Raw genomic sequence first — 57,005 nt, 5'->3', positions numbered from 1 at the left:
AATCGATGCGGGCGCTACCGCCGTGACGGTCGAAATCCAGGCGGGCGGGGTGCGGTATATCCGTGTCACCGACAATGGATCCGGCATTTTGCGGGAGGACGTAGCAAACGCCTTTCTGCGGCACGCGACCAGCAAGGTGCGCGTGCAGGAGGATCTTTCGAATATCCTGACGATGGGATTTCGCGGTGAGGCGCTTGCTTCGATCGCAGCGATGTGCCGGGTCGATCTCTTGACCCGCACGCCGGATGACGTGGCCGGGACCCATTACGCGATCGCGGGCGGAGAGGAGCTTGTCTGCGAGGATGCGGGCTGTCCTGCCGGCACCACAATCACGGTGCGGGATGTCTTTTATAACACCCCGGCACGTATGAAGTTTCTCAAAAAGGACGTGTCGGAGGGGAACTCTGTGGCGGCTGCCGTTGAAAAAGCCGCGCTCGGCAATCCTGGCGTGGCTTTTAAGTTTATCCGCGACGGCGCGGTGAAGCTGCAGACGCCGGGGGATGGCCAGACCCTTTCCTCGATCCGCTGCGTCCTTGGTCGGGAATTCGCAGAGAACGCGATCCCGGTGGACTATCAGCATGGGAATATCCGGCTCGCCGGCTACATCTGCAAGCCTCTGGCGGCCCGCGGAAGCCGTTCGATGCAGAATTTTTTCATCAACCACCGTTTTATCCGTTCAAAAACATGTATGGCGGCGCTGGAAGAGTCCTACAAAAATGCGCTGATGGTTGGGAAATTCCCGTCCTGTGTCCTGGACCTCACCGTCCCGCCGCAGGTGGTCGACGTGAATGTCCATCCGGCCAAGATCGAGGTGCGCTTCGCGGATGAGAAGAGCATTTTCGACCTGGTCTATTACGGCTGCAAAACGGCGCTCGGACAAAGTCGCCTGCAGCCCGAAATCAAGGCGAAATCGGAACCGTTCAATCCATTTGCGCTCCACACTGAACCAGCCGCGCCGCAGCAGCAGCGGCTGAGCGTGAATGAATACAAGATGCTGCTCGAAAAGCAGATGTACAGGGAGGAGCCAAAGCGACCGTCGCTTGACCATGTTTTTTCCGCGGTCCCGGCACAGCCGGTCCGGACGCCTTCCTGGAAGCTTGACGTCGAGACCCCGCCTGAACCGAAACTTCAGCAGCAGGCGCCAGCCAGTTTTTTGACCGTGGAGTCGCCGGAGCCGCCGAATACCCCATACACCAGCAGAAACGCGGACGATCCGCCGATTCGGCTCACCTATGAGCCGGTGCCAAAAGCGGCGCAGGAACCGTCCGTCTCCCAGGGGATATCTGCGAAAACCGCGGATATATTCGCGGACGCATTGCTCGTTGGGGAATTGTTCGATACCTATCTTGTTCTGCAGTCCGGGGACGAAATGATCCTCGTCGACAAACACGCGGCACATGAACGGCTGATCTTCAATAAGCTTCTGCGTGAAGGAGTCGGGGCGGACAAGCAGATTTTACTCACACCGGTCTCGGTGCGGCTTTCCCCGGAGGAATACGCGGCGGTGCTCGACCATCTGGAGCTTTTCGCAAAAGCAGGGCTTTCGGTCGAGGATTTTGGAGATTCATTCGTTGTGGTGCGGGAAGTGGCTCCGATTCTGGCTGATGCGGACCTTGCCGGAATTGTGGAGGAGTTTGCACAAAAGCTGCTGCATTACAGCAGCCGGCTTCTGCCCCAGTATTTGGAGGAATTCTATCACACGGTTGCCTGCCGCGCGGCCATCAAGGCACATGACAAAACCCCTGTGCCTTCGCTCGAGCAGCTTATCACGCTGCTCATTGAGGATGGAGACGCACAGCATTGCCCACATGGACGGCCGGTGGCAATCCGTATGCGGAGGCAGGAGATTGAAAAAAAATTTGGCAGGCTGGGATAGATGATGCAGGAAAAGAAAAGAATCCCACTCATCGCGGTGGTTGGGCCAACTGCTTCTGGAAAAACCGCGCTTGCGGTCGCGCTGGCAAAAGCATTTGACGGCGAAGTGATATCGGCCGATTCAATGCAGATTTACCGGCGTATGGAAATTGCAACCGCAAAGCCGACGCGGGAGGAGATGCAGGGTATCCCGCACCATCTGATTGATTTTGCCGAACCGGACAATACCGCTTTTTCCGTCGCGGATTACACAAAGCTTGCACATGATGCGATCGCAGAGGTATCCGCGCGAGGTAAGCTCCCGGTTCTCGCGGGCGGCACCGGGCTTTATGTGAATGCGGTGATCGACAACCTCGATCTCACCGAGATCGAAAACGACCCAGCGCTCCGGCGGACGCTTCATGCGCAGGCGGCCGAACGCGGAAACGAAGCGATGCTTGAAGAGCTGCGCCGGGTGGACCCCGCGCTCGCGGAAAAGCTGCACCCCAACAATCTGGGCAGAATCCTGCGCGCATTGGAGGTTTACCGGCTCACGGGCATCCCGATGAGCGAACACCAACGGCGTTCAAGGCTTGCGCCGGCCCGCTATCTGCCGTGCGTGATCGGCATCACATTTGAGGATCGCAGCCGGCTCTATGAGCGTATTAACCGCCGGGTAGACGGAATGCTTGCGGCAGGGCTCGTGGAAGAAGCGCGCGAAATCAGCCGCATCTATGGAGGGACTGCCATGCAGGCGATCGGTTACAAAGAGCTGCAGCCGTATCTCGACGGGGAGGAAACGCTCGAGAATTGTGTCGGGAATCTCAAACAGGCAACAAGAAGATATGCCAAACGCCAGCTTTCATGGTTCCGGCGGGATGAAAGGGTTCACTGGCTTTTGGCCGACCATTTTGATTCTGCCGGAGAGCTTGCAAGGGAAGCAGAAAACGTAGTTCACAAGAGCGGGATAATATGCTATAATTAACTAGTTATACAGCTCTTATCAGTGAGGCTGGTTTTCCAGCCAGGAGGCAAAACATGAAACAGCTCAATTTACAGGATGTCTTTCTGAATCAGGCGAGGCGTGAGAAGATCACTGTCACCATCTATCTGACCAACGGGTTCCAGTTCAAGGGCGTGGTGAAAGGGTTTGATTCCTTTACAGTCATTTTGGACTGCGAAGGCAGACAGAATCTCGTATATAAACATGCAATTTCGACCATCATCCCTTCAAAGCCGATCAGCATCCTGGAATCCGCTGAGAACGATAAGGAAAATACGGACTGACCGATCGGAGTATTTCTTATTATGAAAAATACCTTTACGCAGCGGATTGTGCTCGGTACGCTTGCGCTATTTCTGCTGGGCTATGTCGGGCTGCAAATTTACCGGTACACAAATTCGCAATATAAGACGGAGACTGCGAACCCATATACCGTGGCGGAAAGCACCAAGCTGACCGGTATCGCGCTGCGCCGCGAGATCCTTCTCGACGACTTTATTACCGGCGGGGTAGCCACCTATGTAACCAGCGACGGGAGCAAGGTTTCTCCTGGCACCACGCTCGCGGAGATCTATGACAGCGAGGAGGACATCGCAAATATCCGCACCCTGCGGGAACTTGAGAACCAGCGTCAGCTGCTCGAAAAGGCGCAGGACCCGGGCACCACCTCATTTGCACATACTGACGTGCTCAACAAGCAGATCTTCAGCGAGCTTGGTGGGATCATCGACGCGGTCAACCGGGAATCGCTCCTGGAGCTCAAGACAATGTCGGACAAGCTGCTGGTGCTGATGAACACCAAGCAGATCGCCACCGGAAAACAGACTGATTTTAACGGTGCGATTGAGCAGCTCAAAGCCGAGGAGGAATACTACCGCGGAAAAATCGAAGCGGAGCCGGATGTGATCAAAGCGCCGCAGCCGGGTTACTTCATCCGTACGATCGACGGGTTGGAGGACAAGGTGGATATGGACGCCCTTGATGAACTGACCCCGGAGGAGCTCGTCAAGCTTATCAATTCCAATAAGATTTCCGCTTCCAAACGCGTCGGAAAACTGATGACCAGCCATCTCTGGTATTTCGCGGCGGTTGTCACATCGGACGAGGCCAGCCGCTACCGCGAAGGTGCGACGGTAACCCTTGACTTCAACATCAGTGGTCAGAAGCCGGTTCCCGCGACCGTAAAATATGTCAACACGAAACGCGACGAACCGGACGCGGTTGTGATATTTGAAACCGACTACATCAGTGAAGCGCTGGTGAACCTGCGGGTGACGCAGGTGGAGGTACGGTTCAAATCGATCACCGGGCTTCGGGTGAGCGATTCGGCCATCCGTTTTAACGGTACCCAGAAAGGGGTCTATATCGTCTTGGGCGAAAAACTGGTTTTTCGCCCGATCACGGTCATTTACGAGGATGTGGGATTCGTCCTATGCCGGGAAAACGACCCGGAATATATGAGCGGTACAGTTTATACCGGCCTGCAGCAGTTCGATGAAGTTGTGATAGGAGGCACCCAGTTATACAATGACAAACGGCTTAAATGACGGATCGGTGAAGGCTTCGGTCCAGTGTATTACGGAGAGTATAGAACGTGCCTGTGCCCAGTGCGGCAGGAATCCCGCGGATGTGCGGCTCATGGCCGTCACCAAGACGGTCCCGGCCGAACGGGTCAATGAAGCGATCGCCGCGGGCGTAAGGCTGCTGGGGGAAAACCGTGCGCAGGAACTGCTCGCGAAGTATGACAGCTACCGCAAGGACGGCGTGGAAATCCACTTTATTGGGCATCTGCAAACCAATAAAGTCCGCCAGATCATCGATAAAGTCACAATGATTCAATCGCTCGACAGCTTTGCGCTTGCACAGGAAATCGAACGCCAGTGTGAAAAACACGATAAAACGATGGATTGCCTGGTGGAAGTAAATATTGGAAGCGAATTGACAAAATCCGGGGTGGAAGCGGATAAGCTGGAGGACTTTTTGGGGTCGATCACCGGCTTTTCACGCCTGCGCGTCCGCGGGATTATGTCGATTCCGCCAGTGGATGACAGCGAGCTGGAAAAGGAACGGCATTTTTCCAGTTTGTATAAACTATTTGTTGACATTGGGGACAAAAAAATAGATAATATCAATATGGATTTTTTGTCGATGGGCATGTCGGACGATTACACGCTTGCGGTCAAGCACGGCTCCAACCTCGTGCGGATCGGCAGCGCGATGTTCGGCCGCAGGATCTATCCGCAACCGTAAATTTTATTGCTGCACTGCGTTCGCAATAAAAATAGTGAGAGGGATGTTTTTATGGGAATCATGGACAAATTCAAGAATTTCATCGGAATTCCTGAGGATGAATATTACGAGGATGATGTGGATTTCATCTCGAATGAAACGCCTCGTGCGGAAGCTCCGGCCGAAGATTCTCCGGTGCATACCGAAAGTGGGAAACGCGGCAATAAGGTGGTCAACATCCATGCCACGACCCAGCTTCAGGTGGTGCTTGTGAAGCCGGAACGCTTCGATGATGCCTCCACCGTGGCCGACCATCTCAATGATAAGCGCACGGTCGTTCTGAATCTTGAATCGACCAATAAAGACGTCTCCCGCAGGCTGATCGACTTTCTGTCCGGCGTGGCCTATGCCAACAATGGCCAGATTAAACGCGTTGCAAACAGCACCTATATCATTACGCCGTACAATGTCGATATTATGGGCGATCTGCTTGACGAACTGGAAAGCAACGGCGTGTTCTTCTGATGATCCCGGGAATGGAGGAGAAACAGGATCGGGCGTTTGCGGCCCATGTCCGTGATCTCTTTACAATCGCGCAGGAAAAACACATCACGCGTTTTTCAGCTTTCCTTGATCTGCATCAGGCTTTGCTGGCCCGGCGGCTTGCCGCGTCAGCGGGTTATGATAATTATGTTTTCTTTGCGGGGCATCCCGACGGAGAGCGGGTGATGCTCGGCGTTTTCGCGCCTTTTGAAGAACCCGCCGATTGGGCGTTCCCGATTGAACCGCTGACTGTGTCCTTCCGCGAGGAGGACGCGCTTGGGCACCGGGATTTTCTCGGTTCACTGACCGGCCTGCAGATCGGGCGGGAGGCGGTGGGGGACATCCTGGTGGAGCAGGGCCGCGCCGTCCTGTTCGTAAGCGACAAGATCGCCCCGCTCATTCAATCTGAGCTTACAAAGGTCGGCAGGTGCGGCGTGCGGGTCACGCGGGGCTATACGGAGCCGTTGCCTGTGCTGCACCGCTACGAGGACCGGGTGGCCAACGTGCCGTCTTTGCGGCTCGACTGCCTGGTTGCCTCCGTCACAAAGCTTTCCCGCGAAAAATCCGCGCAGATGATCCGCGCGCAGCTTGTGAGCGTCAACGGCGCCGTGAAAACCGAGACATCCTGGAACCTTGACGAAGGGGATGTGCTGAGCATCCGCGGGTATGGGAAATTCCTTTTTGCGCAGGTCGCGCATACGACAAAAAAGGGCAGACTTCAGATTTTATGCAAAAAATATGTGTAAAAATCCGATAAGGGGGATGTTTCATTGTGCTGAATCCGAGCGATATTGCCGGCAAAAAATTTGACAAAGGAATGGGCCGCGGCTACAAGGCGGAAGAGGTCGACGCCTACCTCAATCAGGTGGCGGATGAGATGAATGATCTGATCGCGCAGAACCGCGATCTGGAACATAAAATGATGGTGCTTGCGGACAAGTTGGAGGAATATAAGCAGGATGAAGAAAGCCTGCGCTCCGCGCTCATCGGCGCGCAGAAGCTGGGGGACAGCGTCGTGCGCGAGGCAAAAGCAAAGGCGGCGTCGATTGTCGAGGATGCTAAGGTTCAGGCCGGCATGCTCGTCGAAAATGCGAAGCACGCCATCGAAAAGGAGCAGAACGCCTATATCCGCCTGCAGCGCGAGGTGGCAACCTTTAAAAGCAAGTTGCAGCTGCTTTATAAACAGCATCTCGAGCTGATCAGTTCGATTCCGGTGGATCAGGATTTCCTGGAAGCCGCGAGCGCGTCTTCACCGGCTCCGGAGCCGCAGCCCGTTTATGAGTCTTCCGAGGCTTCGGAAGACTACGATGACCAACAGCTTCCAGCGGAAGACTACGCCGATGACCTGCCACCGGTGGAGGAGCAGCTGGAATATACCGAGCAGAAGCTTGAATATACCACGGAAGACCGTTATGAGCCCGAACCGCAGCCTGAGCGCCCAGCCAAGCGGGAATCCCGTTTCGGACCGCTCAAGTTCGGCAAGGAGTTTGATATCCGTCGTGACGACGATAAACGCAAAAAATAAGCTTTGACAAAAAGTTTCAACAAGGAGAGATATGTCCAATGTCCGAACAGGATTACAGCAAGACCTTGAACCTGCCCAAAACGGATTTCTCCATGCGCGCCGCACTTCCCCAGAAGGAGCCCGGCATGGTGAAAAAATGGGATGAGGAGCGCCTCTACTACAAGATGATCGAAAAAAACGAAGGCAAGCCGCTCTACATGTTTCATGACGGCCCGCCGTACGCGAATGCGAACATCCATCTGGGTACCGCGCTCAATAAGGTGCTGAAGGATATCATCATCCGCCAGAAGAACCTGTCCGGATATAAGGCCCCGTATATCCCCGGGTGGGATACCCACGGTCTGCCGATCGAGCTTAAAGCGCTTAAGGAAATCGGCGTGAGCAAGGACATCACCCCCATTGAACTGCGGAAGGTCTGCCACGATTTTGCGCTGCGTTTTGTGGGCAATCAGAAGGAACAGTTCAAACGTCTCGGCACCGTCGCTGACTACGACAATCCCTATCTGACTTTGAAACCGGAATTTGAAGCGCGCCAGATCGAAATCTTCGGCGCGATGGCCAACAAAGGCTATATCTATAAAGGTCTCAAGCCGGTCTACTGGTGTGCGCACTGCGAGACCGCTCTGGCGGAAGCGGAGATCGAATACCAGGAGGACAAATGCTATTCGATTTACGTCAAGTTCAATGTGATTGACGACAAGAACGGCGTGCTCACTCGGATGGGCGCCGCCGATCTTTCCAAGACTTCAATCGTAATCTGGACCACGACCACCTGGACGCTTCCGGGCAATATGGCCATCTGTGTCGGTCCGGCGTTTGAATACTGCGTTGTCAAGGCGAACGGCGAATACCTTGTCATGGCAAAAGAGCTGGTTGCCTCCACAATGAAGGCCGCCAAGATCGAAGATTATGAGATCCTGGGCACCTGCATGGGCGAGGAGCTCGAATATATCACCTATCAGCATCCATTCCTCGACCGTCAGTCGCCGGTTATCCTGGGAGACCATGTCACCCTTGAGAGCGGTACCGGATGCGTCCATACCGCGCCTGGTCACGGTGTCGAGGACTTTGATGTCTGTGCACAGCACTATCCGGAAATCGAAGTGGTTGTGCCCGTCGACAAATACGGCAAGCTGACTGAACTGGCGGGCGAATTTTCCGGCCTTTCCACCGACGACGCCAATAAGGCGATTGCGCAGAAACTTGAGGAAACCAAAAATCTCTTTGCGATCGAGAAGATTATCCACCAGTATCCGCATTGCTGGCGCTGCAAGGAGCCGATCATCTATCGGGCCACCGAACAGTGGTTCTGCTCGGTGGACGACATCAAGGAGCAGACAATCGCAGAGATTGAAAAGGTCAACTTTATCCCTGAGTGGGGCCGCGGCCGCATGATCAACATGGTGCGTGATCGCAGCGACTGGTGCATTTCGCGCCAGCGCACCTGGGGTGTGCCGATTCCGATCTTCTACTGCAAAAACTGCGGGAAATACCATGTGGATGAGGAGAGTATTGCGGCTGTCGCCGCGCTCTTCCGCAAGGAGGGCTCCGACGCCTGGTACACCACCGACGCCAAGGATATCCTGCCGAAGGGCACCCAGTGCAAATACTGCGGCAGCACCGAATTCACCAAGGAGACCGACATCATGGATGTCTGGTTCGATTCCGGCACGTCCTATGCCTCCACCATCCATGACAATTCGGAATTGACCTGGCCTGTGGACCTCTATCTCGAGGGTACCGATCAGTACCGCGGCTGGTTCCAGTCGTCGCTGCTCACTTCGGTTGCGTGGAAAGGCGTCGCGCCTTATAAGACCGTCTGCACCCACGGCTGGGTGGTCGATGGGGAAGGCCGCAAGATGAGCAAGTCCCTTGGCAACGGTATGGAACCGCATGAGATCACCGACAAATACGGCGCGGACATCCTGCGCCTGTGGGTCGCTTCGGCCGATTACCACGCGGATATCCGCATCTCGAACGACATCCTCAAGCAGCTTTCCGAGGTTTACCGCAAGATCCGCAACACGGCGCGTTATATCCTCGGCAACCTCTATGACTTTGATCCCAACAGGGATATGGTTCCCTTTGCGGAGCTGACCGATCTCGATAAATGGGCTCTGGCGCGGTTTGATGGTCTCGTAAAGACCACTTCCGAGGCCTACGACAATTTTGAATTCCACATCATCTATCACGCGCTGCATAATTTCTGCACAATCGATATGTCGAACTTCTACCTCGATGTGCTCAAGGACCGGCTCTATGTCGAAGCGGCGGATTCCAAAAACCGCCGTGCGGCACAAACCGCGATCTATACCATCCTGCGCGGGCTTACGCTGGTGTTTGCGCCCATTATCCCGTTCACAGCGGAAGAGGTATGGAGCTATCTGCCCGCCGACAAGAATTATGACAGTGCTTCGGTTATGTTTAACGAGATTCCGAAATACTGCGGCAACCTGGTTGACAGTGCGTTTATTGCCAAATGGGATCGCATCCATGAGGTGCGCGACGATGTGCTTAAGGCGTTGGAAGATGCCCGCAACGCCAAGATGATCGGTAAATCGCTGGAAGCGAAGGTCATCCTGCACGCTGCGGATGACGAGACCTTCGCATTCCTTTCCAGTGTGGAAAAGGATTTGGCGCCGGTGTTTATCGTTTCCCAGGTGGTTCTGGAAAAGGGCGGGGAGGGCAGGTTCTCCGGTGCGAACGGCCTGTTTACCGTTGACGTGGCCAAGGCGGATGGTGAACTTTGTCCGCGCTGCTGGGCGCACAGCGACTCTGTTGGGGCTGATGCCAAGCATCCGACCCTTTGTGCACGCTGCGCACAGATCATCGGCTGATAAACCAAATGAAAAAATGCGGCGCTTAAAGACCTATTTAAGCGCCGCATGATTTTTGAAATGCCGGTTCCCAAACCGGCGCGATGTCCGGTTTGCGGCACATCGATTGGGAGGAAAACATGACAGTAAGTTTGATATTGCTTTCGGCTGCCGCATTGGTGATCGTAGACCAGCTGCTGAAAATTTGGGTACTGGGGACCCTTGTGGGAGCGCCTTCGGTGACACTGATTCCAGGACTTCTGCAATTGACCTATGTGGAGAACCGCGGCGCGGCTTTTGGAATTTTCCAAGGGAAAACCCAGCTGCTTTCGATCGTGACCGGGATTGTGCTTGCCGGTATTATCGTCGCTTTGGTGATGGGGAAGTTCAAACATAAGCTGGTGCTCTGGAGCATGGGTCTCATCATCGCGGGCGGCGTCGGCAACCTGATCGACCGGGTGTTCCGCACCTTTGTGGTCGATTACCTGGATATTTCTCCGCTTTTCAATTTCCCAGTATTCAATTTTGCGGATTGCTGTGTCGTTATCGGGACAGGGCTGCTGCTTGTTTACCTGCTTTTCTTTGAGGAGAAAAAAACTTTGGGGAAAGATGCGCAGCCGGTCAAGGCGGAAGAAACCCATCCGGAAGAAGAGGAGCCGAGCGGTGAATGAGCAGTTCTATCTGACCGATGAAGTGGATGCGGGCGAGCGGATCGACAAATGGCTTTGTGAAAACGCGGACGGGCTTACCCGCTCCGCGATCCAGCGATTTTGTGAATCCGGCGGCGTGCTGGCAAATGGAAAAACTGTTGCCAAGAATTACCGGCTGCGCGGTGGGGAAGAGATCCTGCTGCGGGTTCCGGACGCAAAGCCGCTGGATGTTTTACCGCAGAATATTCCCGTGGAAATCCTCTATGAGGACGACGATTTGCTGGTGGTCAACAAACCCAAAGGGATGGTTGTTCATCCCGCGCCGGGCAACTGGGATGGGACGCTTGTAAACGCACTGCTTTACCACTGCGCGGGCAGACTTTCCAGCATCAACGGTGTGATCCGGCCAGGGATTGTCCACCGGATCGATAAGGACACCAGTGGCCTGCTTATCGTGGCAAAGAATGATTTTTCCCACAGTATGCTTGCGGAACAGATAAAGGAACATAGCTTTACACGCATTTATAACGCCATTGTTTACGGTGGATTTACAGAGTTGGAGGGGACGGTTGATGCGCCAATCGGCAGGAACCCCAGTGACCGAAAGAAAATGTGTGTCACCGAAAAAAATGCCCGTAAAGCAGTTACCCATTACAGCGTGCGTGAACCGTTTGGCGCATTCACCGATCTTGTCCTTCGCCTTGAAACAGGCCGCACCCATCAGATCCGGGTGCATATGGCCTATAAGGGCCATCCGGTTGCGGGAGACCCTGTGTATGGCCCCAAAAAAGTGATCACCAGCCTGCGCGGCCAGTGCCTGCACGCGCGGACAATCGGCTTTGTCCATCCACGCACCGGCGCATATCTCGAATTTACGAGTGAGCTGCCGGAATACTATCTGCAATTTTTGAACTCTATCAAGGAGGGCAAGGTCCGGTGAAGAAAAAACTTTCTGATTATCTGATTGTCAGCGACGTTGACTGGACGCTGATGCCGACGCCGGGCCCCATCCCGGCGCGTAATCTGGAGGCGCTCGAATACTTTACTGAAAAGGGTGGGCGCTTCTGCATTGCCAGCGGCCGGCCGCTGGTTTCGGTGCGGCGGTATATTGACCTGCTGCCGGTCAACGCGCCCTGCATCGTTTTTAACGGCAGCGCGGTTTATGACTATGCGCAGCACCGCCTTTATTACGCGCGTTACCTGCCCGGAACTTTTGCCGGCTATGTACAAAAACTGATTCAATTATTTCCGCAGATCGGTTTTGCTGTTTACGAAATGTACCAGATCCATGCGCTCCACAATGTTGAACAGACCCGGGCATATATGCAGATTGAAGGGCTTCCCATCTTTCCGCTTGGCGCGGAGGAACTCACCGGGGACTACTTTAAGCTGTTGATGGCCATGCCGGAGGAGCTGGTTGGGCCGGTCTCTGAATTTGTCCGGGCACAGTGCTGGGACGACGTGGAGTTTGTCACTTCCGGTCCCAATTTCCTGGAGATGCTGCCGAAAGGTTCGAACAAAGGGGAGGGAATCCGGCAGCTTTCGCGGCAATGCGGCATTTTGCATGAGAGTATTGTCGCGATCGGTGACTATTATAACGATTTTGAAATGCTTCGAAGCGTTTCATTTCCAGTGACGGTTGCTGGCGCGCCGGACGACATCAAAGCGGTCTGCAAGCTGGTGACCGGTCCCTGTGAGAACGGCGCGCTTGCAGACCTGGTCGAATACCTCGAAGCACACTGCGGATAAGCGCATAAACCTCTTTCGTTTCTGCATAGATTGAAGCGGAGGGATGTGCATGAAACGAAATGGACGCGTGGCGGCGACGCTCGTAATATTGGGCGCCGCTGTTGCTTTTTTGGCGCATTATTCTTTTTCCGCGATCACAGCTGTCGCACCGGTTTATGAACTTGGCGGAGATCTGCCGACCATTGTCATTGACGCGGGGCATGGAAATTTTGATGGCGGTGCCATTGGTGTGGACAATATCGTCGAAAAGGACATCAATCTGGCCATTGCGAGGAACCTGTACGACCTGTTCACGGTGAACGGATTTGACGCGGTGCTGACAAGACAGGGGGACGAATCACTGCACAGCAGCGAGTTTGACAGCGCCAGTACCCGGAAAAAGAAAAATTCCGACATCCATAATCGGATGGAGATTGCAAAGTCTTATCCAAACTCGATTTTGTTGAGCATCCATCAAAACAAATTTCCACGGGAAAAATATTGGGGCGCGCAGGTTTTTTACGGGCCCAAAAATGAAAGCAGCAAAGCGCTTGGGGAGATCATGCAGCGCAGGCTTATCGAGATGGTACAGCCGGAGAATACCCGCGTCTATAAAGCCTGCGACGACAACGTCTATCTGATCTACAATGCGCCGATGCCCTCGCTGCTGATCGAGTGCGGGTTCCTCTCAAATCCTGAGGAAGCGCATAAGCTGATCGATCCGGCTTACCAAAAGCAGATTGCGTTTGCCATCTTTTCCGGCACGGCGGAATACCTGGGGCTCGAAACTTCGCAGCCGGACGAACTGACCGCACCATCGGAAGCGGGAGAAGCTGAAAATATCCCATAAAAAGGGAAAGGACGTATTTTAAAATGGCGGTTACAAAAAATAAAAGCGTCTATGTCTGCCAAAACTGCGGTTATGAGTCGGTCAAATGGTACGGCCGATGCCCGGACTGCGGAGAATGGAATTCACTTGTGGAGGAGGTGCGCCAGCAGGTGAGCGCGGGCTCCGCGAAGGCCAAATCCGCCTCTGCGGCCCCAGCTCGTACCGCTTCGGTCGCACGGCTCAATGAAATTTCATCCGATGAGAGCCTGCGGTATAAGACCGGTGTTCTGGAACTTGACCGGGTGCTTGGCGGCGGTGTGGTACCCGGCTCGGTGATGCTGCTTTCCGGCGACCCGGGCATCGGGAAATCGACTCTGCTTTTGCAGATTTGCCAGTATCTTTGCGAGGGGCTTAAAATTCTATATGTATCAGGTGAGGAAAGCGCACGGCAGCTCAAGCTGAGGGCGAACCGGCTCGGAGTGGACAGCGGCAACCTCTATGTGGCCGCCACTACCGATATCGAAAGCGTGCTGGAAACGGTGCGCCAGCTTTCCCCCGACATGGTGATGATCGATTCGATCCAGACGATGAACCTGTCCGGAATTTCCTCCTCATCGGGGAGCATTACCCAGGTGCGTGAATGCACCCAGGTGCTGATTGGAATTGCGAAAGGTTCGGAGATCCCGGTTTTCATCGTCGGCCACGTCAATAAGGACGGCGCGATCGCAGGGCCGAAGGTTCTTGAGCACATGGTAGACGCGGTGCTTTATTTTGAGGGCGAACGCCACCAGAGTTACCGTATCCTGCGCGCGGTCAAAAACCGCTATGGCTCCACAAACGAAATCGGCGTCTTTGAGATGGGTCAGTATGGACTTCGGGAGGTGCCGAACCCGTCGCTGATGATGCTTTCCGGCCGGCCGGCCAACGTTTCCGGGACTTGTGTGGCCTGCGTGATGGAAGGTTCCCGGCCGATCCTTGCCGAAGTGCAGGCGCTGGTTTCAAAAACAGGATTCGGTACGCCGCGGCGGATGTCCACCGGATTTGATGGAAACCGGGCGGCGCTGCTCACCGCGGTGCTCGAAAAGCGCGGCGGGTTCTTTTTCGGCGCGCTTGACACTTATATCAATGTTGTGGGCGGGCTGCGGCTGGATGAGCCTGCTGCTGACCTGCCGGTCGCGGTCGCGCTGGTGTCAAATCTGCTCGACAAAGCCGTCCCGGACGATCTTGCGGCATTTGGGGAAATTGGGCTTGCGGGGGAAATCCGTTCGATCAGCAATATCCAGCAGCGGGTCAGCGAATCCTACCGGCTTGGTTTCACGACCTGTATCGTCCCAAAGCACAACGTCAAAATGATCGATACAAAGGACATGCCAAACATCAACCTGATTGGTGTGCAGAATATCCAGCAGGCGATTGCGGTGATCCGCTAAATTTTATCCTTTTCCCTCATCTTCCAGATCGGCATATGGATCGGTGCGGGTGTAATAGCCGCAGCCATTTTCGCAGTTTGTGAGATAGGTGATATCGTCGAGGGAACAATAACCCTGCTGCTGATGGTAGCAGTCCTTGTCACAGGGAATCAAATGAATTTTCCGTTCTTTGGGCGTCGCCATAAACTTCACTCCAAAACACATCATTATTTTCTTACGGGTTCCTGCAATACAGTATAACCCGGAGATTCGATTGCCATTCGCATTTGTTTGCACTGGTTTTTGAAGGAATAAAACTCCTGTGAACGCGAAAACTAACTTCGTTAATGGGAAGCGTTTTCGACAATTCAACGATGGGGGTTTTATTTTGGCTTTTAAGCGTGTGATTGCATTACTGCTTGCGACGGGAGCATTTGGGATGGTGGCCGCCGCGCCTATGATAACGCTGCGGGCCATTCCAACCGCAGCCTGCATCACGCCGACGCGGATTCTATACGAAAAACATATCAATGCCAGCGGCACGATAGAAGCGCGGGAGATAAAGGAGGTCTATCTGGAAACACCGGTGATCGCGCAGGCGGTCAATGTATCGGTAGGGGATTATGTACACAAGGACCAGGTGATCGCGGTTATCGATACCAGCCTCACCAAAAGCGTGTTGGAACAAAGCGTTCCAGCCTCAGATCTGCTCGACAGCCTGCCGTCCGCCCAGGAGGCATCCGAGCTTCTGGGGCTTTATTCCGCGTTGGAAGCATCCGGTCTGGCCTCGGGTTTTGGAGGCATTTCCGGATTGGGGGAGCTCGCAGAGGTATTTGGTTCAACCGATACAAAAGCCGGCGAACCAAAGAACGAGTATCTGTACATCCCGCAGGTGGTAACTGCTCCGATGTCCGGGGTGGTCACCGACCTGTCGATCAAGAGCGACGTGCTTTCTCGCACCGCAAAGCCAATCGTCACGATTGCCGATACCGGCAGTTTCATCGCAAAGGTTTCTGTGGGGGAATCGTACGTTTCCGATTTGCGGGTTGGGGACCCGGCGGTGATTGAGGGGTCCGGATTTTCCCAAAAATATGAGGGTCATGTGAGCCGTGTTTACCCGACTGCCAGAAAGACGGCAGGAACAACAGCTCAGGAAACAGTGGTGGATCTGGAAATTGCCATCGACGATCCGGATGACGCACTCAAAACCGGTTTTACGGCGCGCGCTGAGATCACCACGGGAAAACAGAAAGAGATGCTGGTCGTACCTTATGAGGCGGTGCTCCAGGATACAGACAATGTTGAATATGTTTATCTTGTAAAGGGTTCCAGGGCTGTCCGCAGGGATATTGAAACCGGAATGGAGCTTTTGGAGGGCGTGGAAGTACGTGAGGGACTCACTGAAAGCGACGTGATTCTCCAAAACGCCGCGGATGGTCTGGCGGGTGACCGGATCCAGCTGAAACGGGGGTGATGAGATGATCAGGGATTGTCTCGTCAGCAGTTTTCGGAATTTGGGACGTAAGAAGTTTCGCAGTTTTCTGACCATTGCCAGCATTGCAATCGGCGTCTGTTCAGTTGTGCTGATCGGATCAATCGGGGAAATTGGCAAGGAGGCGATCGGGCAGGAGCTCAATTCCCTTGGGTTGGGAAGTGTGACAGTCAGCGCGGACAAACGTTTTACATCCTTAAAAATGACCAAGGAAGATCTGTCCCTTCTTCGCGGCACCCCGGCGGTGGAAAGCGCGACCCCAATTGTGGTGGATTACAGCAACATTCGAATGCGGGGACTGGTCGCAAATTCTGTTCTTTGGGGGGTGGATTCCGGCAGCAGCCAGGTGATTTCACTTACGTCGAAATTTGGAAGGATGATCAATCAGGCGGATATTGCATCTGCGGCAAATGTCTGTGTGGTCGATTCGAACGTCGCGCAGCTTTTTTATAAAAGGGACAATATTGTAGGCAAACAGGTGGAGGCGCTCATTGGCGGAAGCTATGTCACCCTGGAGATTGTCGGTGTTGCCACATCGGGCGGGAATATCCTGCAGACGATGTTGGGGGAGGTGATACCGTCCTTTGCCTATATCCCATATACGACGTTGCAGCGCTATAAAGGGGAAGATTCTTTTGAGCAGATTGCAGTTACGCTCAAAGATCAGGAGAATATCGACGCCGCGGCGGAGCAGATTTCCGCGATGATCAACCGGTCCCATAACATCAGCAGAGGATTCAAAACCGAGAACATCTCAAAACAAAAGGATTCCCTTAATAATATGCTGGGGATTGTGACGCTGATCCTCTCAGCAATTGCAGCAATTTCTCTCGTGGTTGCCGGACTCGGAATCATGACAGTGATGATTGTGTCGGTTAATGAACGGACCCGGGAAATTGGCATCAAAAAATCGATCGGTGCGACGCGCGGTATTATCCTGATGGAATTTTTGATTGAAGCTTTTATCATCTCGCTGATTGGGGGCCTGATTGGGCTTGGAACAGGGCTCGCATTTGTCTGGGCTGGCTGTATGATCACATCCATGCCAATGCACCTCAATTTCACACAGCTTGCCGCAAGTGTGGCGCTTTCGGTTGGGATTGGCGTAGTTTTTGGTGTCTATCCTGCAACGGTCGCCGCAAAACTCAAACCGGTTGATGCGCTTCGTACTGAATAAAGGGGAGATGACCGGGTTCTATGAAAACAATACTCCTGGCGTTCAGATTCCGGCGGAACGCCAGGAGGTCAACCTAGATACAGTGCTCTGGACACATATGGAGGCTTTGGAAAGCCATACCGTCGGCTACACAGAACTGCCGCATGACAAACCTTTGTGAATGTGATTGGTGTGATTCTTTAAGAAAGAGGAATGTGAAATCATTACTTGACAGGCCAAAGAATCTGTAGTAATATAAAGATATATTATTTCACTAAATAAAAATTTAGTGAAATTAAGGGAAGATAAAAGGAGATTGGACCATGGCTGATTATCAGGATTGTCCCGCTTATTTAAAAGATTTTTTATTCTATATGCTGACCATACGTGGACGTTCCAAGCGCACGGTTGACGCATACCATATCGACCTGCGCACCTTTCTGCGATATATCAAATGCGTAAAAATACTTTCACACAATCCGGATGATCTTGACTTTTTCGAGCAGATGTCCATTCAGGACATTCCCTTGGAAACCATCTCTGCCATTTCCCTCTCGGATGTCTATGGATTCCTCAACTATGCTGCCAGCGACCGCGCAAATAATGCCAAGACCCGCTCCCGCAAGGTTTCTTCGATCCGTTCATTTTTTCATTACCTTACCGTAAAATCAAATCTATTAAAGACAAATCCGGTTGAGAATCTGGAGGTTCCGTCAGTAAAAAAATCCGTTCCACGCTATTTGACGCTGGAGGAAAGCTTAGAACTGCTCACACATATCGAGTCCTCCAATTATGAACGGGACTTCTGTATCGTCACCTTGTTTTTAAACTGCGGAATGCGGCTCTCCGAGCTCGTTGGAATCAACTTATACGACATCCGTGACGATACGATCAAACTGCTCGGAAAAGGCAACAAAGAACGTGTCATCTATTTGAATGACGCCTGCAAAAAGGCGTTGGAAGCCTATCTAGCCGTCCGCAAACCGCCGCAGAAGCAAGACGCAAAGGATGCGCTTTTTCTTTCCGCGCGTGGGACACGGATCACGCCGCGCCGTGTAGAACAGATCATTGAGGACTGCCTGCGGCAGGCTGGGCTGGCTGGCCAGGGTTATTCACCGCATAAGCTCCGGCATACCGCTGCAACGTTGATGTATCAGCATGGCGATGTGGATATCCGGGTATTGAAAGAAATTCTGGGTCACGTGAGTCTTTCCACAACCGAAATTTACACGCATGTCTCCGACCGGCAGATGGAAAATGCCGCAAAAAAATCTCCGCTGTCGAACGTGTCGCCAGCGAAGAAAAAACGGGTTCCCGATCCATCAAAGAACGATTGAAGCGCCGAATTTATAATACAGCAGCGCATCAAACAGGGCGATCAACAAGCAAATCACTGTAAAAGCAGAAAACTTTACACAGTATCGTTTGATCCGAACGCCGTCTGCCAGTTCCGAATTGATCAATGTCGACCGGAATAGAGTTACTGACAGCGCGGTTGAAGTCCGGCAGGCGGTGATCAGCAGCAGTGTGCCAAGAAACATCGCTGGAAACAACAGCACACTGACATATAAAAGCGCCTGTGTACCGTATTGAGCATAAAGTGTGCCAATCGAAAAGCCATATCCCAAACCTTTGAAAAGCGGTACGGCAAAGATGATTGGCAGCGAAATTGAACAGAATCCGCAGAAAAACAGCAGCAGCAAGGAAACGAAGATCGAGCTGAAGGTCGAGACAACGATCCCGGCAAAGCTCTGATGCGCGCGTTCTTCCACATAACCGCCCAGGATTGCTTTGAGCACCTCCAGGGTCTCGGGGCTGCTCCGGTTGACGAGAAGCGTACCGATCAGAAGGCCTGTCAGAAAAACCGCAGCAAAAAGATAGGTCATCAGATGTGCTTTTGAATAAGTGCAAAAAGACCGCAGGAATCTGCGCCCATTGCGAACAGGCGTAAATCTTCCTGCGGTTCTTTTATTTTGGTAACGCATCATCTTGTCCAAGTCGGTCGCGTTAAGGTTCATTTTGCAGCCATCCTTTCGTTTTTCACAGTCTTCCATACGAAAAGATATGCCGCAGGTTCAGAAAATATTACTTCCCAAGCTCATAAGCCCGACGGATCGTATCATCGAAGCATTCGGTCAGGGCCTTTTCAAAATTGTTGCGTCCGAGCGCAGCAAGCCCTTCAAAGGTGGTACCCGCAGGGGAAGTCACCATATCGATGAGTTCCTGATGGGTCTTCCCTGTCTCCATCATCATTTTTGCCGATCCGATCAGTGTATTGCAAAAAAGTCTGTTCGCCACGTCCGGATCAAAGCCAAGCTCCGCCGCGCGGTCGACAAATACCTTTGCAAAAAGGTAGATATATGCCGGACTGCTGCTGTTCAGCGGGATGACCTCGTTCATCTTGTCGGCGTCAACCTCTTCAACCTGGCCCGCTGCGGCAAAGATACTCTTGGCAAAGGCAAATTCTTCGGGGGAGGTCGGATCCACCCGACTGATTGCGACCGCGCCGCAACCGATCAAAAGCGGCGTATTCGGCATTACCCGTACAACCTTTGCGTCAAAGCCAAGCGCCTTTTTGATATATTCAGCGCTCATACCCGCAGCAATTGAAATAAAGACCGTATCCGGCTTTGCAGCTGGTTTGATCTGGGCCAACACATCTGGAAAGTTTTGCGGCTTTACAGATAGAACAACGTACGCGCAGCTTTCCACAAGCTGCGCAATGGTATCGCAGCCGGCGAATCCACGCGACGTATAACTTTCCACCTGTGCCGCACGGACATCGTTGACCGCGATTTCCTCCGGCTTGAGCAACCCGGAAGAAACGATCCCGTTGATGATTGCGCCGGCCATATTGCCAGCGCCGATAAATCCGATTTTACACTGCATGGAAAATTCCCCCTTCCAGAAGAGTCAAAGCGTCGCCGCTTTGATCATGATGGCACATTCCAGACGTTTTTTCTCAAGTTCGCAGGAGAGCTTGAACGGCTTTAAGATATCGCCGCAATAGACCATGCTATTCGCGTTGCAGCCGCCGGAGCAATAAAACTTCGCCCAGCAGTTTTTGCAGTCTTCCTTGCCATAGACGGTGGCGGCCGCGAACTGGCATTTGCGGTCGAAATCAAGCGACTGATCAAAGACGTTGCCCATCTTCCACTCGTCGTGGCCGACGAACTGGTGGCAGGGATAGACATCTCCATCCGGCGTAACCGCAACGTATTCATTGCCGCAGCCGCAGCCGCGCAGCCGCTTGATCGCGCAGGGGCCTTGGTCAAGATCAAGCATGAAGTGAAAGAAGTTGAAATCGCGGCCGCTTCCATGACGGTCGATCATAATTTTTGCAAGCCGCTCGTACTCGGCAAAAACCTCCGGCAGATCCGCTTCGGTGAGCGCGTATGGCTCCTTGGGGTCTGCCACAACCGGCTCGACCGAAATCTGATCGAAGCCCATATCGTTTAAATGCAGCACGTCGTTGGCGAAGTCCTTGTTATACTTGGTGAAGGTGCCGCGGACATAATACTGGTCGAACGGCTCGTTCCCTACCCGTTTTTCCACCAAACGCTGGAATTTCGGCATGATGCTGTCATAGCATCCGCTGCCGTCCACGCGCGAACGAACCCGGTCGTTGACCTCTTTGCGCCCGTCAATCGACAGGACGACGTTCGACATCTCCCTGTTGATAAAATCGATCTTGGCATCATCGAGCAGCACGCCGTTGGTGGTGATGGTAAAGCGGAACAATTTGTTATATGCCTTCTCCTGTGAACGGGCATATTCCACCACCTGCCGAACGACATCAAAGTTCATCAGCGGTTCCCCGCCAAAAAAGTCGAGCTCCAGATTGTGCCGCCCGCCGGAATGCTTGATGAGATAGTCAATCGCGGCCTTTCCGACTTCGAAGGACATCAGCTGCCGGTGGCCCATATACTCACCAGTATCGGCAAAACAATATTTGCAGCGCAGGTTGCAGTCGTGCGCGATATGCAGGCACATCGCTTTGACCGGCGAGGGCACCATCATCTTGGCGAACTGATCGTAATCATCCGTGGAGAAGAGCTGATCCTTTTTATGCAGGTCCACGATTTCCGCGTAGGTTTCCAAAATTTCATCGGCAGGATATTTATCTGAAAATCTGGACAGCAATTCCTGCGGGCATTTTTCCGGCAGGTCCTCGCCAAGCCCGTCAATCAGGTCATAAAACAGGTCGTCCACCACATGGACGGCGCCGCTGTTGACATCAAGCACGATGTTATAGCCGTAAAGTTTATACTTATGTATCAATATTCTCTCTCCAATATCAAGCAAATAAATAGGGCAGTCGTGCGACTGCCCTAAAAATCAGTAGACCAAAATTACTTGTTCTTGTTTTCGCACTTCTGGTTGGCCACTGTGCAGGAAGTTTTGCAGGCGGACTGACAGGAAGCCTGGCATTCGCCGCAACCGCCCTTGACAGCAGAAGCTTTCAAATTGGCCTGATTGATGGTCTTTACGTGTTTCATCGGTTTTACCCCATTTCATTCATGATCTTAGGTATTATTTTACCACAATCATTTTTGAATTTCAATTCATTTGAACTTTTTTTTACGGTTCACCCCGATGACCCCGCCGATTGCCGCGGCAAACAGCACCGCAATCAATTTGGTCAAAGCAACCATCCCGAATCCGGAGCCGTCCACCGCGAGGCTCGCGAGCGACAGCACAAGAAACAGGCAAAGCCCGCAGCAAAGGCCGAGAAACATCCCCTTTTCCCTGGAAAAGGACGACGCAGCGAGTCCGGCAACAAAGCCGCCGCAGACAAAGGTCAGCGTGGAGATCAAGGAGACGGCCGACTGTGGGATATCCTTAAAACTCATGAGGATCGACATGATGATCAGGAGCAGGAAACATGCTGTAGCACCGCAAAGAATCCCATAAGTGATCGGCCGGATAAAGCGTTTGGCACCATGGATATCGGGTTGTTTCACTCTGATTCCCCCTTTTGTACAAGAGTATTCAAAGCGAACGCCCATTATACCAGTTCCAATTGTCAGTTTCTTACTTTGCAGCAGGCTTGTCCGCAGGCTCCTTCGGCGTGACATTTGCCTGAACCGCCCAGCGGGTGATGCGGATTTTGCTCCGATCGGAACCGGTTTCGATCACCAGGGTGTCATCCTTCACCGAAACGATGATTCCGACGATGCCGCCGACGGTCACGATCTCATCGCCCACATCAAGGTTGGAGCGCATTGCCTGGGTTTCTTTTTCACGTTTTTTCTGCGGCCGGATCAGCATGAAGTAAAACACCACGAAGATCAGGATCAGCGGAACAAAACTCATAAGGGTCGCGGAAGTCTGTTGGTCCATTTTGATACCTCCAAAAAATATTCCAAAGCGGGAAAGATACGAATAATATTATACTGTTTTCGTCCCGTTATTGCAAGCCTTTTTGGGAATTTAGCCTGTACTTTAACAAGAACTTAAATGCGCCGCCCCAAGATCGGCACCCAATGCCGGTAAAATTCCTCGTAGGTACCGTTATCAAGCGCTTCGCGGATCTTTTCCATCAGAGTGTTATAGAAGTAGAGGTTATGCATGACCCCGAGCCGCGCAGCCAGAATTTCCCCGGTACGGAACAGATGCCGCAGATAGGACCGGCTGTGATCGCGGCAAACCGGGCAGCCGCAATGCTCGTCGACCGGGCGGTCGTCCAGTTTATATTTTTCGTTGTGCATAATACGGATGCCTTCCCAGGTAAACAGCGTCCCATGGCGCGCGTTGCGTGAAGGCATGACGCAGTCGAACAGGTCGATACCGCGATAAACCCCCTCCAGGATATTGACCGGCGTCCCAACGCCCATCAGGTAACGGGGCTTGTCCTTCGGCATATACGGTTCGACCGCATCGATCGTATCATACATCTCCTGCGCGGTCTCACCAACCGCCAAACCACCGATTGCGTAACCGTCGAGCCCGAGTTCGGCAATTTGCTGCATATGCCGAATGCGCAGGTCGGCGTAAGTTGAGCCTTGGTTGATCCCAAACAGGAGCTGATGCGGATTCAATGTGTCAGGCAGCGCGTTGAGGCGCGCCATTTCCGCCTGGCAGCGGATGAGCCACCGGGTGGTGCGCTCGATGGAACGGGCGGTGTAATCGTAAGGCGCGGGGTTTTCTATGCACTCATCGAACGCCATTGCGATGGTTGACGCAAGGTTCGACTGGATGCGCATACTCTCTTCAGGTCCCATAAAGATCCGCTTGCCGTCGAGATGGCAGGCAAAGGTGACGCCTTCCTCCTTGATGCGGCGCAGCTTTGCAAGTGAAAAAACCTGAAAACCGCCGCTGTCGGTGAGAATCGGACGGTGCCAGTTCATAAATTTGTGCAGCCCGCCCATCGCGCGGATGACATCGTCCCCCGGGCGCACATGCAGATGGTAAGTGTTGCAGAGCTCGACCTGGCATTTGAGCTCCACCAGGTCGATCGATGAAATCCCGCCTTTGATCGCGGCCGAGGTTCCCACGTTCATGAACGCCGGGGTCTGTACGGTGCCGTGCACCGTTTCAAAGGTGCCGCGCCGGGCGTTGCCTTCCTGCTTTAAAAGCGTATACAATCTGTTTCCTCCTCATAGTATCAGCATCGCGTCACCGAAGCTGAAGAACCGGTATTGTTCGGCTACCGCGGTTTTATATGCTTCCATCACATGCTCGTAACCCGCAAATGCGCTAACCAGCATGATGAGCGTGCTTTCCGGCAGATGGAAGTTGGTAATGAGCCCGTCGAGCACCTTGAATTCGTAGCCTGGATAAATGAAAATGCTGGTATCGTCGTCATCCTCTCGGATCTCACCAAACTTTGAAGCGACCGATTCCAATGTGCGGCAGCTCGTCGTTCCAACCGCAATCACCCGTTTCCCCTTGCGCTTTGTTTCATTGATCAGGTCGGCGGTGTGTTTGGGCAGGTGGTAGTGTTCCGCGTGCATATGGTGATCGGTGATCTCGTCCACCTTGACCGGGCGGAAGGTCCCAAGACCAACGTGCAGGATCACGTCGGTCACGTTGACGCCTTTGGCGCGGATGCGGTCGAGCAGCTCATTGGTGAAGTGCAGCCCCGCAGTCGGCGCCGCGGCTGAACCGAGCTGATTGGAATAGACGGTCTGATAACGTTCGTTATCCCTGAGCGTCTCGGTGATGTATGGCGGCAGCGGCATCTGGCCGATCTTTTCGAGCACCGGATAGATGCTGTCCCCTTCGTAATGCATTTTTACGAGGCGGTTTCCGCCCTCGACGGTGCTGAGGATTTCCCCGGTGAGCAGCCCCTCTCCAAACACAAACCGGGAACCGGTTTTGGCTTTCTTGCCAGGCTTCACCAGAACCTCCCAGATGTCCTTTTCCTTCTGCTCCAGCAGTAAAAACTGCATAGCGGCGCCGGTCTGCTCCTTGTGGCCGTAAAGCCGCGCCGGAATGACGCGGGAAGTGTTTACAACCAGCGTATCGCCCGGTTCCAGGTAATCAATCACATCGCGGAAACAGCGGTGCTCAATCTCTCCGGTTTTGCGGCTGAGCTTCAGCATGCGGCTGTGGTCGCGCGGCTCAATCGGCGTCTGTGCGATGAGTTCCGGCGGCAGGTCGAAAAAAAAGTCGGATTTTTTCATCTCTTCCTCCAAATATCTGTACAATTCACCAGTTTATTGCGGTGAACCTCCTAATTTTATTGACATAAGCGGGGCTAAATGATAATATAATCAATAATAAGCCAAACCGGTAGAGGCGCGTCTTTCATCAGTAACAGGGACTTCAGACTGCCAGGTCGTAAAAAGCCGTGTGAAAGGGTCAGACGCCGAAGGTTGGCGCCGTTGGCGGGCGTACTTCCTGGGCACACAGTCGAAAAGGCGTGTGACTGTCATCATTGGACTATGATGGAGGGCTATGGGTGGTGGCATGCGGTATGTGCGGATGGATCGTGCGTTTCCGTGCCCATCACGATAACTACTCTATTATATTGCAATCAACGCCGGTTTTCAACCGGTTTTTTTATTATTGTAAAGGAAGCTTATCGGACGTAAAACAGGCGTATATTTTTAGACAGGAGGATTTACATGCTGCAATTTTCTGAATGTACGCAATATTTTGTGCCATCGGCCATCCGCAACAAGCTGTTTGATCAGCCGGATATGATCTCTTTTTCGGCCGGTAAACCGGAGGAGTCCTCCTTCCCCTTTGCGATGATCCAATCGTCGATTGAGCGGGTGCTTGCGAATGACAAAGTTCGCGCTTTTCAGTACAGCGATACCGAAGGTTTTTCCAGCTTCCGCGCGCAGATCTGCGCGCTTGCCTCCCACACCAAAACCAAGGCCTCGCCGGACGATATCACCCTGACCTCCGGTTCCCAGCAGGGCATCTATTTCTCCGCGAAGATTTTCCTCAATCCCGGCGACGTGGTGCTCTGCGAAAATCCAAGTTATGTCGGCGCGCTCAACGTCTTTCACAGTTTTCAGGCAAAATGCGTGGGGATTCCGCTGGACGCTGATGGCATGAATTTGCAGGCGCTCGAAAAGGCGCTGTGCGAAATTCCAGATGTAAAAATGATCTATACCATTCCGGATTTCCAGAATCCGACCGGTGTGACCATGAGTGTCGAGAAACGTAAAAAACTGGCGGAGCTTGCCGCGCGGTACGAGATCCCGGTTGTAGAGGATAACCCTTACGGGGAACTGCGCTACAATGGCGAAGCCTACCCGTCAATCAAGAGCTTTGACGAAAAAGGGTTTGTGATCTATCTGGGGACCTTCTCTAAAATCTTTTGTCCCGGCTTGCGCTTGGGGTATGTGATCGCACGGGAGGATATCCGGGCGAAGATCATTTTGGCAAAGCAGATGTCCGATTTGCAGTGCAGCTCCTTCAATGAGCTGATTGCGGAAGAATTTCTCCAGCAGGTGGACTGGAATGACCATATCGCGCGTGTCCGTGAGATTTACGGCGCCCGCAACGATCTGATGGACCGCTGCATGAAGGAATACTTCCCCGCTTCGGTTCATTATCAAAAACCGCAGGGCGGGTTCTTCTACTGGCTTGACCTGCCGCAGAAGGGTCCCACAAGCGATGAACTGCTCCTGTGCGCGGCAAAAGAGGAAAAGGTTGCGTTTTTGTCCGGAACCTCCTTCTATGCCAATCAGGATCAGCCCCATCATATCCGGCTAAGCTTTTCGAACGTTCCCTATGAAAGGATCGAGGAAGGGCTCAAACGCCTTGGAAAGCTGCTTAACAGGTACTATGCATAATTTCCAAATGAAAGGATTTGTCATATCATGAAAGAGTTTAAAGTCGCAGTTGTCGGTGCAACCGGGATGGTTGGCCAGCGGTTTATATCCCTGCTCGAAAATCATCCGTGGTTCCATCTGGTCGCGGTCGCGGCTTCCCCGCGTTCGGCCGGAAAATCCTACGAGGAAGCGGTCGGGAAACGCTGGGCAATGGCTACCCCGATCCCCGAGACCGTCAAAAAGATGATCGTGATGGATGCTTCCGATGTGAAAGCGGTCGCGGCGAAGGTGGATTTTGTCTTCTGTGCGGTCGACATGAAGAAGGACGAAATCCGCGCGCTCGAAGAAGCCTACGCCAAAGCGGAATGCCCGGTCATCTCCAATAACTCCGCGCACCGCTTTACACCGGATGTTCCGATGATTATCCCTGAGATCAACGACGCGCACGCCGAGATCATCCCGGCGCAGCGCAGACGGCTTGGCACCAAACGCGGCTTCATCGCCGTCAAATCGAACTGCTCGCTGCAGAGCTATGTCCCCGCGCTGCATCCGCTACTGGCCGATTTTGGCGTCACCAAAACGCTGGTCTGTACCTATCAGGCGATTTCCGGCGCCGGAAAAACCTTTGAAACCTGGCCGGAGATGGTCGACAACGTTATCCCCTATATCGGCGGCGAAGAGGAAAAAAGCGAGAAGGAACCGCTCAAAATCTGGGGACAGATCGAAAACGATGAAATTGTACCGGTCGCCTCCCCTTCGATCACCGCGCAGTGCCTGCGCGTGGCCTGCACCGACGGCCATATGGCGGCAGTGTTCGTCAGCTTCAATAAAAAGCCCACCATCGAGGAGATCAAGGAAAAATGGGCTTCCTTTGCGGGCGCGCCGCAGAAGCTTGGCCTTCCGAGCGCGCCGAAACAGTTCCTGCACTACTTTGAAGAGGATAACCGCCCGCAGACCAAACTTGACCGGATGCTCGAAAACGGAATGGCTGTTTCGATCGGCCGCCTGCGCGAAGATACCCAGTACGACTATAAGTTCGTGTGCCTCTCACACAACACCCTGCGCGGCGCCGCCGGCGGCGGTGTGCTGCTGGCCGAGCTGCTTGCGGCGAAAGGCTGGCTTGACTGACCACCACCTCTCTTATTTTCAGGAAGGATTGATCCGATATGAAGAAAACCATATTTACCGGCGCGGGCGTCGCAATCATCACGCCGATGAACGAGGATCTCTCGATCAACTGGCCGGAGCTCGGCAGACTGATCGACGACCAGGTTGCAAACGGCACCGACGCGATTGTCATCGTCGGTACCACCGGCGAAGCCTCCACCCTCACTGATGACGAACATGTCGAAGCCATCCGCTTTGCCGTGGAGCACACTGCCGGCCGCGTACCGGTCGTTGCAGGTGTCGGAAGCAACCATACCGATTATGCCCTGTGGCTCTCAAAGGAAGCCAAACAGGCCGGCGCAGACGCGCTGCTGCATGTCACCCCCTATTACAACAAGACTTCACAGGCGGGCCTCATCCGTCATTTTTGCACAATGGCGGACGCCACCGACCTGCCGGTCATCCTCTATAACGTCCCGAGCCGCACCGGCGTGAATATCCAGCCTAAGACCTATCAGGAACTTGCGAAGCATCCGAATATCGTTGCGGTCAAGGAGGCGAACGGCGACCTTTCCGCGCTTGCCAATACCCGCAATCTATGCGGAGACGAACTCGATGTCTATTCCGGCAACGACGACCAGATTGTCCCGTTCCTGTCGCTTGGCGCCAAGGGCGTCATCTCGGTTCTCTCAAATGTCGCGCCGCGCCAAACCCATGACATTTGCCGGCTCTATTTCGACGGCAAGATCAAGGAAAGCGCTGACCTGCAGATCGGGCTGATGCCGCTTATAAACGCGCTTTTCTGCGACGTGAATCCAATCCCGGTCAAAGAAGCGATGAACCTGCTTGGCTGGAAGGCTGGACGTTGCCGGCTGCCGCTTGTCGACCTCTCCGATGCGAATAAACAATTGCTCGAAAAAGCGATGCGGGACGCAAAACTCATCTAAAAAAGGCGCCAAAGCGCTGGAGGTTCAAATGAAACGGATCATTTTATCAGGCTGCAATGGAAAGATGGGGCGGATGATCGCCGAATGCGCAAGGGAACGGGACGACTGTACCATTGTCGCGGGCATCGACATCACCGGGAAGGCGCTCGACGCGTTCCCCGTCTTTACCATACCGTCGGATTGCTCGGTTGATGCCGACGTTATCATCGATTTTTCTCATCCGAGCGCGCTTTCGCCGCTGCTCGAATACGCGGTACAGAAGAAGATCCCGGCCGTGATCGCTACGACCGGCCTTTCCGCCGAACAGACCGCGCTGATCCGGGAAAAATCGAACGAGGTCGCGCTCTTTTTTACAGCAAACATGTCGCTTGGCGTAAACTTGCTGGCAGAGCTTGCAAAAAAGGCGGCCGCAGTCCTGGGTGGGCAGTTTGATATTGAAATCATCGAAAAACACCACAACCAGAAGATCGACGCCCCAAGCGGCACTGCCCTGATGCTTGCAGATGCGATCTCCGGTGTGCTCGATGAGCCATCCCAGTATGTTTATGACCGCCACGCCTACCGCCGTAAACGTGCAAAAAATGAGATCGGTATCCACGCGGTGCGCGGCGGAACGATTGTCGGCGAGCATGAGATCCTTTTTGCGGGTCACGACGAGATCTTGACCCTCTCCCATTCAGCCGCCAGCAAAGGGGTGTTTGCCGTCGGCGCGCTCAATGCGGCGCTCTTCCTCTGCGGCAAGCAGGCTGGACTTTACAACATGGGTGATATCGTTTGATAGAAAGGATGTGTCCATATGAATGGCGTTTCTAAAATTTCCATTGTGGAGGATGTTGCCCTTGTGACCTTCCACAAGGTTCCAAACGACCCGAAACTGCTCTCTACCATCTTTACGGGGCTTGCAAATGTCAAGGTAAATCTTGATATGATCAGCCAGACCGCACCGCAGGGACATTATATCGATATCTCCTTCACCCTGCTTGCAAACCAGTTGGTGGAAGTCCTGGGATTGGTCAACAAATTCTGCGAGACCCATGCCGACTTCAAACCGATGGTCTCGAACGGCAACTGCAAGATTCAGCTTTACGGCGAAGAGATGCGCGAAATGTACGGTGTCGCCGCCGCCGCAATCACCGCTGTCGCTGATGCCAACGCGGAGCTGACCCTCATCTCGACCGGCGAGGTGGAAATCTCCCTGCTGGTCCCGCAGGCCTGCTGTAACGAGGCGGTCGGCGCGCTTGAAAAAGCGTTCCAGGTCAAGGCCGACTGATCATATAAAATTGAAAAGGACCCGCAACTACAGTTGCGGGTCCTTTTATGCTTTTCAGTCAGGTGTTGTGGTCACTCTCGTGGAACTGTTTGAGGTTGCCGATCTTTTGGCGGCGTGCCTCCAGGATCTCTTCGACCTGTTCAAGCGGGATGTCTTGCTCAGCCATCATCACCAGCAGATGGTAGATCAGATCGCAGATCTCCTCGGCGGTGTCATCGTTCTTGCGGTTTTTGGCGGCAATGATCACCTCGCTGCACTCTTCCCCCACCTTTTTCAGGATCTTGTCGATCCCTTTCTCGAACAGATAGCAGGTGTAAGAACCCTCCTGCGGATGGTCGCGGCGATCCTGAACCACTTCATAAAGGCCTTTCATTACATCAGTCATGGCTTTGTTTCCTCCCAAATCTCTTTGTAAAAGCAGCTGTGCGCTCCGGTGTGGCAGGCATTGCCCGTCTGAACAACTGTGACGAGCAGTGTATCGTCATCGCAATCGGCGCGCAGATCAACCACCTTTTGCAGATGTCCGGAAGTCGCACCCTTATTCCAGAGTTCCTGCCGTGAACGGCTGTAAAACCAGGTGTAGCCGGTTTCATAGGTTTTTTGCAGACTCTCGCGGTTCATGTAGGCGAGCATCAGAACCTCTCCGGTACCGGCTTCCTGCACGACCGCCGGGATCAGCGCCGATTTTGCGAAATAACGGTCCAAATCCTTCATAGTTTACCTCCTGACCGGGATATCATGCGCCGCAAGGTGTGCTTTCACCTGCCCGACAGTCAGTTCCCGAAAATGGAAAAGCGACGCCGCAAGCGCCGCGTCCGCGCCGGTCTGTTCAAACACCTCCGAAAAATGTTCGAGCGTTCCGCAGCCTCCAGATGCGATGACCGGGATGGAAACCGCCTCGGTGACCGCGTTGGTCAGCTCCAGGTCGAAGCCATTCCTACAGCCGTCTGTGTCCATCGAGGTGAGCAGGATTTCCCCGGCGCCGAGCCGCTCGCAGTTTTTCGCCCATTCGACCGCGTCGATACGCATGTCGATTCTGCCGCCATTTACCACGACGGTGAAGTTCCCGTCCGGACTCCTGCGCGCGTCGATCGCAACCACGACGCATTGGCTGCCGAACCGGTCGGCGGCCTCGCGGATGAGCCGGGGATTGCGCACCGCGGCGGAATTTACTGAAATTTTATCAGCTCCTGCCCGCAGGATATCGCGAAAATCCTCCACTGTGCGGATTCCGCCGCCCACTGTAAGCGGTACAAATACGTTTTTGGCGGTGTTTCGTACTACGTCGATCATTGTGCTGCGGCCCTCATGGGTCGCGGTGATGTCGAGAAAGGTGATCTCATCCGCTCCCTGCCGGTCGTACTCGATCGCGCATTCGACCGGGTCGCCGACCTCCTTGATGCCGACGAAATTGACGCCTTTGACGACCTTTCCATCCCGCACGTCAAGGCACGGGATGATCCGTTTTGCTAACACTGCTGATCACCTGCCACTTCAATCGCTTCCGGAAGCCTTAGGCTTCCGGAATAGATGGATTTTCCGCAGATCACTCCGTAAAGTCCCAAATCTTTACATGCACTGATATCCAAAATATCCTTAATCCCGCCGCTCGCAATGATCTTACAGGATACGGAAGCGTTAATCCGTTGCAACTGTTCAAGATTTGGACCTTCAAGCGTCCCATCCTTTGAGATGTCCGTGAAGATGATGGTCTGAACACCGGCCTGCTCCATCGCCTTCGCAAGATCGATGTAGTTCACATCGCTTGTGTCGAGCCAGCCTTCGGTGGCGACCATGCCGTTTTTCGCGTCGATCCCAACCGCAATTTTTTCGCCGTAAGCTTGGGCAGCCTCTTTCACAAGAGCGGGGTCCTTCACTGCCACCGAGCCCAGAATGATGCGGGAAACTCCATTTTCAAGATAATAAGCGATGGTGTCCATGCTGCGGATGCCGCCGCCGAGTTCCACCCTGAGGCCCGACTCCCGCGCGACACGCAGAAAGATCCCCGCATTCGCCGCGCCGCCGGTTTTGGCCCCGTCGAGATCGACCATATGAATCCATGAAGCGCCCGCCGCCCGAAAGCCGGCAGCGGTTTCGAACGGGTCCTCCGCAACTTTGTGCGCGGTCGCAAAGTCGCCGCGCACAAGCCGTACGCAGGTTTTGTCCTTGATGTCGATTGCTGGTAAGATAATCATTGGCACAACCTCGCAAAATTTCTCAGCATCTGGATGCCGACAGCGCCGCTTTTCTCAGGATGAAACTGCGCGCCGTAAACCATTCCCCGGTGCACTAGTGCCGGGATGCGTTCCCCATAGACGGTGTAACAGGAGATGTTTTCATCCGCTGTATCAGCGCGGTAGGAGTGGACGAAATAGACGTAATCGCCCTCTTTCACGTCTGCGACCAGTTCACAGGGGTTGAGAACGGTCAAATCGTTCCAGCCCATGTGCGGAATTTTGAGCCCCGCCGCTTCGATCAACCGAACGTCGCCCGGAATAAGGCCCAGTCCATCGCACGTTTCGAATTCATGCCCCTTCTCAAACAGCATCTGCATTCCAAGGCAGATGCCGAGCAGCGGCTTTTTTTGTGCCTGCTCCCGGATGACCGGAACGAGACCGGTCGCCGTCAGCCGTTTCATCGCGTCCGGGAAGGCGCCCACCCCCGGCAAAATCAAGCCGTCTGCCTTTGCAAGCTCCTCTGCTTTCGCGGTGATACAGCTTTCCGCGCCAATAAAATCAAGCGCGTTTTTGACGCTGAAAAGATTTCCCGCTCCGTAATCAATGATCGCAATCATCTTACAAAACTCCCTTCGAGGAGAGGACCCCGCCTTCCCGCGGCGTCACCGCTGCTTTGAGCGCATGCGCTGCAGCCTTGAATACCGCCTCGATCTTATGGTGGTCATTCTCCCCGTAGGGCACCTTGATATGCAGGGTAATTCCCCCATTCATCGCAAACGCCCGGAAAAATTCCCCTGTCATACAGCAGTCAAACGCACCAACCTGCGGGTTTTGAAAGACACAGTCAAACACCAAAAAGGCCCGGCCGCTAATATCGAGCGCACAAAAAGCCAAGGCTTCATCCATCGGAAGCACAAAGCTACCATAACGCGCGATGGCGCCTTTGTCCGAAAGAATCTGCGCAAACGTCTGTCCGAGCACAATACCCAAATCCTCGACCGAATGATGGCAGTCCACTTCCAAGTCTCCAGCCATGGTGAGCGCAAGATCGAATCCGCCGTGCACCGCGAACGCGTGCAGCATGTGATCAAAAAAGCCAATCCCACTCGTACCGGCAAAATTCCCGCTCCCATCGAGGTTCAGCGAGAGCGTGATGTCCGTTTCATTGGTTTTCCGGTGGATGGTGCATTCCCGCATACTGGTTTCCTCCTGTTTTCAGTCTAAAATCTCCCGCAAGGCCCCGACGACCTCCCGGTTTTCCTCGGCCGTGCCTGCCGTAATACGCAGGCGAGGAGCCATGAGCCGCACGATGATTCCGCGCGCACTCAGCGCGTCAAACACCCGGCGCGCGTCCAGCATCTGCAAAAAGACGAAGTTCGCGCAGGTGTCGGCCACCTCCAGAATCTCTGCTTTTTCTTTGGCAAGCGCAAGAATCTTCTGATAAAGTTCGGTGCGGGACGTCTTAATCTGTTCGGTGCAACCCCGCAGATAATCCGGATGGCTCAGCAGGACACAGCCCGCCGCCTGGGTCATGCTGTTTACATTGTAAGGCGACTTGGCCGCCTTGAGCGCAAGGGTGATCTGTGTCCCCGCGACCGCGAAGCCAAGCCGGATTGCAGCCATGCCAAACGCTTTTGAACAGGTCTTGAGGACAATCAGATTGTCATGCCGCGGTGCGATCCGCAGAATCGAGCCTTCTGCGAAATCCATATACGCTTCGTCGATTACAACCAGCCGGTCGGACAGCTCCTCCACGATTTTGAGCACATCCGCCTGCGAGGCGGCGAGCGAAGTCGGATTGCAGGGGTTCGAAAGGACCACAAGCTTTGCGGCCCGCTCTTTGGCAAAGGCAATCAGCGCGTCCGCGTCGAGCGCAAGCTCCGGCTTCTGGAAGGTATGTACTCTGACGCCGTTCATCTGCGCGTAAAATGAATACATTGAAAAGTCCGGGTTGACCACCACCATATCCTCACCGGTGGAGGTAAACGAGGAAACGATCAGACCAATGAGTTCATCCGAACCGTTGCCCGCAACCACCTGCGACGGCAGGACGTCAAAAAAATCCGCAAACTTTTGGCAGAGTTCAACTGTATAAGGGTCCGGGTAGCGGTTGAAATCAAGCTTCTCAATCGCCGCGGCAAGTTCCTGCCGCAGCCAGCCCGGTGCAGTCAGATAACTTTCATTCGCGTCAAGCCGGATTCGGTACTGCCCCGTGACCGGCGCGTAAGGCGTCAGATTTTTCAGCTTTTCCGGCAGTTCGTACATCAGGAAAACCTCACTTTGATCGAATTCGCATGGGCGGTGAGCTGTTCACACTCCGCGATGCGCACAATGTCATCCTTCGCCTGGCAGAGCGCGTCGGCCGTGTAGTAGATATAGCTCGATTTTTTGATAAAACTGTCCACCCCAAGCGGCGAGAAGAACCGCGCCGTGCCGGAGGTCGGCAGGACATGGTTCGGTCCGGCAAAATAGTCGCCCAGCGGTTCCGGGGCGTATTGCCCGAGAAATACGCTGCCCGCGTTGTCAAGCTTCCCGATATATTCAAATGGGTTTTCCAGCATGACCTCGAGATGCTCCGGCGCAAGCTCATTTGCCAGCGCAACCATCTCGTCGATACTGCGGCAGACGATCACCGCGCCGTAGGTCTCCAATGATTTGCGGACAATCTCTGCCCGCGAGAGCTCTTTTATCTGGCGCTCGATCTCCGCGACGGTATCATTTGCGATCCGTCCGCTCGTGGTGAGCAGGATCGAAGATGCCAGCACGTCGTGTTCCGCCTGGCTCATCATATCGGCCGCCAGATAGACCGGGTTCGCGGTTTCATCCGCCATCACGAGGATTTCACTCGGCCCGGCGATCATGTCGATATCCACCACGCCGTAAAGCAGCTTTTTCGCGGTTGCGACGTAGATATTTCCCGGCCCGACGATCTTATCGACCTTTGGCACGCTTTCGGTGCCGAATGCGAGCGCCGCCACAGCCTGTGCGCCGCCCATCAGAAACACCCGGTCCACCCCGGCAATCGCCGCCGCGACAAGGATGTCCGGATTCGGCGTGCCATCTTTGCGTGGCGGCGTGACCATGATGATCTCCCCGACCCCTGCAATTTTTGCCGGGACACAGTTCATCAGCACCGATGATGGATAGGCCGCCGTTCCGCCCGGCACATAGAGCCCCACGCGGGCAAGCCCGCGGATACGCTGCCCCAGAATGACGCCGTTTGGCTGGGCGTCGATAAAGCTCTGCTGCTTCTGTTTCTGATGGAAAGCCGCGATGTTCTCCATCGCATTGAGAAGCGAAGAAACGAATTCCTCGTCGGCCTGCGAAAGCGCATCGTTGATCACCTCGCGGTCAACTTCAAAAAGATCGGGGCAGTGTCCGTCGAAGCGCAGGGTGTAATCCCGCACCGCCGCGTCGCCTTTTTGTTTTACGTCCTCAATGATCGTTGCGACCTGCCCGGCGACCTGTTTATCAACCTCACCGCTGCGGCTGCGCAGCGACGCGAGAAGCTCTTTTTCAGCGGTTCCGTCCGCCTTGACGACCTGGATCATGCGTCAGCCCTCTCCTTCAGGTAATCTTCAATCCGCGTAATAAACGGCTCGATCTCCGCCTTACGCAGTTTGAGGCTTGCAATGTTGACGATCAGCCTTGCGCTGATGTCCGAAATATATTCCGCGATAACCAGCCCGTTCTCTTTGAGGGTTGTGCCGGTTTCCACAATGTCGACAATCGCGTCCGAAAGCCCAAGGATCGGCGCCAGCTCAACTGAGCCTTCGATTTTGACGATCTTGACATCCATATTTTTCTTTTCAAAATAGGCGTGCGCCACATTTACATATTTTGAGGCGATACAGCGGGTGTGATAGCCCTCATAGAAGTCGACCCCTTTCGGCACCGCCAGCGCGAACCGGCATTTTCCAAACCCCAGGTCGGCCACCTCGTAGAAGGTCCCCCCCTTCTCCATAATCGTGTCCCTGCCAACCACACCAATATCGCAGACGCCGTTCTCGACGTAAGTCACCACGTCCGCGGCCTTCGCAAGCACAATCTCGAGGTTGGTGCCCACGACCGGCAAAATCAGCCTGCGGCCCTTTTCGTGCACCGCAGTGCAGTCATAGCCGAGCTTCTCAAACATTTCAACGCTGTCTTTTTCCAGCCTGCCCTTAGTGAGGGCAATCCGAATCGGTTTCATATGTATGCCCTCCCTTTACAGTTTTTCGACGTCGAGCGCTTCAATCTCGTCGTCCACCACATGCAGATGCCGGATGCCGCGCTTTCGCGCGTAATCTACCGCCGCGTCGAACTCGTCGAAAACACAGTGTTCGACCGTAAGGCCGTTTTGGATAAGCGATTTCATATAATTGATCGCCTGCGGAAGATGACCATCGTCCGAAAAAACCAAAATATCAGTGCGCTGCTGCGGTACCATTCCGATGACCGTAGTGGCCGGATCGACATTGAATGCGAAGCCGGTTGCTGAAAGCGGCGCGCCAAACTCGGCGAGCAGGTTGTCGTACCGGCCGCCCGAGAGTACCGGTTCCCCAATTCCGTCAAAGTAGCCGCGGAAGATGATCCCGGTGTAATATTCGGCCTGGTTTACCAGTCCAAGGTCGATGATAACCCGGTCGGCAAGGCCGAGCTCACGCAGATTCTCGTAAATTGTACGGAGGTAATCGAGGCTTTCGTTCGCGCCGTTCTCCGAGAAGAGTTCATAGGCCTTTTCAAAGACCTCCTCCCCGCCAAAGAGCCGCGGCAGGTATTTGAGCGCCACAGCCGCGCGGCTACCGTCAAACTGCTCGAGCAGCTCTCCAAGCGCCGCGTAGTTCTTCTGCTCGACGCACTGACGGATCTCCTCCTTCGTCTCAAAGGAGGCGTCCAGGCTGTCGATGAGCGATTTGAAATAGCCGATGTGGCAAAGCTCGATCCGATAGCCTTCCCCGCTGATCTCCGAAAGGCCGGCGGCGGCGAGCTCGACAATTTCGAGATCGCTGCGCAGGCTGCTCGCGCCGATGAGTTCGACGCCGGTCTGAAAGATCTCGTTGCGTTTTCCGCGCAGATCGTGCTCAACGCGGTAGACATTCTGGCTGTAGTAAAGCCGCAGCGGCATCGGGACATTCTGCAGCCGGGTCGCGACCAGCCGCGCGATCGGGATGGTGCAGTCAGGGCGCAGAACCATCAGCCGGCCGTGGATATCGGAAAGCTTATACATATTTTCCTGCGGAAAATGCGCCGCGGACGAAGTGAAAACGTCGTAGAACTCGATTGCCGGGGTGATCACCTGCCGGTATCCGCGGGAGCGGAACATTGCTGTCAGCCGGCTGGTCACCGCTTCACGCAGAACACATTCGTCAAAGAGCAGGTCGCGGGTACCATCCGGTGTGATTTTGTTATACTGCTTCATATTTGCCTCCGTTGCCGTTTCGCTTTATCATGCTAATATGATAACATGATAAACTTTTCTTGTCAACAGAATAACCAAAGAAACCTGCGGAAAATTCATAAAAATGCTGGGACAGGATTCAGAAGAAAGAAACCTGCGAAGTGTCGGGCAGATCCCCCAGTGCGCCCGCACCGCGCAGCATCTCGATGACTGCGGAGGAAACTCCCGCACGGTTCGCAATATCGTCCGCGGAAATGAAATCCTCCTTTTTGGCCGTTTCCCACAGGCTTTTGGCGGCCGCCTCTCCAACCCCTTTCAGCGCCATAAAGGGCAGCCGGATTTTTCCATCCTCCACCGCGTAAACATTGTAGTGGGATTTATAGAGGTCGACCGGCAAAAAGCTGATCCCGCGCGCCTGGCATTCGTGGATGATCTGCAGCATGGTTAAAACGCCTTCATCCTTTGCGGTGCGGTCGTTGCCGAGCGCCAGGAGGTTCTGCATCTTCTGCTTGGTCATCGCCTTGCCGCCGACCGCCGCTTCCGCGTCGAAGTCTCCGCCGCGCACTGTGAAGATAACCGCGTAAAATTCGAGCGGCTTATGCACCTTGAACCAGCAAAGCCGGATTGAGGCGATATCGTAAGCTGCCGCGTGTGCCTTTGGGAACATGTATTTGATTTTGAGACAGCTGTCGATGTACCACTGCGGCACTCCGTGCTCCTTCATAGCGGTGATGTGCTCCTCAGTCAGCAGTTTCGGCGCTTTGCCCTTTCGGGTGATTTCCATGATCTTAAACGCCATCTTTGGCTCGAGGCCTTTATGGAGCAGGTAGGTCATGATGCTGTCACGTGTTCCGATAACCTCAGAAATTGTACAGGTTCTGTTCTTGATGAGCTCCTGTGCGTTGCCGAGCCAGACGTCGGTACCGTGGCTGAGGCCGGAGATCTGAAGCAGGTCGGAAAAATTCTTTGGCTGTGCCTCGATGAGCATCCCGCGCACAAAATTGGTACCGAATTCCGGGATGCCGAGCGTGCCGGTGTTGCAGTCAATGTCCTCGGCTGTAACGCCGAGCGCGTCCGGGGACAAAAACAGGCTCATGACCGCCGGGTCGTTCATCGGGATGTCGTTGACATCCAGCCCGGTCATGTCCTCCAGATATTTATACATGGTCGGAACATCGTGCCCGAGTTCGTCGAGCTTGAGGATCGTGTCATGCAGCGAATGGAAGTCGAAATGGGTGGTGGTAATTTCGGAGGTCGCGTCGTCCGCCGGACGCTGTACCGCCGTAAAGTCAAATACCTCATGGCTGCTCGGCACGACGACCATGCCGCCCGGATGCTGCCCGGTCGTGCGCTTGACGCCGGTGCAGCCGATGGTCAGACGCTCCTCCTCCGCCCGGGTCATCACAAGCCCGCGCTCCTGCGCGTACTTTTTGACATAGCCATACGCGGTCTTATCCGCCACGGTCGAGATGGTTCCAGCCTTAAAAACATGGGTCGGGCCAAACAGCTCCTCGGTGTAACGGTGGATGTTCGACTGGTATTCGCCCGAGAAGTTGAGGTCGATATCGGGCGCCTTGTCTCCGTCAAAACCAAGAAATGTCTCGAACGGGATGTCATGGCCGTCCTGTTTGCAATGGGTCCCGCATTCCGGACAATCTTTGCTTTGCAGGTCAAATCCGGAGCCAATTTCGCCTTTCGTAAAAAATTCACTCCAGCCGCAGTTGGGGCAGTAATAGTGCGGCGGCAGGGGATTGACTTCAGAGATACCCGCCATCGTGGCGACAAAGGAAGAACCCACCGATCCACGCGAACCGACCTTGTAGCCGCCAGCTTCACTTTTGGCAACCAGCTTCTGCGCGATCATGTAAAGAACGGCGAAACCGTGTTTGATGATCGAGCCAAGCTCCCGGTCGAGCCGCTTGCTGACCAGTTCCGGAATCACGCCGTTATGCTCGTACATCGAGCGGGCACGGTCCCAGGTGATCTGTTGAAGCTGTTCCTCCGCGCCGTCGATGGTTGGCGTGAAGGTGCCGTCCGGGATCGGGCGGATATCCGCTTCGATGAGATCGGCAATCCGATTGGGATTTTCGATGACCACCTCATGCGCTTTCTGGGCGCCGAGATAGTCAAACTCTTTGAGCATTTCATCGGTCGTGCGCAGATAGAGCGGAGCTTGGAGATCGGCGTCCGAAAAGCCCATGCCCGCCATCAGGATGGCGCGGAATTTCGCGTCGCCCGCGTCCATAAAGTGCACGTCGCAGGTCGCCACAACCGGTATTTTCAGCTTTTCGCCAAGCTTGACGATCGTTTCATTGTACTCCTTGACCGTATCGATGCTGGGAACCGTATTGTTGCGCACCATGAACTCATTGTTGCCGAGCGGCTGGATCTCCAGGTAATCGTAAAATTTTGCGATGTCGCAGAGATCCCCCCAACTTTTGCCCTCAATGATCGCACGGTAAAGCTGTCCAGCTTCACAGGCGCTGCCAATCAGCAGTCCTTCCCGATGCTCGATCAATTTGCTTTTTGGGATACGCGGGCGCTTCGCATAGTAGTCGAGATGGGAGATGGAAACCAGCCGGTAGAGGTTTTTAAGACCGGTGAGGTTCTTGACCAGGATGATCTGGTGGAAGGTCGAGGATTTCTTCACATCGACCGACGCGAGCGAGGTATTGATCTTTTCAATCGTATTGCAGGCCTTTTCCGTTTTAAGAATTTCACACATCTTGAGGAAGATCCGCGCGAGCATCTCCGCGTCGTCACAAGCGCGGTGGTGGTTAAATTCACCAAGGCCCAGATGTTTGGCTACAATATCGAGTTTATGCTTTTTGAGCTCCGGGAAAAGCGAACGCGACAGGATCACCGTATCGATCGCGGAATATTCGCACGGCAACTTGCTGCGCCGCGCCGCCTGCCGCAAAAATCCCATATCAAATGGCGCGTTATGCGCGATGAGCACCGCCTTCGGGTTGCCGATGAAGGCGTAAAACTGCTCGAGCGCTTCCGCTTCGAGCGGCGCGCCGCGCACATCTTCGTCGGTGATGCCGGTCAATTGCGTGATCTGCGGCGGAATCGTGCGTTCCGGATTCACGAAAGTGTCGAACCGTTCAACCACTTCACCTGCGCGGATTTTGACCGCGCCGATTTCGGTAATCCGCTCGGTTGCGGCGGAAAGACCGGTTGTCTCAAGGTCAAAGACGATCATTTCGTCATCGAGGTTCCCCTTCGCATGCCCGCTGACAGCATGGATGATGTCGTCCACAAAGTAGGCTTCCACGCCGTAAATGATTTTAAAGTCCCCGCCCTTCGCGCGGATCTTCGCGCAGGCGTTCATGCAGTCCGGAAATGCCTGCACAACGCCGTGGTCAGTGATGGCAACCGCTTTGTGCCCGAAGGAATAGGCCCGCTGCACCAGCTTGTCCGCCGGAGTCATGCCGTCCATCGCGGACATGTTGGAATGCATATGTAGTTCGACCCGTTTTTCCTCCGCAAGATCGCGGCGCAGGACCTTTTTCACCTTCGCGATACTGTCCGGGCGCAGGACATTCTCATGATCGAACCGGTCGTACTCCACCAGCCCATGCAAAACGATCGTGTCGCCTTCCCGCAGTTCTTCGAGCCCCTTCACCTTCTTATCGAAGCGCCCGATCACCTTGGCGCAGTAAGAATTGGTGTAGTCGGTAAAATAGATCGTCAGGATCAGGGTCTTTTCGTCGCGGCTGGTGCGGCGGTCGAGCTTGAATACGTCCCCCCAGACGGTCACATTCCCACTTTCGATGTTGACCTGCGCCATCTCGACCGGGCGGCCCTTCGGCGGGTTGCCATAAAGGGTCACCATCGAGTTCGGTTCAAAGGGCAGCCCCTGCGCATCGAACGAATGCCGGGTCGGCGCGGGGATCACAACGCCGTTGTCGAGTTTTTTCTCCTGCGGCCTTTGCGCGGGCGGCGTATAGGCAATCGGCTCCGGTCGTGCCTTTTCCATCGTTTCCTGATAGATTTCGCTGTCCGGCGCGATCTCAAGCACCCCGTCGAACACAACCGAAACCTCCCTGCCGTATTCCTCCCTGATCAGGGCCGAAAGGTGGTTTGCGCAATGGATCTGCTCGAGAAAATCCTGCCCGCCGTGGCTCAGATAGATGCGCAGCGTGTCGCCAAGCAGATCCGCCTTTGCACCATTAAAAAAGCCGTTGACCGGTACGCCGCGCGCGCCAATGCAGGCGACCAGCTCCGAAAGGCATTCGCTCGAAAAGCTTTCCGGCGCGTAACGCGGCTGAAGTTTTACCTCCTGCAATCCCAGCGCGGCACAAAGCGCCCGCCCCAGCTTGGTGAGCGCCGCATGCGCGGCAAGCCCGTCCATTTGCAGAGCAAGGCGCATTTCCCGGCTGTCCCGGTCAACCTGCATTGAGAGGATCTCCCCTCGGGCGACCTCATCCGCAACCGGAGTATCTATGTAATCGCCAAAAATCTCAATGAATGACGCCAATGATTTCACTCCTAAAGCTTTTCAATCTCCGCAAACAGCACCTCAAAGATCTGCTGCTCCGGATACTTCCCAACAACCTTCCCCTTTTTGAAGAGCAAAAGCTCCCCGTCCCCACCGGCCACGCCGATATCCGCTTCACGGGCCTCCCCCGGACCGTTCACCGCGCAGCCCATGACCGCCACCTTGATGTTCTTGCGACAGCCAGCAAGCGCATTTTCCACCTTTTCCGCCAACGCGATCAGATCGATCTTTGTACGTCCGCAGGTCGGGCAGGAAACGATCTGCACGCCGCAATCCGGATAGCCGATCGCCTTTAGGATGTCCTTTGCCGCGCGGATCTCCTCCACAGGATCTGCGGTGAGCGAAACGCGGATGGTATCCCCGATTCCGTCGCATAGGAGCGATCCGATTCCGACCGCCGATTTGAGAAGGCCCATATGCCTGGTGCCTGCCTCGGTCACGCCGAGATGCAATGGATAGTCAAGCTGCTGGGACGCCAGCCGGTAAGCCGAGATCATCGTTCGCACATCGGACGACTTGATCGAAATCACAATGTCATGAAAGTCAAACTTCTCCAGCAGGCGCGCGTGATACATCGCACTGTCAACCATCGCCTGCGGCGTGGGCGCGCCGTATTTCGCAAGGATCTGCTTTTCGAGCGAGCCGGAGTTAACCCCGATGCGGATCGGGATGCCCGCGTTTGCGCAGGCTACCGCCACCTGCCGAACCCGCTCGTCAACCCCAATGTTGCCGGGGTTGATCCGAATCTTGTCGATCCCGGCGCAAACACATGCCAGCGCGATCCGGTAGTCGAAGTGGATGTCCGCCACGAGCGGGATCGAAACAGCTTCCTTCACCGCCTCCACCAGCTTCACAGCGGAAATTTCCGGCACCGCCATGCGCAGGATTTCGCATCCGGCGGCCTCCAAAGCCTTGGCCTGCGCGACGCTGCCGGGTATGTCGTCCGCGCGGGTATTTAACATCGACTGGATGGCAACGCGATTGCCTCCGCCGATCGTAAGGTTCCCGATTTTCACTGTCCTTGACATAAGACGACTCCTTTTCGCATTAAAACAGCTTTACAATATCATTGAGCGTGACAACCAGCATCAGCCCCATCAGCAGGATGAATCCCGCCGCGTGCACAAATCCCTCATACTTGGGATTGACCGGCCGGCGGATCACCAGCTCGATCAGCAGGAAGATGAGCCTGCCGCCGTCAAGAGCCGGAACCGGCAGAAGATTAAAAACGCCAATGTTGACCGTGATGAACCCCACAAGTGTGAGCAGCGTTTTCAGCCCGGCCGTACTCGCCTGCCCGATCACCGTCGAAACGCCGACCGGCCCGGAAAGCTCCGCAAGTGTAAAGTTGCCGGTGATCAGATTGAGGAAGGAGAGCCACACCTGCCGTACGATTGAAAACATCCACAGCACCGTGTACTGCACACTGTTCAGGAAGGTCTTTTCCGCCGAATAGACGTAGAAATCCAGATTGATGAGCCGCGTCCCGTCCTCGGCCGTGTCCATCTTGAACTGCACCTGGGGAATTTTCAGCTTCTGCCCGTCGCGCAGGACCGTGAAGTCCACAACCCCGTCCCGGTCGCTGATCATCGAAAAGGTGATGTCGTTTGAGGTGAATACGCTGGTGCCGTTGATCTTGAGAATTTTATCGCCCACCATCAATTTTTCGTTGCTCACTGCTGCCGCGCCGTCCGCCGGGTCAGGGTGAAATTCCGAAATGGTGGTCGTGGGCAGCGTTGTGCGCATGCCCACCAGGATTGAAAGGATGATAAAGCCAAGCAACAGGTTCATGATCGCGCCCGCGCAGACGAAGAGAATCCGTTTCCAGAGCATAACATTGCAGAAGGCGCGCGGGTCAGAGCTGTCCTCGTCCTCGCCCTCCACCGAGACATAGCCGCCAACTGGCAGCGCGCGCAGCGAATACTGCGTTTCGCCCTTGTGCCAGGAGAAAAGCGCCGGGCCCATGCCAATGGCGAACTCGTTGACCCGCATCCCGGAGAGCTTGCCGACCGTGAAATGGCCGAGCTCATGGATAAAAATCAACAGTCCGAACACAAGGACCGCCACAATCACCTGAAAAATAACACTCATAAACGTTTCCTCACGATCGATCGATTAAAATTGGGAGAAATGCCTTCCTATCATAGTATTCTTATCTCCCACGGCAATATTCCAAAACCATCTCCCGCGCCTGCCGATCGGTCTCCAATACTTCCTTCAATGTGTAATGTTTTTCCACTTTACATTTAAAATTTCCCAGAACATGCCCTACACAGCGCCCAATCTCCTGGAATTTGATCTTTTCCGCAAGGAACAGCGCCACAGCCTGCTCGTTCGCACCGTTGACCGCGCAGGGATACAGCCCGCCGCGCCGGATCGCCTCAATACAGTGCCGCAGGCAGGCAAAGGTTTCAAAATCCGGCTTTTCAAAGGTAAGCTTGCCATAATCGGTGAGTGACAGCCGCTGCACCGCGGTCGGTTCCCGCTGCGGATAGGTCAGCGCATACTGGATCGGGATCACCATATCCGGCACGCCAAGCTGTGCGATCACTGAACCGTCTATGTACTCCACCGCCGAATGGATCACGCTCTGTGGATGGATCACCACTTCGATCTGCTCCGGCATAAGATCAAAGAGCCACATTGCCTCGATGAACTCGAGCCCCTTGTTCATCAGCGTCGCGGAATCGATCGTGATCTTTGCCCCCATTTCCCAGTTCGGATGCTTGAGCGCCTCTTTCACCGTGACATTTTCGAGCTCAGCCGCTGTTTTACCGCGAAACGGCCCGCCCGACGCGGTCAGGATGATCTTCTTGAGTGCTTTGCGGTCGTTGCCCTGCAGCGACTGGAAGATAGCGCTGTGCTCGCTGTCGACCGGCAGAATCTCCACTCCGTTTGCGGCAGCGGTCTCAGTTACGAGCTTCCCGCCTGCGACCAGCGTTTCCTTGTTGGCAAGCGCAACCGTCTTTTTCGCCCCGATCGCCGCCAGCGTTGGCTGCAGGCCCACCATACCGACGACCGCATTGCAGACAATATCGTTTTCCGTTAACTGTGCAGCTTCACACATGCCTTCCACGCCCGCTAGCAGCCGGATGTCCGTGTCGGCCAGCCGTGTTTTCAAGTCGGTATAGGCATTTTTGTCCGAAACGACAACATAGCGAGGGGTAAATTCCCTCGCCTGCTGTTCGAGCAGGTCAACGCTTCTGTTTGCGGCCAGGACGTTGACCCCATATCCCAAGCTTTTGCAGCTTGTCAGTGTCTGGGTTCCGATCGAACCGGTCGAACCCAACAGTGCGATTCTCTTTTTCAAAATACCGCTCACTTCCCAATTAAACGAGTTGCGCCAGCGGCAGGTGCTGGCTGATGATAAAGACCAGCGGGATCACCATGAGCGCGCTGTCGAAGCGGTCCATGACGCCGCCATGCCCGGGCATGATCGAACCGTAATCCTTCACACCGAACTGGCGCTTGATGACCGACGCGGAAAGGTCTCCCAAAATGCTGACCGCCGACAAAAACGGTACAATCGCCAGAAGCCAGCCGTAATGGATACTGATCGGATGTCCAAAATAAGCCGACGCAAGCGAATAGAGCCACATGACCAGCTGGATCATGACCTCCGCAAACATCGCGCCTCCGATAGCGCCTTCCACCGTCTTTTTTGGGCTTATGTAAGGCGCAAGCTTATGCTTTCCAAATGCGCGGCCCGCAAAATAGGCCCCCGTGTCCGAGAGCCATGCGCTGCCCAGTGCGAGCAGCACGTAGAAAATACTCAGGGCAGCGCCCCAGCGGTCGCGCAGATAGACAATGGTCGTCAGCGAAAACGGGATCATGATGCAGAACATGAAGCCCATCGCCACCTGTTCAATGCGGAATGACATATGGTTGCGCAGCAAAATCGAGAAGATCGCAACCACAAAGATATAACAAATCAGGATCAGATTCCGTGCAATCCAGCTCATTGAGATAAAAGGGATAACTGCGGAAAACACCAAAGCAACCGCGGAAAAGAGCCGGTTTGCTTTCCAGCATCCGGTCGCCGCGAGCAGCTCATAAACCGCGATCAGCGCAATCAGCATAATGGCAACGTTGAGCACAGCTGTTTCAAACAGTACCAGAACCAAAAACAATACAACCAGCCCGATTGCGGAACTGATGATTCTTTGCTTCATGAGGGCACTCCAATCTGCCGCACCATTCTATTTATGACGGTCAGGCCCGTGCGTGAGGCTCTGACGAAAGATTGGGGTCAGATACCGCCGAACCGGCGCTCCCGGTTGACATACTCCAAGATTGCCTGATCGAGATATTCCGGTGTGAAATCCGGCCACAAGACATCCATAAAGACCAGTTCCGCATAGGCGGACTGCCAGAGCAGGAAATTCGAGGTGCGCAGTTCCCCGCTTGGCCGGATAATCAGATCCGGATCGGGCTGCCCGGCGGTATACATCGCGCTGGACAGCGCCTGTTCGTCGATCTCGTTTGGCGAGAGCAAACCGTCCGCGCAGCGGCGCGCGAGCTTGCGTACCGCATGCACAATTTCGTCACGTCCGCCGTAATTGAGTGCGATATTGATGTTGATGGCTGTATTATCTCTGCTGCCATCCTCCACCCGCTCCATCATTTCCCGAATGTCCGCGGCCAATGGTCCGCGCTCCCCCAAAAAGCGTATACGGGCATTTTCCTCCTGATGCTTGAACGTTTCAGAAAGGTAACGCCGCAGTAAATCCATAAGCGCCTCGACTTCGTCAGCCGGACGCTTCCAGTTTTCGGTGGAAAAGGCATACACGGTGATGTACTTGATCCCAATACTGCGGCAGTACTGTGCAATCTTTCCAAATACGTCCGCGCCCTGCCGGTGGCCAGCGCTGCGGGGAAGCCCACGCTTCGCCGCCCACCGGCCGTTCCCATCCATTATAAAGCCGATGTGTACCGGCAATTTTTCAGCCGGTACACCAGCCAGCAAAGATTTTGCCATGCGAAGCTCCATTCCATGCGCACGCCGGTACGCCGCGCATGCGTTATATCATAATCAGATCTCGAGGATTTCCTTTTCCTTCTTCGCGGAGATCTCATCGATGCGTTTGCAGAACTTATCGGTCAGCTTCTGAACGTCGTCTTCCAAATCCTTGATCTCGTCCTCGCTGACTTCGCTCGATTTTTTGAGCGCTTTGAACTTCTCATTCGCGTCGCGGCGGATAGAACGGATCGCTACCTTGGCTTCCTCGCCCTGCTTGCGGATCTGTTTACAGATCTCTTTTCTGCGTTCCTCGGTCAGCGGCGGAAACACGATGCGGATCACCGAACCGTCATTGGTTGGGTTGATGCCGATATCCGATGCCTGGATCGCCTTCTCAATCGGTTTCAGTGTGGATTTGTCCCATGGCTGGATGACCAGAATACGCGCTTCCGCGACCGAAATGGCCGCCATCGACTGCACCTGCGTAGGAGTGCCGTAATAATCGACCATAACCTTGTCAAGAACAGCCGGGTTTGCGCGTCCGGCGCGGATGGCCGCGAATTCCTTTTCCAGAACGGCAATGGTTTTTTCCATCTTGTCGTTATACACCTGAACTTTTTCCTTCATGACTTAATCCTCCTTGACTATTGTACCAATTTTTTCACCTTTTATTGCCGAGAGAATGTTATCAGGATTGGAGAGACTGAACACAAGCACCGGGATATGGTTATCCTTACACATCGCAGCAGCGGTGCTGTCCATCACTTTAAGCCCTTTTTCCAGCACCTCCTGGAAGGTGACCTCGTCATATTTGACCGCGTTGGGATAAATATTCGGGTCGCAATCATAGACGCCGTCAACCATGGTCGCCTTCAGGATGATGTCCGCGTCGATTTCCGCCGCACGCAGCGAAGATGCCGTATCGGTTGAAAAGAACGGATTACCTGTCCCACAGCCGAACACCACAACGCGCCCTTTTTCAAAGTGACGGATCGCACGGGAACGAATATATGGTTCCGCGATCTGCTGCATGGTGATCGCCGTCTGTACCCGTACCTGGACGCCCTGCGCCTCCAGCGCGTCTGCAATTGCCAGCGAGTTCATCACCGTGGCAAGCATCCCCATATGATCGGCGCGGGTCCGATCCATCTGACCGCTTGAACGTCCGCGGAAAAAGTTTCCGCCCCCCACGACGATTCCAATCTGTGCGCCAAGATCCACACTTTTTTTGATGCTCTGGCAAATGCGGAACACCACGTCATAATCAAGCCCGATTTTTTTGTCTCCCGCAAGTGCTTCCCCGCTGAGCTTTAAAAGCACCCGCTTATACTTCAGTGGCATGGAATACCTCCATATCGTAAATTTTGTCATAGCAATGGTATACCTATACTAACCTATTTTACAATAACCACAAAATAAAGTAAAGTCTTCCGAGCAAAAAACACAAAAGGTTCCATAAAAATGCTTCCATTCCAGTTGGTATTCCCGGCCTTGGAAAATGCAAAAGCGCCCCCGGCACCAGCTGGGAGCGCTTTGGATCTCAAGTCTTATTTCATCATGCTGGCAACTTCGTCCGCGAAGTTGTCGCTGCGTTTCTCAAGGCCTTCGCCCTTCTCATAACGAACGAAACCGGTAATTTTGATCGAACCGCCCAAAGTCTTTGCCATCTCAGCGGTATACTGACCGACGGTCATATCACCGTTCTTAACAAACGCCTGGTCGACGAGGCAGTTCTCTTTATAATATTTGCTGATTCTGCCGTCAACCATTTTGGCGATGATCTGCGCAGGTTTGTTCTTAAGCTTTTCATCGTTCTGGATCTGAGCGGTGAGGATTTCCTTCTCCTTCTCAATCACTTCAGCCGGAACCGAAGCTTCATCCAGATAAGCCGGGCTCAGCGCGGCAATCTGCATCGCGACATCCTTCGCATACTCGGTGAAGCCATCTTTACCGGCCACATCGGTGTCGAAGGTGACCATAACGCCGATTCTGCCGCCACCATGCACATAGGTGACAACATCGCCTTCCGCGTAAATGAAGCGGCGGATCTTCATATTCTCACCGATGGTAAGAATCTTGTCACGCAACTCCTCTTCGACAGTCATGGAAGACCCAACCATCTGCATCTGCATCAGCGCGTCGACGTCTGCGGGCTTATTGGCCGCGACAGTTTTCGCGCAGGCAGTGACAAACTCCATAAACTTCTCGTTCTTGGCGACAAAATCGGTTTCAGAGTTGACTTCGATCACAACGCCGACCTTGGTCGCGTCGTCGACCATCGCAAGCACAACGCCTTCGGCGGCGATTCTGCCGGATTTTTTCGCGGCAGCCGCCAAGCCCTTTTCACGGAGCACTTCAATTGCTTTATCCATATCGCCGTCGGTCGCGGTGAGCGCTTTTTTGCACTCCATCATGCCAACGCCGGTTTTCTCTCTGAGCGCCTGTACATCTTTTGCAGTAAATGCCATTTTGCATAACCTCCGTATTCGTTTCGATTAAAGTTATTATTCGGCAGCTTCGTCGGTTTCATTCTCTTTTGCTTCCGCTTCTTCCGGAGCAGCGCTCATATCGCCCTGACGACCTTCAATGATCGCGTCCGCAATGGTGGCGGAAAGCAGCTTGACGGCGCGGATCGCATCGTCATTGCCGGGAATAACATAATCGATTTCGTCCGGATCGCAGTTGGTGTCAACGATCGCAACAATGGGGATACCGAGTTTGCGGGCTTCCGCAACCGCGATCTTCTCTTTGCGCGGGTCAACAATGAAGAGCGCCGCCGGCAGTCTCTTCATCTCTTTGATGCCGCCCAGGAATTTTTCGAGTTTCTCGATCTCAAGCTCGAGCTTGATGACTTCTTTCTTCGGCAGACGGTCAAAGGTGCCGTCCTCTTCCATCTTGCGCAGCTGGGCAAGACGCTCGATCCTGCGGCGGATGGTCTTGAAGTTGGTGAGCATGCCGCCGAGCCAGCGGGCATTTACATAGTAAGCTCCCGCGCGGGTCGCTTCCTCGCGGACCGAATCTCCGGCCTGTTTTTTGGTTCCGACAAACAGGACATTTCCGCCGTTCGCAGCCAGGTCGCGCACGAACATATAAGCCTCGTCCAGTTTCTTGACGGTCTTCTGCAGGTCGATGATATAGATGCCGTTACGCTCGGTGAAGATGTAACGCGCCATTTTGGGGTTCCACCGCCGGGTCTGATGACCGAAGTGTACGCCTGCCTCCAGAAGTTGTTTCATTGATACTACGCCCATGATAAATTCCTCTCTTTCGGTTATTTTTCCGCCACCATGCATCCGCTCGCCTTATCATCCCGAAACGTCCGGGACACCCGACAAGACAATCGCACGGTGTGTGTTTTGCAGGTAATCTCTACATACCAGCCGTAATATATTACCACAAAAAGAGGAAACATGCAAGTGCCAATTTAAAAAAAATTCCGCCGTCCGGTTTTCGTGCTAATCCTCGGTCAGAATATGAAAGAACCCGCCTCCGGACTTTTTATGCTCCTCACGGCTTGGCGGAAGCACATGGTTCACCAGGATGGTATCCTCCCCGATCACTTCGATATCCTCCCACGGGATAATAATATCTTCTTCCCGCCCAAGAATTCCGAAAAACCGGAGCTTTCCCCTGATCACGATCGAATTGACCCCGGCACTCACCGTATCGATCTCCACATCGTCCACATATCCGAGTTTACAGCCATTTCGGACATTGATCACATACTTGCTGCGCAAATCACCCAGCCTGCAAAACATCATGGCCCCTCCTTTTATCATGCAAAAAATGCAAAAAATTCCATTACAGTATATGCTGGGGCAAAGTAGAATAGAGCTGTTTCTGGTAATTTGACTTTTTTCTGGAAATGCCATATGATAATCGCGCTATAAATATTGAAGAGGTGTTGCATTTGCAAAGAGAGAAATTTTCTTCCCGCCTTGGCTTTCTGCTGATCTCGGCGGGCTGTGCCATCGGGCTTGGAAATGTCTGGCGCTTTCCATATATCACCGGACAGTACGGCGGTGCGGCATTTGTACTGATCTATCTGTTTTTCCTGGTGGTGCTCGGCCTGCCGATCATGGTGATGGAATTTTCAGTCGGCCGGGCCAGCCAGAAGAGCGCCGCGCTTTCCTTCCACGTGCTGGAACCTAAGGGTACCAAATGGCATTGGTACAGTTACGGAGCCATGGCCGGGAATTATCTGCTGATGATGTTCTACACCACCGTCTGTGGCTGGATGATCATCTATTTCTTCAAGATGGCCGCGGGGGAATTTTCCGGAAAAAACCCGGAGGAGGTCGGCGCGGTTTTCAATGCCATGCTTGCACAGCCGGTCCTTATGACCATATGCATGATCACGGTTGTACTGATCGGTTTCGGCGTTTGCTCGATGGGGCTCAAAAACGGCGTTGAACGGATCACAAAGGTCATGATGAGCTGTCTGCTGGTTGTCATCCTTTGCCTTGTTGTGCGTTCGGTCACATTGCCCGGCGCTTCCGAGGGCCTGCGTTTTTATCTGATGCCCGATTTCAGCAAAATTTCCGAACAGGGGACTGGGACGGTCATCTATGCCGCCATGGGGCAGGCGTTCTTCACGCTGAGCCTCGGCATCGGCGCGATGGCGATCTTCGGCAGTTACATCGGCCGCGACCGCTCGCTGACCGGGGAATCGATCAATATCACCCTGCTCGACACCTTTGTGGCACTGATGTCCGGCCTTGTAATTTTTCCCGCCTGTTCGGCCTTCCAGGTCGATCCGGGCCAGGGGCCCGGCCTTGTGTTCATCACCCTGCCGAATATTTTCAACGCAATGCCCGGCGGACGGCTTTGGGGAAGCCTTTTCTTCATTTTCCTGACCTTCGCGGCCTTTTCCACCATCATCGCGGTATTTGAAAATATCGTTTCTTTCGCTATGGATCTATGGCACTGGCCGCGCAAAAAAGCCGTTCTCTTCAATATCGCCGCAATTATTCTGCTATCGATGCCCTGCGTGCTCGGCTTCAACCTATGGAGCGATTTCGCGCCCTTCGGCGCAGGTTCGACAATCCAGGACCTCGAAGATTTCATCATCAGCAATAATCTGCTCCCAATCGGATCGCTCATTTACCTGCTTTTCTGTACCTCCCGGTACGGCTGGGGATGGAAAAATTTCCTGGCGGAAGCGGACCAGGGCGATGGGATCAAGTTTCCTGCCTGGACGCGCTGTTATGTCAGTTATATCCTGCCGCTAATTGTCCTTGTGATTTTTCTGCAGGGGTATAACGAAAAATTCCAGCTGCTCAATAAGCTGTCCGCCCTGTTCCATTGATCTGCAAAAATGCCCGGCCATTGGCCGGGCATTTTTCTCCTTGCCGCATGTTTCATATGCGCAGCTGAATTCAGATGTGCTTTTTGATCCAGTCGAGCGCGCCTTTTTCCAACCGGGAAACCTGTGCCTGTGAAATACCGATTTCCTTTGCGACTTCCATCTGGGTTTTGCCCACAAAAAAACGAAGGCTTAAAATCCGCTTTTCCCGCTCCCCCAGGCTTTTCATCGCTTCCTTGATCGCGATTTCATCCATCCAATCGCTTTCGCCGTCTCGATCCCCCACCTGATCCATCACGAAGATCGTGTCGCCTCCATCCGAATAGACCGGTTCATACAGGGACATCGGCTCGACAATCGCTTCGAGCGCGAGTACGACCTCCTCTTTTTTCACACCCATTTCGGCGGCGATCTCATCCACAGTCGGTTCCTTTGCATTGCGTCCGATCAGTGCTTCCTTCGCCTGCATCGCTTTATAGGCCATATCCCGCAGCGAACGGCTGACGCGGACCGAATTGTTGTCCCGCAGATGCCGCCGGATCTCGCCAATGATCATCGGGACCCCATAGGTGGAAAAACGGACATTCTGGTTCGGGTCGAAATTATCAATGGCTTTGATGAGTCCAATGCAGCCCACCTGGAACAGATCGTCCAGATTTTCACCGCGATTGGTGAATTTCTGCACCACCGAAAGCACCAGGCGCAGGTTCCCGCTGATCATTTCATCCCGTGCTCTTTCGTCTCCCTCCCGGATGCGTTTTAAAAGCTCTATCTTCTCCTTTTCCTTCAATACGGGCAATTTTGAAGTATTGATCCCGCAGATTTCCACTTTATTATAGTACACGTTCCCGCACCCCATCCACCAATTATCTTTACAGAATCTAGTATGGACGGGGTCCAAATCAAACATACAGCATTTGCAGCTTACCAATAATTACCCAAAAGGCCCGCATGATTTTCCATACGGGCCCTTTTGGGTAATTTTGGTTTATATAATCTTTTCCAGTTCTTTTTTCAGCTTTTTGATGATCCGTTTTTCCAACCGAGAAATATACGATTGGGAAATCCCGATGATATCCGCCACTTCCTTCTGCGTTTTTTCCTCCTGCCCGCAGAGCCCAAACCGCATCTGCATGATCATCCGCTCGCGGTCTGAAAGATGTTCGACAGCGCCGAGCAGCAGGTTTTTCTCGGCTTCATCCTCGATTGGGCGGTTGATACTGTCAGGATCAGTGCCGAGGATATCCGAAAGAAGCAGCTCATTGCCGTCCCAGTCGATGTTGAGCGGCTCGTCGATCGATATTTCATTTTTGTGCGACGCATTTTTGCGCAGGTGCATCAGGATTTCATTTTCAATACAGCGGGAAGCATAAGTTGCCAGTTTGATATTTTTCTGCGGGCAGAAGGTGTTGACCGCCTTGATCAGCCCGATTGTCCCGATGGAAATGAGATCTTCCACACAGATGCCGGTCGATTCAAATTTCTTCGCAATGTAGACGACCAGCCGCAGATTATGTACTGTAAGCGTTTCCTTCGCGGATTCATCATTCTGTTCCAGCCGGGCAAAAACCTTTTTTTCCTCCTCCTTGGAAAGCGGAGCGGGCAAGGTCTCCGGTCCATTGATATAGTAGACCCCGCGGCGCAGCCGCAGGCGCCACAGCAACGCCCTGATGCGGTCTGCCAAATATCGGGCCCATCCGATTTTAAAGACTGTCATTGCTAAAATCCACCTTTCCCTGTTGCCTGATGCAAAATTCAGCCGCGATCCACAAGCTGCGGATTTAAAAGCGCTTGGTACTCCCCGCCAATCGGCTCGCGGCTGGACGCGATATAGACATCGGAGGTCTTGATCTGTTTTCCATCCCCGACGATGGTGACCTCATCCGGATGAAATCCTTCAAGCGTCCCCTGCCCGGTCACGGTCAAACAGGGGATCACCCGGAAGCTGACGCTTTCATCCGGCCTCACCTTCCCGGCCAGTTCCCGGTCGCAGACAATCACTGGCGCGCCGGAAAACGGTTCCCTGAGGCTGCTTCCGGTATCCACCAGACCTTTGAAGGACACCGTTTTCCCACTTACCGAAACGGTCACATCGTAGAGTTTCTTCTCATGCGTACGGCCGGCGAAGAGCTTCTCCAGCAGGCTCAGCAGCAGATAGGCCGCCGTGGTCGAAAAAATCAGCATAAGCGCCGAGATATCGAAATAGACCACTCCGTTATAAAAAAGCATCCCAGCCGGCGCAAGGAAAAAGGACACCGCCAGCAGAAATCCCGCAAAGATAAAACTGACCGCGAAAGTCATGAGCAACGCTTTTAAAAAGCGCTGCCATGGCCTTGCGCCAAACGCTGTCGCGGCCATTGCAGCGGCAAGCAGCAGCTTATAAAGCGCCTGGAACCAAACGCCGATATAAGGCAGAAAGATGATGAGCGAACCAAACGCGCCCAGCAATGCGGCAAAAAAGAGCCGCCGCCTGCGCATGACCAGGCCGAGCAGCTTGCCGGATGCGAGCAGGAGCAGGAGATTTATGATATAATTCACCACCACAAGCACATCCGCATAAACTGTCATACCGAACGCCATCCTTCCGTCTAGTCCACAAACTATATTATAGGTACCGGACAAGTTTTCTTTCTGTCGAAACAAGCAGACGAGAAATATTCTCTGCTAACAAGAAAGACGCGTCCTGCATAGAATGAGAAGGAACAGCGAATGTATCTTCCATTGTGAGCTGTACCTTATCTATACATTAATTCTGAACAAAAGGTGTGATTATTTTATGGCTTGTTGTTGTAACAACAGGTGTCAGTGCGGATGCCACTGCGTTTGCAATTGTAATTGCAACTGTAACTGCCGCAAAAGGACCTGTATGAACTGCAAAATCACCCCCGTGAGCGGATGCCCTGACAAAAGCGAAGGGCTCAACTGTGAATGGTATCCGATCTATGAGGATGGCTGCGGCTGCGGTCCCGACCGTCCGCTGCGCCTGTGCTGCGACCAGAACGGCTGCTGCGGACTTTTCCCGGAGGCTTGCCGCAATACCTTCTGGCCCGATTTTGCGCATCCCCGTTGGCTCTGCTGCCAGGATCTTTACTGCGCAGCCAGAAAGTCGAATAAACCCTGTCCCTGCCAGACCGCGTGAAGGCGAAAAAGGGCCGGCGGAAACAAATGTTTCCGCCGGCCTTTTTCTTTATCATTTCTGATTTCGTTTGACCCAGCTGAGCAGCCCGTTCGCATCGATGATTTCCTTGATAAATGCCGGGAACGGAATTGCTGTGTAGCTTTCATTTTTGGTGAGGTTTTTGATCACACCGGTGTCAAAGTCCACCTCAACCCGGTCGCCGTTTTCAATCGCGTCGCTGGCCGCCTCGCATTCCAGGATCGGCAGGCCGATATTGATCGCATTGCGGTAGAAGATCCGCGCGAAGGTCTTTGCGATAACGCAGGAAACCCCGTTCTCCTTGATGACCATCGGAGCGTGTTCCCGCGAGGACCCGCAGCCAAAGTTGAATCCGCCGATCATGATATCCCCGGGCCTTACCTTTTTGACGAATTCCCTGTCGATATCCTCCATGCAGTGGTCCGCGAGCTCCCTGCGGTCGGAGATGTTGAGACAACGCGCCGGGATGATCACATCGGTGTCGATGTTGTCTCCATATTTATGGACTGTTCCTACTGCTTTCATTCTGACCGCCTCCTCAAACTTTTTCAGGATCTGCAATTTTCCCTGCGACAGCGCTCGCGGCGGCAACCGCCGGGGACGCAAGGTATACTTCCGATTTTACATGGCCCATCCTGCCGACAAAGTTGCGGTTGGTCGTCGCCACGCACCGCTCGCCCTCCGCCAGGATTCCCATATACCCGCCGAGGCATGGACCGCAGGTCGGTGTGGAGATGGCGCAGCCTGCCTCCAGGAAGATATCAAAGTAACCTGCATGCATCGCCTCGCGGTAGATCTGCTGGGTTCCGGGGATGACGATGCAGCGTACATTTTTCGCAAGCTTTTTCCCCTTCAGAATCTCTGCCGCCGCCGCGAGGTCACTGAGCCTCCCGTTGGTACAGGACCCGATAACCACCTGGTCGATCGCGACGTCTCCGACCTCGTCGATGGTCTTTGTGTTCTCCGGCAGATGCGGGAAGGAAACGGTCGGGCGCAGCGCCGAAAGGTCGATATCAATGACCCGCTCATATTCCGCGTCAGGGTCGGGCGTGAAGATCTCAAAAGTCCGATTGACACGGCCTTTTTCATAGGCCAGTGTCACTTCGTCGACTTCGAAGATGCCGTTTTTGCCACCCGCTTCGATCGCCATATTCGCCATGGTGAGACGGTCATCGATCGAAAGGTTCCCAAGCCCCGCCCCGCCGAACTCCATCGATTTGTAGAGCGCCCCGTCCACGCCGATCATGCCGATGATGTGCAGGATGACGTCCTTGCCGCTCACCCATTTGCCCGGCTTTCCGGTCAGATTGAATCGGATTGCGGACGGGACCTTGAACCAGCATTTTCCGGTCGCCATCGCGGCGGCCATATCGGTCGAGCCGAAGCCGGTCGAAAAAGCGCCAAGTGCGCCGTAAGTGCAGGTGTGGCTGTCCGCGCCGACCACCAGCTCGCCCGGGGCAACCAGGCCCTTTTCCGGCAGAAGCGCATGTTCGATGCCCATTTCGCCCACGTCGAAATAGTTTACCACATCGTATTTGTTCGCGAACTCCCGGCAGCGTTTAGAAAGCTGCGCCGCCTTGATATCCTTGTTCGGGGTGAAGTGGTCGAGCACGATTGCGATGCCGGATTTGCTGTAGATACTGTCGAAACCATACTTTTCAAACTCATCGATCGCCACCGGCGTGGTGATGTCATTGCCGAGCACCAGGTCAATATCCGCGTTGATCAGCT

Annotated in this window: 58 protein-coding genes, 1 pseudogene and 1 riboswitch (2 of these 60 cut by a window edge); of the genes and pseudogenes, 24 read left to right on the top strand and 35 right to left on the bottom strand. The window is 54.1% G+C overall.

Annotation, left to right across the window (positions count from 1 at the left end):
* From mutL to radA, 14 genes are all read left to right on the top strand, one after another.
* Positions 1 to 1,876: the 3' portion of a DNA mismatch repair endonuclease MutL gene (gene mutL, locus BN4275_RS14550; RefSeq protein ID WP_066459578.1), read on the top strand. It extends 104 nt beyond the left edge of the window; the window shows 1,876 of its 1,980 coding nt (coding positions 105-1,980); its start codon lies off the left edge, out of view; its stop codon occupies positions 1,874 to 1,876.
* On the top strand, positions 1,877 to 2,839 hold the full coding sequence (gene miaA, locus BN4275_RS14545; protein ID WP_066459577.1) for a tRNA (adenosine(37)-N6)-dimethylallyltransferase MiaA: 963 nt from the start codon (positions 1,877 to 1,879) through the stop codon (positions 2,837 to 2,839).
* A 53-nt stretch (positions 2,840 to 2,892) separates the two neighbouring features.
* Entirely contained in the window at positions 2,893 to 3,141 is a 249-nt protein-coding gene (gene hfq, locus BN4275_RS14540) for an RNA chaperone Hfq (RefSeq protein ID WP_066459575.1), read from the top strand.
* Positions 3,142 to 3,162: 21 nt separating this feature from the next.
* The gene (locus BN4275_RS14535; RefSeq protein ID WP_066459573.1) at positions 3,163 to 4,404 is read left to right on the top strand and encodes a biotin/lipoyl attachment domain-containing protein; all 1,242 of its coding nucleotides are present in this window, start codon (positions 3,163 to 3,165) and stop codon (positions 4,402 to 4,404) included.
* Positions 4,385 to 5,107 (top strand): YggS family pyridoxal phosphate-dependent enzyme, encoded by a 723-nt coding sequence (locus BN4275_RS14530; RefSeq protein ID WP_066459571.1) that lies wholly within the window; start codon positions 4,385 to 4,387, stop codon positions 5,105 to 5,107. Before BN4275_RS14535 ends, BN4275_RS14530 begins: the two co-directional genes overlap by 20 nt.
* Before the next feature lie 51 nt (positions 5,108 to 5,158).
* A complete protein-coding gene (locus BN4275_RS14525; protein WP_066459569.1) occupies positions 5,159 to 5,611 on the top strand; it encodes a cell division protein SepF in 453 nt (150 codons plus the stop codon).
* Positions 5,611 to 6,375: a YlmH family RNA-binding protein gene (locus BN4275_RS14520; RefSeq protein ID WP_066459567.1), complete on the top strand. Its 765-nt coding sequence runs from the start codon at positions 5,611 to 5,613 to the stop codon at positions 6,373 to 6,375. The genes BN4275_RS14525 and BN4275_RS14520 overlap by 1 nt, the downstream gene beginning before the upstream one ends.
* A gap of 26 nt (positions 6,376 to 6,401) precedes the next feature.
* Entirely contained in the window at positions 6,402 to 7,154 is a 753-nt protein-coding gene (locus tag BN4275_RS14515; RefSeq protein WP_066459565.1) for a DivIVA domain-containing protein, read from the top strand.
* A 38-nt stretch (positions 7,155 to 7,192) separates the two neighbouring features.
* Positions 7,193 to 9,991, top strand: a complete 2,799-nt coding sequence (ileS, locus tag BN4275_RS14510; protein WP_066459563.1) for an isoleucine--tRNA ligase — start codon at positions 7,193 to 7,195, stop codon at positions 9,989 to 9,991.
* 119 nt (positions 9,992 to 10,110) lie between these two features.
* Complete coding sequence (gene lspA, locus BN4275_RS14505) at positions 10,111 to 10,641, top strand: signal peptidase II (RefSeq protein WP_066459561.1); 531 nt, start codon at positions 10,111 to 10,113, stop codon at positions 10,639 to 10,641.
* Positions 10,634 to 11,560 carry an RluA family pseudouridine synthase gene (locus tag BN4275_RS14500; RefSeq protein WP_066459559.1) on the top strand — a complete coding sequence of 309 codons (927 nt, stop codon included), beginning with the start codon at positions 10,634 to 10,636 and terminating at the stop codon, positions 11,558 to 11,560. The genes lspA and BN4275_RS14500 overlap by 8 nt, the downstream gene beginning before the upstream one ends.
* Positions 11,557 to 12,369: an HAD-IIB family hydrolase gene (locus BN4275_RS14495; protein WP_079988296.1), complete on the top strand. Its 813-nt coding sequence runs from the start codon at positions 11,557 to 11,559 to the stop codon at positions 12,367 to 12,369. The genes BN4275_RS14500 and BN4275_RS14495 overlap by 4 nt, the downstream gene beginning before the upstream one ends.
* A gap of 49 nt (positions 12,370 to 12,418) precedes the next feature.
* Positions 12,419 to 13,198 carry an N-acetylmuramoyl-L-alanine amidase gene (locus tag BN4275_RS14490; RefSeq protein ID WP_242863682.1) on the top strand — a complete coding sequence of 260 codons (780 nt, stop codon included), beginning with the start codon at positions 12,419 to 12,421 and terminating at the stop codon, positions 13,196 to 13,198.
* Between the two features lie 23 nt (positions 13,199 to 13,221).
* Entirely contained in the window at positions 13,222 to 14,607 is a 1,386-nt protein-coding gene (gene radA / locus BN4275_RS14485; protein WP_066459554.1) for a DNA repair protein RadA, read from the top strand.
* Between the two features lie 3 nt (positions 14,608 to 14,610).
* Here radA and BN4275_RS14480 read toward each other — a convergent pair whose 3' ends face one another.
* On the bottom strand, positions 14,611 to 14,790 hold the full coding sequence (locus BN4275_RS14480) for a hypothetical protein (RefSeq protein ID WP_066459552.1): 180 nt from the start codon (positions 14,788 to 14,790) through the stop codon (positions 14,611 to 14,613).
* A gap of 184 nt (positions 14,791 to 14,974) precedes the next feature.
* Between BN4275_RS14480 and BN4275_RS14475 the strand changes: the two genes are divergently transcribed.
* The 3 genes from BN4275_RS14475 (at position 14,975) to BN4275_RS14465 (ending at position 18,571) form a co-directional block, all read left to right on the top strand.
* Positions 14,975 to 16,060, top strand: a complete 1,086-nt coding sequence (locus BN4275_RS14475) for an efflux RND transporter periplasmic adaptor subunit (RefSeq protein ID WP_154018895.1) — start codon at positions 14,975 to 14,977, stop codon at positions 16,058 to 16,060.
* Between the two features lie 4 nt (positions 16,061 to 16,064).
* Positions 16,065 to 17,255 (top strand): ABC transporter permease, encoded by a 1,191-nt coding sequence (locus BN4275_RS14470; protein ID WP_066459548.1) that lies wholly within the window; start codon positions 16,065 to 16,067, stop codon positions 17,253 to 17,255.
* Between the two features lie 302 nt (positions 17,256 to 17,557).
* Positions 17,558 to 18,571 (top strand): tyrosine recombinase XerC, encoded by a 1,014-nt coding sequence (locus tag BN4275_RS14465; protein ID WP_066459544.1) that lies wholly within the window; start codon positions 17,558 to 17,560, stop codon positions 18,569 to 18,571.
* Here the strand turns inward: BN4275_RS14465 and BN4275_RS14460 are convergent.
* The 8 genes from BN4275_RS14460 to queA form a co-directional block, all read right to left on the bottom strand.
* Positions 18,557 to 19,231, bottom strand: a complete 675-nt coding sequence (locus tag BN4275_RS14460) for a stage II sporulation protein M (protein ID WP_147349415.1) — start codon at positions 19,229 to 19,231, stop codon at positions 18,557 to 18,559. The two genes, BN4275_RS14465 and BN4275_RS14460, sit on opposite strands and share 15 nt — an antisense overlap.
* An 88-nt stretch (positions 19,232 to 19,319) precedes the next feature.
* Entirely contained in the window at positions 19,320 to 20,123 is an 804-nt protein-coding gene (gene proC, locus BN4275_RS14455) for a pyrroline-5-carboxylate reductase (RefSeq protein ID WP_066459541.1), read from the bottom strand.
* 24 nt (positions 20,124 to 20,147) lie between these two features.
* The gene (gene scfB, locus BN4275_RS14450; RefSeq protein WP_066459539.1) at positions 20,148 to 21,515 is read right to left on the bottom strand and encodes a thioether cross-link-forming SCIFF peptide maturase; all 1,368 of its coding nucleotides are present in this window, start codon (positions 21,513 to 21,515) and stop codon (positions 20,148 to 20,150) included.
* Positions 21,516 to 21,586: 71 nt separating this feature from the next.
* A complete protein-coding gene (scfA, locus tag BN4275_RS14445) occupies positions 21,587 to 21,733 on the bottom strand; it encodes a six-cysteine ranthipeptide SCIFF (protein ID WP_066459537.1) in 147 nt (48 codons plus the stop codon).
* Positions 21,734 to 21,799: 66 nt separating this feature from the next.
* Positions 21,800 to 22,198 (bottom strand): TIGR04086 family membrane protein, encoded by a 399-nt coding sequence (locus BN4275_RS14440; RefSeq protein WP_066459535.1) that lies wholly within the window; start codon positions 22,196 to 22,198, stop codon positions 21,800 to 21,802.
* A 70-nt stretch (positions 22,199 to 22,268) separates the two neighbouring features.
* The gene (gene yajC, locus BN4275_RS14435; RefSeq protein WP_066459534.1) at positions 22,269 to 22,577 is read right to left on the bottom strand and encodes a preprotein translocase subunit YajC; all 309 of its coding nucleotides are present in this window, start codon (positions 22,575 to 22,577) and stop codon (positions 22,269 to 22,271) included.
* Between the two features lie 113 nt (positions 22,578 to 22,690).
* Entirely contained in the window at positions 22,691 to 23,821 is a 1,131-nt protein-coding gene (gene tgt, locus BN4275_RS14430) for a tRNA guanosine(34) transglycosylase Tgt (protein WP_066459532.1), read from the bottom strand.
* 12 nt (positions 23,822 to 23,833) lie between these two features.
* Positions 23,834 to 24,862, bottom strand: coding sequence for a tRNA preQ1(34) S-adenosylmethionine ribosyltransferase-isomerase QueA (gene queA / locus BN4275_RS14425; protein WP_066459530.1), 1,029 nt, complete (start codon positions 24,860 to 24,862; stop codon positions 23,834 to 23,836).
* Between the two features lie 102 nt (positions 24,863 to 24,964).
* Positions 24,965 to 25,145: riboswitch (Lysine riboswitch) on the top strand.
* Positions 25,146 to 25,306: 161 nt separating this feature from the next.
* Here queA and BN4275_RS14420 point away from each other — a divergent pair.
* The 5 genes from BN4275_RS14420 to BN4275_RS14400 are packed head-to-tail and all read left to right on the top strand — an operon-like array spanning position 25,307 to position 29,791.
* Entirely contained in the window at positions 25,307 to 26,488 is a 1,182-nt protein-coding gene (locus BN4275_RS14420) for an aminotransferase-like domain-containing protein (protein WP_066459528.1), read from the top strand.
* 27 nt (positions 26,489 to 26,515) lie between these two features.
* Positions 26,516 to 27,595, top strand: coding sequence for an aspartate-semialdehyde dehydrogenase (gene asd, locus BN4275_RS14415; RefSeq protein ID WP_066459526.1), 1,080 nt, complete (start codon positions 26,516 to 26,518; stop codon positions 27,593 to 27,595).
* 38 nt (positions 27,596 to 27,633) lie between these two features.
* Positions 27,634 to 28,521 carry a 4-hydroxy-tetrahydrodipicolinate synthase gene (gene dapA / locus BN4275_RS14410; protein ID WP_066459524.1) on the top strand — a complete coding sequence of 296 codons (888 nt, stop codon included), beginning with the start codon at positions 27,634 to 27,636 and terminating at the stop codon, positions 28,519 to 28,521.
* Positions 28,522 to 28,549: 28 nt separating this feature from the next.
* The gene (gene dapB, locus BN4275_RS14405) at positions 28,550 to 29,299 is read left to right on the top strand and encodes a 4-hydroxy-tetrahydrodipicolinate reductase (RefSeq protein WP_066459523.1); all 750 of its coding nucleotides are present in this window, start codon (positions 28,550 to 28,552) and stop codon (positions 29,297 to 29,299) included.
* An 18-nt stretch (positions 29,300 to 29,317) separates the two neighbouring features.
* Positions 29,318 to 29,791 (top strand): ACT domain-containing protein, encoded by a 474-nt coding sequence (locus tag BN4275_RS14400; RefSeq protein ID WP_066459521.1) that lies wholly within the window; start codon positions 29,318 to 29,320, stop codon positions 29,789 to 29,791.
* Positions 29,792 to 29,849: 58 nt separating this feature from the next.
* Here the strand turns inward: BN4275_RS14400 and hisE are convergent, their stop codons facing one another.
* The 21 genes and pseudogenes from hisE to BN4275_RS14295 form a co-directional block, all read right to left on the bottom strand.
* Positions 29,850 to 30,176: a phosphoribosyl-ATP diphosphatase gene (gene hisE, locus BN4275_RS14395; protein WP_066459519.1), complete on the bottom strand. Its 327-nt coding sequence runs from the start codon at positions 30,174 to 30,176 to the stop codon at positions 29,850 to 29,852.
* Positions 30,173 to 30,505 carry a phosphoribosyl-AMP cyclohydrolase gene (hisI, locus tag BN4275_RS14390; RefSeq protein ID WP_066459517.1) on the bottom strand — a complete coding sequence of 111 codons (333 nt, stop codon included), beginning with the start codon at positions 30,503 to 30,505 and terminating at the stop codon, positions 30,173 to 30,175. Before hisI ends, hisE begins: the two co-directional genes overlap by 4 nt.
* 3 nt (positions 30,506 to 30,508) lie before the next feature.
* Complete coding sequence (hisF, locus tag BN4275_RS14385; protein WP_066459515.1) at positions 30,509 to 31,267, bottom strand: imidazole glycerol phosphate synthase subunit HisF; 759 nt, start codon at positions 31,265 to 31,267, stop codon at positions 30,509 to 30,511.
* Entirely contained in the window at positions 31,261 to 31,986 is a 726-nt protein-coding gene (hisA, locus tag BN4275_RS14380; protein ID WP_066459513.1) for a 1-(5-phosphoribosyl)-5-[(5-phosphoribosylamino)methylideneamino]imidazole-4-carboxamide isomerase, read from the bottom strand. The genes hisF and hisA overlap by 7 nt, the downstream gene beginning before the upstream one ends.
* A complete protein-coding gene (hisH, locus tag BN4275_RS14375) occupies positions 31,983 to 32,585 on the bottom strand; it encodes an imidazole glycerol phosphate synthase subunit HisH (protein ID WP_066459512.1) in 603 nt (200 codons plus the stop codon). The genes hisA and hisH overlap by 4 nt, the downstream gene beginning before the upstream one ends.
* Before the next feature lies 1 nt (position 32,586).
* Positions 32,587 to 33,165 carry an imidazoleglycerol-phosphate dehydratase HisB gene (hisB, locus tag BN4275_RS14370; RefSeq protein WP_066459510.1) on the bottom strand — a complete coding sequence of 193 codons (579 nt, stop codon included), beginning with the start codon at positions 33,163 to 33,165 and terminating at the stop codon, positions 32,587 to 32,589.
* Between the two features lie 18 nt (positions 33,166 to 33,183).
* Entirely contained in the window at positions 33,184 to 34,233 is a 1,050-nt protein-coding gene (locus tag BN4275_RS14365; RefSeq protein ID WP_079988294.1) for a pyridoxal phosphate-dependent aminotransferase, read from the bottom strand.
* Positions 34,233 to 35,519, bottom strand: coding sequence for a histidinol dehydrogenase (gene hisD, locus BN4275_RS14360; RefSeq protein ID WP_066459505.1), 1,287 nt, complete (start codon positions 35,517 to 35,519; stop codon positions 34,233 to 34,235). The genes BN4275_RS14365 and hisD overlap by 1 nt, the downstream gene beginning before the upstream one ends.
* Positions 35,516 to 36,160, bottom strand: a complete 645-nt coding sequence (hisG, locus tag BN4275_RS14355; RefSeq protein WP_066459503.1) for an ATP phosphoribosyltransferase — start codon at positions 36,158 to 36,160, stop codon at positions 35,516 to 35,518. Before hisG ends, hisD begins: the two co-directional genes overlap by 4 nt.
* Positions 36,161 to 36,175: 15 nt before the next feature.
* Positions 36,176 to 37,369: an ATP phosphoribosyltransferase regulatory subunit gene (gene hisZ, locus BN4275_RS14350; protein WP_066459501.1), complete on the bottom strand. Its 1,194-nt coding sequence runs from the start codon at positions 37,367 to 37,369 to the stop codon at positions 36,176 to 36,178.
* Positions 37,370 to 37,487: 118 nt separating this feature from the next.
* Positions 37,488 to 41,840, bottom strand: a complete 4,353-nt coding sequence (locus tag BN4275_RS14345; protein WP_341423451.1) for a PolC-type DNA polymerase III — start codon at positions 41,838 to 41,840, stop codon at positions 37,488 to 37,490.
* Positions 41,841 to 41,842: 2 nt separating this feature from the next.
* Positions 41,843 to 42,886, bottom strand: a pseudogene (gene ispG, locus BN4275_RS14340) (flavodoxin-dependent (E)-4-hydroxy-3-methylbut-2-enyl-diphosphate synthase); the annotation flags it as partial.
* Between the two features lie 13 nt (positions 42,887 to 42,899).
* On the bottom strand, positions 42,900 to 43,943 hold the full coding sequence (locus BN4275_RS14335) for a M50 family metallopeptidase (RefSeq protein WP_066459498.1): 1,044 nt from the start codon (positions 43,941 to 43,943) through the stop codon (positions 42,900 to 42,902).
* Positions 43,944 to 44,004: 61 nt separating this feature from the next.
* On the bottom strand, positions 44,005 to 45,162 hold the full coding sequence (locus BN4275_RS14330) for a 1-deoxy-D-xylulose-5-phosphate reductoisomerase (RefSeq protein ID WP_066459497.1): 1,158 nt from the start codon (positions 45,160 to 45,162) through the stop codon (positions 44,005 to 44,007).
* 19 nt (positions 45,163 to 45,181) lie between these two features.
* Positions 45,182 to 46,024, bottom strand: a complete 843-nt coding sequence (locus BN4275_RS14325) for a phosphatidate cytidylyltransferase (RefSeq protein WP_066459495.1) — start codon at positions 46,022 to 46,024, stop codon at positions 45,182 to 45,184.
* 77 nt (positions 46,025 to 46,101) lie between these two features.
* Positions 46,102 to 46,830 carry an undecaprenyl pyrophosphate synthase gene (locus BN4275_RS14320; protein ID WP_066459494.1) on the bottom strand — a complete coding sequence of 243 codons (729 nt, stop codon included), beginning with the start codon at positions 46,828 to 46,830 and terminating at the stop codon, positions 46,102 to 46,104.
* Positions 46,831 to 46,884: 54 nt separating this feature from the next.
* Positions 46,885 to 47,439, bottom strand: coding sequence for a ribosome recycling factor (frr, locus tag BN4275_RS14315; protein WP_066459489.1), 555 nt, complete (start codon positions 47,437 to 47,439; stop codon positions 46,885 to 46,887).
* 3 nt (positions 47,440 to 47,442) lie between these two features.
* Positions 47,443 to 48,153: a UMP kinase gene (gene pyrH / locus BN4275_RS14310; RefSeq protein WP_066459488.1), complete on the bottom strand. Its 711-nt coding sequence runs from the start codon at positions 48,151 to 48,153 to the stop codon at positions 47,443 to 47,445.
* Positions 48,154 to 48,359: 206 nt separating this feature from the next.
* Positions 48,360 to 49,280 carry a translation elongation factor Ts gene (gene tsf / locus BN4275_RS14305; protein ID WP_066459487.1) on the bottom strand — a complete coding sequence of 307 codons (921 nt, stop codon included), beginning with the start codon at positions 49,278 to 49,280 and terminating at the stop codon, positions 48,360 to 48,362.
* A gap of 36 nt (positions 49,281 to 49,316) precedes the next feature.
* Positions 49,317 to 50,063 (bottom strand): 30S ribosomal protein S2, encoded by a 747-nt coding sequence (rpsB, locus tag BN4275_RS14300; RefSeq protein ID WP_066460477.1) that lies wholly within the window; start codon positions 50,061 to 50,063, stop codon positions 49,317 to 49,319.
* A gap of 204 nt (positions 50,064 to 50,267) precedes the next feature.
* Positions 50,268 to 50,570, bottom strand: a complete 303-nt coding sequence (locus tag BN4275_RS14295) for a YlmC/YmxH family sporulation protein (RefSeq protein WP_079988293.1) — start codon at positions 50,568 to 50,570, stop codon at positions 50,268 to 50,270.
* Positions 50,571 to 50,677: 107 nt separating this feature from the next.
* Between BN4275_RS14295 and BN4275_RS14290 the strand changes: the two genes are divergently transcribed.
* Complete coding sequence (locus BN4275_RS14290; RefSeq protein ID WP_066459482.1) at positions 50,678 to 52,120, top strand: sodium-dependent transporter; 1,443 nt, start codon at positions 50,678 to 50,680, stop codon at positions 52,118 to 52,120.
* A 70-nt stretch (positions 52,121 to 52,190) separates the two neighbouring features.
* On the opposite strand, the gene sigG is transcribed toward BN4275_RS14290, so the two are convergent.
* From sigG to BN4275_RS14275, 3 genes are all read right to left on the bottom strand, one after another.
* The gene (gene sigG / locus BN4275_RS14285; RefSeq protein ID WP_199719756.1) at positions 52,191 to 52,961 is read right to left on the bottom strand and encodes an RNA polymerase sporulation sigma factor SigG; all 771 of its coding nucleotides are present in this window, start codon (positions 52,959 to 52,961) and stop codon (positions 52,191 to 52,193) included.
* Positions 52,962 to 53,105: 144 nt separating this feature from the next.
* Positions 53,106 to 53,834, bottom strand: coding sequence for an RNA polymerase sporulation sigma factor SigE (gene sigE / locus BN4275_RS14280; RefSeq protein ID WP_066459478.1), 729 nt, complete (start codon positions 53,832 to 53,834; stop codon positions 53,106 to 53,108).
* Positions 53,835 to 53,872: 38 nt separating this feature from the next.
* A complete protein-coding gene (locus BN4275_RS14275; protein ID WP_066459477.1) occupies positions 53,873 to 54,685 on the bottom strand; it encodes a sigma-E processing peptidase SpoIIGA in 813 nt (270 codons plus the stop codon).
* Positions 54,686 to 54,983: 298 nt separating this feature from the next.
* Between BN4275_RS14275 and BN4275_RS14270 the strand changes: the two genes are divergently transcribed.
* Entirely contained in the window at positions 54,984 to 55,256 is a 273-nt protein-coding gene (locus BN4275_RS14270; protein ID WP_066459476.1) for a hypothetical protein, read from the top strand.
* A gap of 51 nt (positions 55,257 to 55,307) precedes the next feature.
* On the opposite strand, the gene leuD is transcribed toward BN4275_RS14270, so the two are convergent.
* Together leuD and leuC are read right to left on the bottom strand one after the other, a co-directional pair.
* On the bottom strand, positions 55,308 to 55,799 hold the full coding sequence (gene leuD / locus BN4275_RS14265) for a 3-isopropylmalate dehydratase small subunit (RefSeq protein ID WP_066459474.1): 492 nt from the start codon (positions 55,797 to 55,799) through the stop codon (positions 55,308 to 55,310).
* A 13-nt stretch (positions 55,800 to 55,812) separates the two neighbouring features.
* A protein-coding gene (gene leuC / locus BN4275_RS14260; protein ID WP_066459472.1) for a 3-isopropylmalate dehydratase large subunit crosses the window boundary here: on the bottom strand, positions 55,813 to 57,005 show its 3' portion. 67 nt of this gene lie beyond the right edge of the window; the window shows 1,193 of its 1,260 coding nt (coding positions 68-1,260); the start codon falls outside the window, past its right edge — the gene reads right to left on this strand; its stop codon occupies positions 55,813 to 55,815.

Origin of the sequence: Anaerotruncus rubiinfantis, from assembly GCF_900078395.1 — a bacterium.
GTDB lineage: Bacteria > Bacillota > Clostridia > Oscillospirales > Ruminococcaceae > Anaerotruncus > Anaerotruncus rubiinfantis.
The sequence above is the reverse complement of the archived record's forward strand: the minus strand, read 5'-3'. Positions and strand labels throughout refer to the sequence as shown.

Excerpts from the sequence above, each read along its gene's own strand:
- BN4275_RS14320 (WP_066459494.1), bottom strand. The coding sequence starts at position 46,830 with ATGGCAAAATCTTTGCTGGCTGGTGTACCGGCTGAAAAATTGCCGGTA.
- BN4275_RS14400 (WP_066459521.1), top strand. The coding sequence starts at position 29,318 with ATGAATGGCGTTTCTAAAATTTCCATTGTGGAGGATGTTGCCCTTGTG.
- BN4275_RS14520 (WP_066459567.1), top strand. The coding sequence starts at position 5,611 with ATGATCCCGGGAATGGAGGAGAAACAGGATCGGGCGTTTGCGGCCCAT.
- BN4275_RS14335 (WP_066459498.1), bottom strand. The coding sequence starts at position 43,943 with ATGAGTGTTATTTTTCAGGTGATTGTGGCGGTCCTTGTGTTCGGACTG.
- BN4275_RS14530 (WP_066459571.1), top strand. The coding sequence starts at position 4,385 with ATGACAAACGGCTTAAATGACGGATCGGTGAAGGCTTCGGTCCAGTGT.
- hisB (WP_066459510.1), bottom strand. The coding sequence starts at position 33,165 with ATGCGGGAATGCACCATCCACCGGAAAACCAATGAAACGGACATCACG.
- hisH (WP_066459512.1), bottom strand. The coding sequence starts at position 32,585 with ATGATTGCGATCATTGATTACGGAGCGGGAAATCTTTTCAGCGTCAAA.
- queA (WP_066459530.1), bottom strand. The coding sequence starts at position 24,862 with ATGAAAAAATCCGACTTTTTTTTCGACCTGCCGCCGGAACTCATCGCA.
- dapA (WP_066459524.1), top strand. The coding sequence starts at position 27,634 with ATGAAGAAAACCATATTTACCGGCGCGGGCGTCGCAATCATCACGCCG.
- BN4275_RS14270 (WP_066459476.1), top strand. The coding sequence starts at position 54,984 with ATGAACTGCAAAATCACCCCCGTGAGCGGATGCCCTGACAAAAGCGAA.
- asd (WP_066459526.1), top strand. The coding sequence starts at position 26,516 with ATGAAAGAGTTTAAAGTCGCAGTTGTCGGTGCAACCGGGATGGTTGGC.
- BN4275_RS14490 (WP_242863682.1), top strand. The coding sequence starts at position 12,419 with ATGAAACGAAATGGACGCGTGGCGGCGACGCTCGTAATATTGGGCGCC.
- pyrH (WP_066459488.1), bottom strand. The coding sequence starts at position 48,153 with ATGCCACTGAAGTATAAGCGGGTGCTTTTAAAGCTCAGCGGGGAAGCA.
- radA (WP_066459554.1), top strand. The coding sequence starts at position 13,222 with ATGGCGGTTACAAAAAATAAAAGCGTCTATGTCTGCCAAAACTGCGGT.
- BN4275_RS14295 (WP_079988293.1), bottom strand. The coding sequence starts at position 50,570 with ATGTTTTGCAGGCTGGGTGATTTGCGCAGCAAGTATGTGATCAATGTC.
- sigE (WP_066459478.1), bottom strand. The coding sequence starts at position 53,834 with ATGACAGTCTTTAAAATCGGATGGGCCCGATATTTGGCAGACCGCATC.
- dapB (WP_066459523.1), top strand. The coding sequence starts at position 28,550 with ATGAAACGGATCATTTTATCAGGCTGCAATGGAAAGATGGGGCGGATG.
- hisE (WP_066459519.1), bottom strand. The coding sequence starts at position 30,176 with ATGACTGATGTAATGAAAGGCCTTTATGAAGTGGTTCAGGATCGCCGC.
- miaA (WP_066459577.1), top strand. The coding sequence starts at position 1,877 with ATGATGCAGGAAAAGAAAAGAATCCCACTCATCGCGGTGGTTGGGCCA.
- hisA (WP_066459513.1), bottom strand. The coding sequence starts at position 31,986 with ATGATTATCTTACCAGCAATCGACATCAAGGACAAAACCTGCGTACGG.
- BN4275_RS14480 (WP_066459552.1), bottom strand. The coding sequence starts at position 14,790 with ATGGCGACGCCCAAAGAACGGAAAATTCATTTGATTCCCTGTGACAAG.
- rpsB (WP_066460477.1), bottom strand. The coding sequence starts at position 50,063 with ATGGGCGTAGTATCAATGAAACAACTTCTGGAGGCAGGCGTACACTTC.
- leuD (WP_066459474.1), bottom strand. The coding sequence starts at position 55,799 with ATGAAAGCAGTAGGAACAGTCCATAAATATGGAGACAACATCGACACC.
- lspA (WP_066459561.1), top strand. The coding sequence starts at position 10,111 with ATGACAGTAAGTTTGATATTGCTTTCGGCTGCCGCATTGGTGATCGTA.
- BN4275_RS14470 (WP_066459548.1), top strand. The coding sequence starts at position 16,065 with ATGATCAGGGATTGTCTCGTCAGCAGTTTTCGGAATTTGGGACGTAAG.
- BN4275_RS14535 (WP_066459573.1), top strand. The coding sequence starts at position 3,163 with ATGAAAAATACCTTTACGCAGCGGATTGTGCTCGGTACGCTTGCGCTA.
- hisG (WP_066459503.1), bottom strand. The coding sequence starts at position 36,160 with ATGAAACCGATTCGGATTGCCCTCACTAAGGGCAGGCTGGAAAAAGAC.
- ileS (WP_066459563.1), top strand. The coding sequence starts at position 7,193 with ATGTCCGAACAGGATTACAGCAAGACCTTGAACCTGCCCAAAACGGAT.
- BN4275_RS14525 (WP_066459569.1), top strand. The coding sequence starts at position 5,159 with ATGGGAATCATGGACAAATTCAAGAATTTCATCGGAATTCCTGAGGAT.
- frr (WP_066459489.1), bottom strand. The coding sequence starts at position 47,439 with ATGAAGGAAAAAGTTCAGGTGTATAACGACAAGATGGAAAAAACCATT.
- BN4275_RS14420 (WP_066459528.1), top strand. The coding sequence starts at position 25,307 with ATGCTGCAATTTTCTGAATGTACGCAATATTTTGTGCCATCGGCCATC.
- tsf (WP_066459487.1), bottom strand. The coding sequence starts at position 49,280 with ATGGCATTTACTGCAAAAGATGTACAGGCGCTCAGAGAGAAAACCGGC.
- hisI (WP_066459517.1), bottom strand. The coding sequence starts at position 30,505 with ATGAAGGATTTGGACCGTTATTTCGCAAAATCGGCGCTGATCCCGGCG.
- proC (WP_066459541.1), bottom strand. The coding sequence starts at position 20,123 with ATGCAGTGTAAAATCGGATTTATCGGCGCTGGCAATATGGCCGGCGCA.
- yajC (WP_066459534.1), bottom strand. The coding sequence starts at position 22,577 with ATGGACCAACAGACTTCCGCGACCCTTATGAGTTTTGTTCCGCTGATC.
- BN4275_RS14365 (WP_079988294.1), bottom strand. The coding sequence starts at position 34,233 with ATGTACGAACTGCCGGAAAAGCTGAAAAATCTGACGCCTTACGCGCCG.
- hfq (WP_066459575.1), top strand. The coding sequence starts at position 2,893 with ATGAAACAGCTCAATTTACAGGATGTCTTTCTGAATCAGGCGAGGCGT.
- scfA (WP_066459537.1), bottom strand. The coding sequence starts at position 21,733 with ATGAAACACGTAAAGACCATCAATCAGGCCAATTTGAAAGCTTCTGCT.
- hisD (WP_066459505.1), bottom strand. The coding sequence starts at position 35,519 with ATGATCCAGGTCGTCAAGGCGGACGGAACCGCTGAAAAAGAGCTTCTC.
- BN4275_RS14275 (WP_066459477.1), bottom strand. The coding sequence starts at position 54,685 with ATGACAGTTTATGCGGATGTGCTTGTGGTGGTGAATTATATCATAAAT.
- hisZ (WP_066459501.1), bottom strand. The coding sequence starts at position 37,369 with ATGAAGCAGTATAACAAAATCACACCGGATGGTACCCGCGACCTGCTC.
- BN4275_RS14325 (WP_066459495.1), bottom strand. The coding sequence starts at position 46,024 with ATGAAGCAAAGAATCATCAGTTCCGCAATCGGGCTGGTTGTATTGTTT.
- BN4275_RS14290 (WP_066459482.1), top strand. The coding sequence starts at position 50,678 with ATGCCATATGATAATCGCGCTATAAATATTGAAGAGGTGTTGCATTTG.
- BN4275_RS14465 (WP_066459544.1), top strand. The coding sequence starts at position 17,558 with ATGGCTGATTATCAGGATTGTCCCGCTTATTTAAAAGATTTTTTATTC.